The organism is Bacteroides sp. BFG-637, from assembly GCF_024793605.1.
GTDB lineage: Bacteria > Bacteroidota > Bacteroidia > Bacteroidales > Bacteroidaceae > Bacteroides > Bacteroides vicugnae.
In genome coordinates this window covers 1,211,103-1,268,773 of record NZ_JANUPD010000002.1, presented here as the reverse complement: position 1 = coordinate 1,268,773, position 57,671 = coordinate 1,211,103, and the positions used below count along the sequence as shown (strand labels likewise).

50 protein-coding genes, 8 pseudogenes and 1 riboswitch (2 of these 59 cut by a window edge) are annotated in these 57,671 nt (G+C 50.3%); of the genes and pseudogenes, 15 read left to right on the top strand and 43 right to left on the bottom strand.

What is annotated here, in order from left to right; genetic code table 11:
- From NXX38_RS05430 to NXX38_RS05415, 4 genes are all read right to left on the bottom strand, one after another.
- Nucleotides 1-760 carry the 5' end (the start) of a DUF4971 domain-containing protein gene (locus NXX38_RS05430; RefSeq protein ID WP_016278620.1) on the bottom strand. The gene continues 1,295 nt to the left of window position 1, outside the view, so only the first 760 of its 2,055 coding nucleotides appear in the window; the start codon lies at nt 758-760; its stop codon lies beyond the left edge, outside the window.
- 8 nt (nt 761-768) lie between these two features.
- Nucleotides 769-2,601, bottom strand: coding sequence for a PKD-like domain-containing protein (locus NXX38_RS05425; protein ID WP_258978748.1), 1,833 nt, complete (start codon nt 2,599-2,601; stop codon nt 769-771).
- A gap of 67 nt (nt 2,602-2,668) precedes the next feature.
- Nucleotides 2,669-3,637: a DUF4465 domain-containing protein gene (locus tag NXX38_RS05420; RefSeq protein ID WP_008782464.1), complete on the bottom strand. Its 969-nt coding sequence runs from the start codon at nt 3,635-3,637 to the stop codon at nt 2,669-2,671.
- 159 nt (nt 3,638-3,796) lie between these two features.
- Nucleotides 3,797-3,989: riboswitch (cobalamin riboswitch) on the bottom strand.
- Between the two features lie 226 nt (nt 3,990-4,215).
- Nucleotides 4,216-4,458, bottom strand: coding sequence for a hypothetical protein (locus NXX38_RS05415; protein WP_229096044.1), 243 nt, complete (start codon nt 4,456-4,458; stop codon nt 4,216-4,218).
- A 45-nt stretch (nt 4,459-4,503) separates the two neighbouring features.
- Here NXX38_RS05415 and NXX38_RS05410 point away from each other — a divergent pair, with 45 nt between their 5' ends.
- The 4 genes from NXX38_RS05410 (at nt 4,504) to NXX38_RS05395 (ending at nt 6,518) form a co-directional block, all read left to right on the top strand.
- Entirely contained in the window at nt 4,504-4,986 is a 483-nt protein-coding gene (locus tag NXX38_RS05410; protein ID WP_016278616.1) for a hypothetical protein, read from the top strand.
- Between the two features lie 424 nt (nt 4,987-5,410).
- On the top strand, nt 5,411-5,878 hold the full coding sequence (locus NXX38_RS05405; protein ID WP_008782466.1) for a hypothetical protein: 468 nt from the start codon (nt 5,411-5,413) through the stop codon (nt 5,876-5,878).
- On the top strand, nt 5,875-6,129 hold the full coding sequence (locus NXX38_RS05400; RefSeq protein WP_008782467.1) for a hypothetical protein: 255 nt from the start codon (nt 5,875-5,877) through the stop codon (nt 6,127-6,129). Before NXX38_RS05405 ends, NXX38_RS05400 begins: the two co-directional genes overlap by 4 nt.
- A 14-nt stretch (nt 6,130-6,143) precedes the next feature.
- Complete coding sequence (locus tag NXX38_RS05395) at nt 6,144-6,518, top strand: hypothetical protein (protein ID WP_008782468.1); 375 nt, start codon at nt 6,144-6,146, stop codon at nt 6,516-6,518.
- Nucleotides 6,519-6,577: 59 nt separating this feature from the next.
- Here the strand turns inward: NXX38_RS05395 and NXX38_RS05390 are convergent.
- The 16 genes and pseudogenes from NXX38_RS05390 to NXX38_RS05315 form a co-directional block, all read right to left on the bottom strand.
- Nucleotides 6,578-8,267: pseudogene (locus tag NXX38_RS05390) on the bottom strand (zincin-like metallopeptidase domain-containing protein).
- A gap of 5 nt (nt 8,268-8,272) precedes the next feature.
- Nucleotides 8,273-8,881: a hypothetical protein gene (locus tag NXX38_RS05385; protein ID WP_016278615.1), complete on the bottom strand. Its 609-nt coding sequence runs from the start codon at nt 8,879-8,881 to the stop codon at nt 8,273-8,275.
- Nucleotides 8,882-8,964: 83 nt separating this feature from the next.
- A complete protein-coding gene (locus tag NXX38_RS05380) occupies nt 8,965-9,141 on the bottom strand; it encodes a hypothetical protein (protein ID WP_016278614.1) in 177 nt (58 codons plus the stop codon).
- A gap of 12 nt (nt 9,142-9,153) precedes the next feature.
- Nucleotides 9,154-10,710, bottom strand: coding sequence for a glucosaminidase domain-containing protein (locus NXX38_RS05375; protein ID WP_008782471.1), 1,557 nt, complete (start codon nt 10,708-10,710; stop codon nt 9,154-9,156).
- Nucleotides 10,711-10,721: 11 nt separating this feature from the next.
- Nucleotides 10,722-12,992 (bottom strand): zincin-like metallopeptidase domain-containing protein, encoded by a 2,271-nt coding sequence (locus NXX38_RS05370; RefSeq protein ID WP_008782472.1) that lies wholly within the window; start codon nt 12,990-12,992, stop codon nt 10,722-10,724.
- Between the two features lie 27 nt (nt 12,993-13,019).
- Nucleotides 13,020-14,818: pseudogene (locus NXX38_RS05365) on the bottom strand (hypothetical protein).
- Nucleotides 14,819-14,826: 8 nt separating this feature from the next.
- Nucleotides 14,827-15,108, bottom strand: a complete 282-nt coding sequence (locus NXX38_RS05360; protein ID WP_004301295.1) for a hypothetical protein — start codon at nt 15,106-15,108, stop codon at nt 14,827-14,829.
- A 23-nt stretch (nt 15,109-15,131) separates the two neighbouring features.
- Nucleotides 15,132-15,961 (bottom strand): annotated as a pseudogene (locus NXX38_RS05355) (M23 family metallopeptidase).
- 24 nt (nt 15,962-15,985) lie between these two features.
- Complete coding sequence (locus tag NXX38_RS05350) at nt 15,986-16,651, bottom strand: hypothetical protein (RefSeq protein ID WP_008759633.1); 666 nt, start codon at nt 16,649-16,651, stop codon at nt 15,986-15,988.
- A 14-nt stretch (nt 16,652-16,665) separates the two neighbouring features.
- Nucleotides 16,666-17,349, bottom strand: coding sequence for a hypothetical protein (locus NXX38_RS05345; protein WP_004301298.1), 684 nt, complete (start codon nt 17,347-17,349; stop codon nt 16,666-16,668).
- A gap of 14 nt (nt 17,350-17,363) precedes the next feature.
- Complete coding sequence (locus tag NXX38_RS05340; RefSeq protein WP_004301299.1) at nt 17,364-18,053, bottom strand: hypothetical protein; 690 nt, start codon at nt 18,051-18,053, stop codon at nt 17,364-17,366.
- Complete coding sequence (locus NXX38_RS05335) at nt 18,034-18,531, bottom strand: PH domain-containing protein (protein ID WP_004301300.1); 498 nt, start codon at nt 18,529-18,531, stop codon at nt 18,034-18,036. Before NXX38_RS05335 ends, NXX38_RS05340 begins: the two co-directional genes overlap by 20 nt.
- Nucleotides 18,528-19,917, bottom strand: a pseudogene (locus NXX38_RS05330) (toprim domain-containing protein). The gene NXX38_RS05335 and the pseudogene NXX38_RS05330 overlap by 4 nt, the downstream one beginning before the upstream one ends.
- A 3-nt stretch (nt 19,918-19,920) precedes the next feature.
- Nucleotides 19,921-21,499: pseudogene (locus NXX38_RS05325) on the bottom strand (hypothetical protein).
- Nucleotides 21,500-21,515: 16 nt separating this feature from the next.
- A complete protein-coding gene (locus NXX38_RS05320; RefSeq protein ID WP_004301303.1) occupies nt 21,516-21,740 on the bottom strand; it encodes a hypothetical protein in 225 nt (74 codons plus the stop codon).
- A 20-nt stretch (nt 21,741-21,760) separates the two neighbouring features.
- Nucleotides 21,761-22,519, bottom strand: a complete 759-nt coding sequence (locus NXX38_RS05315; protein WP_258978743.1) for a DUF4099 domain-containing protein — start codon at nt 22,517-22,519, stop codon at nt 21,761-21,763.
- Between the two features lie 219 nt (nt 22,520-22,738).
- Here NXX38_RS05315 and NXX38_RS05310 point away from each other — a divergent pair, with 219 nt between their 5' ends.
- Nucleotides 22,739-23,392: a M23 family metallopeptidase gene (locus NXX38_RS05310; protein WP_008669703.1), complete on the top strand. Its 654-nt coding sequence runs from the start codon at nt 22,739-22,741 to the stop codon at nt 23,390-23,392.
- Nucleotides 23,393-23,540: 148 nt separating this feature from the next.
- On the opposite strand, the gene cobO is transcribed toward NXX38_RS05310, so the two are convergent.
- Genes cobO through NXX38_RS05290 form a run of 4 tightly spaced genes read right to left on the bottom strand, consistent with a single transcriptional unit; the run spans nt 23,541 to nt 26,616 of the window.
- Nucleotides 23,541-24,059 (bottom strand): cob(I)yrinic acid a,c-diamide adenosyltransferase, encoded by a 519-nt coding sequence (cobO, locus tag NXX38_RS05305; protein ID WP_004301307.1) that lies wholly within the window; start codon nt 24,057-24,059, stop codon nt 23,541-23,543.
- Between the two features lie 33 nt (nt 24,060-24,092).
- Nucleotides 24,093-24,806, bottom strand: a complete 714-nt coding sequence (locus NXX38_RS05300) for an ATPase (protein WP_008782483.1) — start codon at nt 24,804-24,806, stop codon at nt 24,093-24,095.
- Nucleotides 24,807-24,823: 17 nt separating this feature from the next.
- Complete coding sequence (locus tag NXX38_RS05295; protein WP_008782484.1) at nt 24,824-25,897, bottom strand: nucleotidyl transferase AbiEii/AbiGii toxin family protein; 1,074 nt, start codon at nt 25,895-25,897, stop codon at nt 24,824-24,826.
- Nucleotides 25,894-26,616: a DUF6577 family protein gene (locus NXX38_RS05290; RefSeq protein WP_008669710.1), complete on the bottom strand. Its 723-nt coding sequence runs from the start codon at nt 26,614-26,616 to the stop codon at nt 25,894-25,896. The genes NXX38_RS05295 and NXX38_RS05290 overlap by 4 nt, the downstream gene beginning before the upstream one ends.
- A 481-nt stretch (nt 26,617-27,097) precedes the next feature.
- On the opposite strand from NXX38_RS05290, the gene NXX38_RS05285 reads away from it, so the two are divergent.
- The 9 genes and pseudogenes from NXX38_RS05285 (at nt 27,098) to NXX38_RS05245 (ending at nt 38,532) form a co-directional block, all read left to right on the top strand.
- A complete protein-coding gene (locus tag NXX38_RS05285) occupies nt 27,098-27,322 on the top strand; it encodes a hypothetical protein (protein WP_008782486.1) in 225 nt (74 codons plus the stop codon).
- Between the two features lie 47 nt (nt 27,323-27,369).
- Nucleotides 27,370-28,002 carry a hypothetical protein gene (locus NXX38_RS05280; protein ID WP_008669713.1) on the top strand — a complete coding sequence of 211 codons (633 nt, stop codon included), beginning with the start codon at nt 27,370-27,372 and terminating at the stop codon, nt 28,000-28,002.
- A gap of 588 nt (nt 28,003-28,590) precedes the next feature.
- A complete protein-coding gene (locus NXX38_RS05275; RefSeq protein WP_008782487.1) occupies nt 28,591-33,588 on the top strand; it encodes a helicase-related protein in 4,998 nt (1,665 codons plus the stop codon).
- 355 nt (nt 33,589-33,943) lie between these two features.
- Nucleotides 33,944-34,698, top strand: a pseudogene (locus NXX38_RS05270) (ParA family protein).
- Between the two features lie 7 nt (nt 34,699-34,705).
- The gene (locus NXX38_RS05265; protein WP_008669718.1) at nt 34,706-34,960 is read left to right on the top strand and encodes a hypothetical protein; all 255 of its coding nucleotides are present in this window, start codon (nt 34,706-34,708) and stop codon (nt 34,958-34,960) included.
- Nucleotides 34,961-35,387: 427 nt separating this feature from the next.
- Nucleotides 35,388-37,124 (top strand): ParB/RepB/Spo0J family partition protein, encoded by a 1,737-nt coding sequence (locus NXX38_RS05260; protein ID WP_089503706.1) that lies wholly within the window; start codon nt 35,388-35,390, stop codon nt 37,122-37,124.
- A gap of 445 nt (nt 37,125-37,569) precedes the next feature.
- On the top strand, nt 37,570-37,845 hold the full coding sequence (locus NXX38_RS05255) for a hypothetical protein (protein ID WP_008669723.1): 276 nt from the start codon (nt 37,570-37,572) through the stop codon (nt 37,843-37,845).
- A 7-nt stretch (nt 37,846-37,852) separates the two neighbouring features.
- A pseudogene (locus tag NXX38_RS05250) lies at nt 37,853-38,124 on the top strand (hypothetical protein).
- Nucleotides 38,125-38,157: 33 nt separating this feature from the next.
- On the top strand, nt 38,158-38,532 hold the full coding sequence (locus tag NXX38_RS05245) for a hypothetical protein (protein WP_004301326.1): 375 nt from the start codon (nt 38,158-38,160) through the stop codon (nt 38,530-38,532).
- 89 nt (nt 38,533-38,621) lie between these two features.
- Here the strand turns inward: NXX38_RS05245 and NXX38_RS05240 are convergent, their stop codons facing one another.
- Both NXX38_RS05240 and NXX38_RS05235 read right to left on the bottom strand, forming a co-directional pair.
- Entirely contained in the window at nt 38,622-38,762 is a 141-nt protein-coding gene (locus tag NXX38_RS05240) for a Fic family protein (RefSeq protein ID WP_258978741.1), read from the bottom strand.
- Between the two features lie 68 nt (nt 38,763-38,830).
- Nucleotides 38,831-39,118 (bottom strand): hypothetical protein, encoded by a 288-nt coding sequence (locus NXX38_RS05235; protein WP_004301328.1) that lies wholly within the window; start codon nt 39,116-39,118, stop codon nt 38,831-38,833.
- 55 nt (nt 39,119-39,173) lie between these two features.
- Here NXX38_RS05235 and NXX38_RS05230 point away from each other — a divergent pair, with 55 nt between their 5' ends.
- Nucleotides 39,174-40,388 (top strand): PDDEXK nuclease domain-containing protein, encoded by a 1,215-nt coding sequence (locus NXX38_RS05230; protein WP_004301329.1) that lies wholly within the window; start codon nt 39,174-39,176, stop codon nt 40,386-40,388.
- 107 nt (nt 40,389-40,495) lie between these two features.
- Here NXX38_RS05230 and NXX38_RS05225 read toward each other — a convergent pair whose 3' ends face one another.
- The 17 genes and pseudogenes from NXX38_RS05225 to NXX38_RS05145 form a co-directional block, all read right to left on the bottom strand.
- Nucleotides 40,496-42,682 carry a type IV secretory system conjugative DNA transfer family protein gene (locus tag NXX38_RS05225; protein ID WP_004301330.1) on the bottom strand — a complete coding sequence of 729 codons (2,187 nt, stop codon included), beginning with the start codon at nt 42,680-42,682 and terminating at the stop codon, nt 40,496-40,498.
- A gap of 3 nt (nt 42,683-42,685) precedes the next feature.
- Nucleotides 42,686-43,420 (bottom strand): DNA-directed RNA polymerase subunit alpha C-terminal domain-containing protein, encoded by a 735-nt coding sequence (locus NXX38_RS05220; protein ID WP_005944229.1) that lies wholly within the window; start codon nt 43,418-43,420, stop codon nt 42,686-42,688.
- Nucleotides 43,421-43,433: 13 nt separating this feature from the next.
- Complete coding sequence (locus tag NXX38_RS05215; RefSeq protein WP_004301332.1) at nt 43,434-44,090, bottom strand: hypothetical protein; 657 nt, start codon at nt 44,088-44,090, stop codon at nt 43,434-43,436.
- Between the two features lie 26 nt (nt 44,091-44,116).
- The gene (locus tag NXX38_RS05210) at nt 44,117-44,641 is read right to left on the bottom strand and encodes a hypothetical protein (RefSeq protein ID WP_004301333.1); all 525 of its coding nucleotides are present in this window, start codon (nt 44,639-44,641) and stop codon (nt 44,117-44,119) included.
- Complete coding sequence (traN, locus tag NXX38_RS05205) at nt 44,638-45,489, bottom strand: conjugative transposon protein TraN (RefSeq protein WP_005944228.1); 852 nt, start codon at nt 45,487-45,489, stop codon at nt 44,638-44,640. The genes NXX38_RS05210 and traN overlap by 4 nt, the downstream gene beginning before the upstream one ends.
- A 28-nt stretch (nt 45,490-45,517) precedes the next feature.
- On the bottom strand, nt 45,518-46,321 hold the full coding sequence (locus NXX38_RS05200; protein ID WP_004301335.1) for a site-specific DNA-methyltransferase: 804 nt from the start codon (nt 46,319-46,321) through the stop codon (nt 45,518-45,520).
- Nucleotides 46,322-46,332: 11 nt separating this feature from the next.
- Nucleotides 46,333-47,484, bottom strand: a complete 1,152-nt coding sequence (traM, locus tag NXX38_RS05195) for a conjugative transposon protein TraM (protein ID WP_018452180.1) — start codon at nt 47,482-47,484, stop codon at nt 46,333-46,335.
- Between the two features lie 7 nt (nt 47,485-47,491).
- A pseudogene (locus tag NXX38_RS05190) lies at nt 47,492-47,973 on the bottom strand (DNA N-6-adenine-methyltransferase).
- Nucleotides 47,974-47,983: 10 nt separating this feature from the next.
- Nucleotides 47,984-48,364, bottom strand: a complete 381-nt coding sequence (locus tag NXX38_RS05185) for a hypothetical protein (RefSeq protein ID WP_004301338.1) — start codon at nt 48,362-48,364, stop codon at nt 47,984-47,986.
- A gap of 12 nt (nt 48,365-48,376) precedes the next feature.
- Nucleotides 48,377-48,991 carry a conjugative transposon protein TraK gene (gene traK / locus NXX38_RS05180; protein WP_004301339.1) on the bottom strand — a complete coding sequence of 205 codons (615 nt, stop codon included), beginning with the start codon at nt 48,989-48,991 and terminating at the stop codon, nt 48,377-48,379.
- A 3-nt stretch (nt 48,992-48,994) separates the two neighbouring features.
- Nucleotides 48,995-49,390 carry a hypothetical protein gene (locus NXX38_RS05175; protein WP_004301340.1) on the bottom strand — a complete coding sequence of 132 codons (396 nt, stop codon included), beginning with the start codon at nt 49,388-49,390 and terminating at the stop codon, nt 48,995-48,997.
- Between the two features lie 41 nt (nt 49,391-49,431).
- Nucleotides 49,432-50,565: a hypothetical protein gene (locus NXX38_RS05170; protein ID WP_004301341.1), complete on the bottom strand. Its 1,134-nt coding sequence runs from the start codon at nt 50,563-50,565 to the stop codon at nt 49,432-49,434.
- A 12-nt stretch (nt 50,566-50,577) separates the two neighbouring features.
- Entirely contained in the window at nt 50,578-51,345 is a 768-nt protein-coding gene (locus NXX38_RS05165) for a DUF5045 domain-containing protein (protein WP_004301342.1), read from the bottom strand.
- An 18-nt stretch (nt 51,346-51,363) separates the two neighbouring features.
- The gene (locus NXX38_RS05160; protein WP_004301343.1) at nt 51,364-52,089 is read right to left on the bottom strand and encodes a hypothetical protein; all 726 of its coding nucleotides are present in this window, start codon (nt 52,087-52,089) and stop codon (nt 51,364-51,366) included.
- On the bottom strand, nt 52,086-54,632 hold the full coding sequence (locus NXX38_RS05155) for a hypothetical protein (protein ID WP_004301344.1): 2,547 nt from the start codon (nt 54,630-54,632) through the stop codon (nt 52,086-52,088). The genes NXX38_RS05160 and NXX38_RS05155 overlap by 4 nt, the downstream gene beginning before the upstream one ends.
- A gap of 11 nt (nt 54,633-54,643) precedes the next feature.
- Entirely contained in the window at nt 54,644-57,352 is a 2,709-nt protein-coding gene (locus tag NXX38_RS05150) for a hypothetical protein (protein ID WP_005944216.1), read from the bottom strand.
- Between the two features lie 111 nt (nt 57,353-57,463).
- Nucleotides 57,464-57,671, bottom strand: partial view of a hypothetical protein gene (locus NXX38_RS05145; RefSeq protein WP_005944213.1) — the 3' portion only. 89 nt of this gene lie beyond the right edge of the window; the window shows 208 of its 297 coding nt (coding positions 90-297); the start codon falls outside the window, past its right edge; the stop codon is at nt 57,464-57,466.

The window sequence follows — 57,671 nt, the reverse complement described above, 5'->3', positions numbered from 1 at the left end:
CGGAGGTTATATACATATCCTCACCAATGAACTCGACTTTGGGTATGGATATTTTTTCAATGACAGAACTGTTAACGACAAAATCGCCGGTCACTCCAAGCAAAGAGGGCAGATTAACCGTTTTGAGCGTTATGTTTTTACTGGTAGAAGTTGTCGATCCTAATTTGAAACTTCCGAGTTGTTCCAGATTATCCAACCCCGTCAAATCCGCTCCTTTGTAAGACGGATTGATAACAAGAGAGTTACTGATTTGTTTCAGGTTGGCAAGTCCGTCCAGATTGGTGATTTCTTCTCCGTCTGCCGTTCCGATGGTCAGGCTGCCTTCGATTTTGTTTATTCCTGTCTTGGCAAAATTATCCACCTCGGATTGCGTGGCAAGTACCACGCTGCCGCTCTGTTCGATGTCTGCATATTGATAAGTATAGGAATATACTTTGCTCTCCTGCATTCTGGAGGTGACTACGAATTTCCATTCATTTTCCCAATCCTCTATGGTTGATGGATTCGGGTTAATAGAGGCTCCCTCGCAAAGGGCATACTCTACGGTAGCCCCTTTCAGACTGGTATTATAAGGTATCTCAACTGTAATCTTGTCCCCGACTATCATGGCTTGATAGGTAATGCCATCTACAGTTAGAGCAAACTCGGAGATGAAGTGATCCTTGCCGTCTATTCCGCTTACTTCAGGGTCGTCATCACTACATGCAGCAAGGCAGAGCGTAGCGAAACAGAATAGGATGAAATGATATATTTTGTTCATAATGAATTTTATTTGTCGTTATTGTTGTTTTCATCACAGAACTTGAAAACTTCCGTGGAATTTTCCCCTAACCATCCGGCTTTTACATTGACTCCGGTCTGCACCTTGATAAAGTCGATATGGGAAAGGTTTGCAGGTGTACCGTCGATATTGACTGCATCGGAAATCTTAAAATAGTTTCCAAGTGCTCCCGCGTTAGGATTGTCTTTATTGGGCATATCATCACCAATATTATCGGCATATCCCCATCCGAACGGATTATTGGACCACATGCCTGTCGACGGGCTTTGTTCGGTACGTGCTTTCAGGCATGTGCCGTATAACGTATAGGAATCCGCTTCAATCCACAAAGGATAATAAAACTCTTGCGGGTGATAGTTGCCGAGACGGTCAATCGCTCCTTTATTTCCCTTGTTGTCCTGCCATTGAGTATCCATGTTGGGACCGGGACGGAAATAAGTTACGGCATAGTCCTGAATGGTTTCGGGTTTTCCATATTCAGAACCCTTCAGTTCATACCATTCATCGTTGGGCAAGCCGTCTCCATTGACATCTTGCATTACCCATACAATGCCCGGTTCATTTGACGAATCAAAGGCATTTCCTTTGATGGAAAAATCATAACCGCCTTTGTTTTCGATACTGTGGTCGAATCCTACTACGATATATCCTCCCCAACCTCCAAGAGAAACATATTGTTCATTATCAAGACGTTTTTGTGCGTAAGCACAGGCTGCTTCGTGCGTGCTTTCCCCATTGAAACCTGCTGTATTCGTTTCGTTTACGAATTGTCCCGGAGCCGGAACAAATTCATATACTTTATTGCTGTAAATGGAATTTCCGGCAGCAAAAGGTCTTTTTCCGGCCGCTTCACAACATTTCACCGGAATATTGACACTGACTTCATCGACACCGGAAACAGCAATATTACGAGTGAGGGTTGCTTTTGTTATTTGATTATCGTATTTCACGGTAAAAGTAAGCGTGTGTTCTCCGGTTTTAGAGGGTTTGAAACCGTAAACCAAGGAATTGGCTCCCTCAATCGGTTGCCCGTCCAAAATCCATTGATAAGAAGGCTCGGCACTTATTGATACAAAGGGGCGGACAAACAAAGTACGTCCTAATTCTACGTATTTGGTATTATCCTCGGTGAAATATAAAGATGACGGAACTACGATTTCAATTGGAAGTTTATCGACAACCTCAATAGAAACTGTCTTCTCTGATTGTCCGTCTTCATTCGCTACAGTTAAAGTCAGTTCATAAGTTCCCAACTCATCTTGCTTGAATGTATAAGTATTTTCAGTTCCGACTTCGTTCCCGTTAAGAGTCCACAAATAAGTAGCTCCTTCTGCATTTTGAATGTCGGGAGTAAGGATATATTCACGTCCTGCGACAACTTTAAGCCCTATAGAGGGGGTTACCAATGAAATGACGGGCGGAGCCAATTCATTGACATCCACACGAATTTCTTCCTCTGTGCTGGCATCCCTCGTATCCACACGCAGGGTAACGTAATACGAACCGCATTCGTTGAAAATGTATTTCAATTGAGGCTCATCGGAAATGATACGACCGTTGCATTTCCATGAATAAACGGCGTAATCGACATTCTGATAGGTCGGCTCAATAACGACCTCTTTTCCTATCTTTACAACATAGATTCCGTCTTCGCTGTCCAATTCAATGACAGGAGGCACGGTCACGTCCTGCGATATTTCTTCGTCTTTGTTGCATGCAAATAGAAATATCGTCAAGGAGAATAAAAGCAAATACTTCATTATATTTATAATTTTAACGCTGAAATTCCCTTGAAGAAAGTATTTAATTTCAATCTCCATTGGGATATAATAAAAAGGGGCAAATACTTAGCATTTGTCGTTAAAAAGCATTTGCCCCAAATTCATGTTATTCGTTTACGGTTACATCAATATCGTCTATGGCAACGTAAGCAGGAGTGTTCAATCCGTATGCGCTTGAATCGCTTCCTTTAAAATTGATAGCTACAGTACATACGCTGTCACCTAAACCGCTTAAGTCCACTTGGCTCCAACCAGTACGGATTTGATTGGCCAAGCCTGATTCTGCATCCTTACTGGAATCGAAGTTTGCCAAATAGTATTCTACTTCCTTACCTGTAGGTTTACCCGTCGCATCCAACGCAACAAATACCACCTTAAACCATCCTTTTTGTGCCGACAAAGAGCCTTGTGTAAACGAGTTGCCATCCTTCATGACCAAGTAGGTATAAGTTGTATTGCAGACCCATACACTGTTGAATTTGCCATATTTCGGTGTACCCTTAACTGGCTTCTTTGGAATTTCGACTTTATATCCGGTTGCATTGGTCAAGTAAATCTTGGCGCACTTGTCATAGGTTGCTCCCGCATCATTGTATGAATCGCTATAACCGAAAGCAACGGCAAAATTTTTACCGCTATGACCGCCATTCTTATCATAAACGCTACATTGATTCTCATAATCACCCTGTGTCAGATTATGGAAATTAGAGATGGCAAAACCACCATTCCAAAACTCATATTCCCAAGGCTGTCCGCTTACCCATTCTTGTTCCAAATAGTTAATCGGGAACTGAATGTACGTACCGGTTTGCCCGATTTGAGTGATGTAGCCGGTCGTTACCTGCTTGCCGTTGGCCGTGGCAGAATAGAGATTGTTTCCATACTGGTCAGAAGCCATTACGCTGGAAGGTACGTTATCAAAATTGATAAGCGCATTGGTAGAACTTATCGCGCGGGTTTGAATCGCACTCTCCTCATACGGAGCAAGGAAGTCATCATCGGACGAACATCCTGTGAACACTGCGGCGGCCATTGCTACAACAGCCATTGCCAAGAATTTAAGATTCTTTTTCATAACTCAATTATTAAAAGTTAAACAAAAAAGTTTAATTACACATTCGTTTTCCTTGCGATAGATTTGCAACGAATGAGAAATCGGTTATCAAAAAGAATATTAGGTGTCTTTGGACGAGCCTCTGTTCATTTTAATCTAATGCCAATTATCCCGTGGTCACTAAATCATATCTCATCAAGCAGGTCTTCTGGCTCATCCCGCTTATCGCGCCTTCCCAGCTTTCACCAGTGGCAAAGAGTGCGATAAACTTTAATAGGACTTACAGCTGCGAGTACAGCTCCGGATTTTCACCGGGATTCCCTTTTAATTCCATTCGACGCTTCGATTGGAAACTTGACTGGTGCAAAGTTAATGGTTATTTTTTAATCTCGTTTCTTTTTCCCTAATTTTTATTTCAAGAAAAGATTATTTTATAGTGCGAATTGTATTTTCATGCCAACTAAACATTTATAACAACTATGAATAGTCCTTCCCCTTTATGAATAATAACATTTCTCAATTATGGCTTTTTCTCATCTCACGTCAGCAATTCTCTTCGGAGAGGTTTTCTATGCAAAGGTACAGCGTGCGTCCGGTCGTCAAGTACCGCTTTCGCTAACGGTTCCCGGATATTCTTCACGGCAGCCTTCCGCAAATCGAAGATGGGCTTTTAGCCCCCGTCTCGTTGCAGAACAAAGCCGGTCGAGCCGGGTTTTGCCCTTGCACTCGGCGGTTGGGTATTCCGTTCCATCCCGTACACTGTTTACTTGCCTTATCCGTCCTTTTTCCGCTGTCAGTCCTGCATAAAAATCATTCCCCGACGAGAAGCCGAAGAGCTTCAAGAAAAGGGAAACAAGAAAATGTTTGACAATCTAAAATTTACAATTATGCACAGCAGGATTTTTCAAATTTCAACGGAGCCGATAGACAAAGAAAACTATCTGAATGAGGACACACTCCAGCAAGGAGACGGGAGCTTCTATGACTATTGTTCAGAAATAGACGAGGAAAACCGTAAAGAGGATATTGCCAATTTGGTCAATCATGCCTTACCCAACGGAATGTTCGAGCTTATATCCGATGACACCATGCGCTATAATGGTGGAATAGAGCAATGGAAAGAGGAGTATGTCGCCAATATCAAAAAGAGAGCGGATGCTCTTACGGTAGATAATATGTTGGAATGGGGTTCGACCTATTATCTCAAACAGGCAGTAGAAAATCCGTTGGATGTCGCCTATCATTTCTATTTGGATGGCGACGGCTGCCAGTCTTTTGCCGAACAGTCCTTTGCGTTTATGGAGTTTGTTTGTAGGCTTGAACCGGGAACGATACTCTACATCGGAGGAGTTGTTGATTATCACTTCTGATGATTGTCCGAAACATTGGCAATCACCCGCCTCAAAAGCGGGTGGTTGCTCTCTTTTTGCACAGGCTCCCCGATTACTTTTATAACATACTCTGCCGAGTTTCCGCCATCGGCTTCCCTGCCGGTATATTCCTGTTTTAAGGGTATAATCCCTTCACAGCCCCGACATACGCCGCAGATCTGTTTTCGTGTGCAAAGGTACGGTGGACGAACATGGTTCAAGTACCGCTATCGCTACCTGAAATAAAATTTGACGACAACTTTCCGTAATCGGAGATAACGGTATTTCATAAAATTTCATCGCAGGTTCCTTGTCCGTCGTTCTTGTATCCCCCGTTTGGAACGCACATGAAAACAACCTCTTTGGGCGAAGTCAGAAGACTTCAAGAAAAGGGAAATAAAAAAAATCACTAAATCAAAAGACAATGAACAAGTACGATTTCATCAAGCAAGGCAACCTCCTTTATCGGCACACTGCCGATAACGATGTAGAATGTCGAATTATCTCAACTCCCGAAAAAGTGGATAGCGACAGTATTATTTTAGTCGCAACAGGTTCTTCTGAGATTGAAGTTTTGGCATCGGAGCTATCACCCATTGGCTCATCGAGAAGCCACAAAGAGGAATTTCTGCGCTGGAAGAAAGAGCGTGAAGCCGAGGGCATGGAGTTTTTCAGCCGGTTGTCCGAAGTCATGGAAACAGACAGCGGTTTGGCTGTAGGCGATATGGTGGCGTTTACAAACGACTATGGGGTGGTGTTTGGCCCCAAAGAAGTATTAGCTTTCAGAAAGCCGTGGAATGGCGGTAGATGCGTATATATCGACAGTGATGCCTATTGGTTTCCAGACCGTCCCGGACAGCTTACTATCCTAAGCAAAGGAGGTGCGGAATGACAACAACCGGCATACTCAAACGACTTTGCGGCAATATTGCCGCAGGTCGTTTCAACTGGCAAAAATACTGCACGCCACAACTTTACTTCGGGTGGGAGATTTGTGTTACCCCTCTGCATTGCTCATACGGACAGATAGGCTATACCGTTAATTTCCCTTATACCAATATACCGGAAGTGGAATACGATTGGGAAATGGGCAAACTGACCATTGACGGCGAGAAGTGGAAAAGTTATTTGTGGAACGAATAATAATAAATATCAATATGGCACAGAATTTTTATACCAAATGGCAGAACGCTATCCTTGCAGATGCAGGAGGCTATGTTTCAAAAGAGTATCGCAGTTTCCAGACAGCATTGGTACGTGAGATTTCCAAATATGCAACGGCGGTCGGTGCACAGGTGGCATCCAACTTAAAAGGACATTATGATACCTCATGTTTCATCGAGCGCAACGGCAAGTTCGTTTACATCAGGCACTCTTCCACGTTGGCCCGAATGGGCGGCGGCGTAAGAGTTGAACTTGATTCGTTTCTGATACGGACAGCCCAACACGCAAAAGACTACAGAGGAGGATATAACCAATATTGTGACATGGCAAATTTGCAGTCCATGATGGATGATTTACTGAAAGAATAAAAAAACGAAAACAAGAAAAGATGCGGAGCCAACCGGTTCCGCATCTTTTCTTGTTTTCCTTACCGGCGCATACCGCCACCGTATTCAGCCTCTTGTAGTTCTGCCCGATACTCTTCCAGTTCGTTCAGCTTCTCGTTCACGGCTTGCAAGTTAGCATCCAACCCGATATTGTGGTCGTAAGGGAAACGATGCTGCGCGACCAGCCCGGCATTGGTGGGCTGCCCGACATCAAGCGTATCGGATTCCTTGTTATATTCGACATACAGCACGTCGCCGTTCGGCATCTCGAAGGTCGGAATCTTTTGATGCGCCAAAGCGGAGAACTGTTCCACCGCCATCTCCCTGGCAACCTCTTTTATCGTCTCTCCGGCAATATCGACACCGTAACGCCGGATATGGTCTCGGATTTCCTGCTCCGTGAATTTCAACATCACCTCGTAGGTTCCCCCCGACACTCCCGTTGTACACGACAGCAAAATTCCCGTCATCGACAATAAGGCTGTCACCCTTGTTGTTCGTAGCCGACGGATAAGTATATTTCTCGTTGATACCGTTGCCGTCATAATACTCCTTGGCAAGCGTAAGCAACCCCTCATAATCACCTTTGTCCCTAAGTTCGTCAAGCTGCCTCGTATCATCCGAGGACTGGAGATAAACGACAGAGGAATAATAAATCTTCTCCTTTGCCGCCACTCCATTCTCCTGCTTCTCACCGACATTCTGTTCCAACTCCTGCGCTATCTTATCCACCCTTTGGGTAATCATTGAAGTCGCTTTCTTTACATCCAGAAGCGTCGTCTTAATGAACTGCGGCGATTCCTTCAGCTCATCAAGCCAACTTTTGAGATACGCGCAACTGTCCTCCTTGATATGCTTGGTCATGCCATAACGCTGTGCGACCAATGCGCTGCCCAATTCCGCCACCAGTTCCTCACGGGCATACTCCGGGGAACCGAAGGCAGTCGGCTTGAATCGGTCGAGAACACCCTCCGCACCGGTCGAGTGTGTCATTTCGTGGAACAGCGTCCCATAGAACGACTCTCCCGATTTGAATTGTTCCTTTTCCGGCACGATGATTTCATTGTTCGAGATTGAATAGTAGGCTTTATCCTGATATTGCGGTGTAATCGGGCAAATCCACAGATTGTCCCGTATCATCGTATCGACAGGTGCGAAACTGAAATGCTCGCCGTTCTCAATGGCCGGACGCGAGTTTTCCCGCTCCAGCTTTTCCCATAGCTCCGGCCTCGCTTCCTGCAAATTGGTCTGCGCGACATTGAAGACACGGAACACCTGCATCTTCGGATAGACATTGTACTGATTCTTTTCTTCATCGGACAACTTCTTGTAATCGTCATACTTGATTTTCTCCCTGGTTTCCTTATGGATGCAAGTGAACGTGGTGAGCATGACCGGAAAGGACTTCTCGCCACGAAGCACGGAGACACGGGGCAGTTCCTCCCCATCCTTGCCGGGCTTGTTGAGCCGCTGCACACAGTCGAACGTACAGAAACGGGGAATCTTGTACCCCTCTTTCTCACAGTGAAGGAGCAACATAAAGGCATTCATCCCGTTGTACTCGCGCCCGTGAAGGTTGCGGGGCCACTGCAACGCACCCTCCGTAAACCAAGGCTTTTTCCAGTCCTTGTGGATGCCCTCGATTTTCTCGATCATCATTTCGGCGAACAGGTCGAGTGCCTTGTCCTCGCTGTTCGGCCCGTCGGCATTTCTTTTTCTGTAACCGGCCATAACCCTTACTGATTATAGTTAGACGAATCCGCCACATATTGCGCCAGTTCCTCCACCTTGCAGGAGAGGTTGACCTTCCCGTTGTGCGCCGACAGGTTCATTTCACCTCTGGCATCCACCTTTACACCCGGCTGCAGCCACTCATCGCGCTCCTTGCCGAAACAGAAGAAGCGCACCCACTGGTACTCGAAGCCGTCATCGACCTTCTCCGCGCTGAACGCCGAGAATACCGTGTACGGCTGGTCTTTCTTATCCCTTTTTTCTTCGATGTTCTGGCCGGTCTTGCCACGAAACACCAGTTCGCCCTTGACGGAATCCGCATTATCCGTAGCGGCATGGCAGATTTCATCGGCGAACAGGTTGAAATAGAGCTTGTCGCCCCGACGTTTGAGATACATCGTACCCCTCACTTCCACACGGGAGCCGTTCCGATAACCGGCGGCTTCTTCCTGGTTGCCCTCCCTGCGGACATCCACCTCGATAGTGTGCTGGCCACCAGTCGCCGGAATCTGTACCCGGAGTGGAAATGCCAGAAACTCTTTATCTTCTTTGTTCTTGCGAACCGACGCATCGCGGCCGATAACGCCGCATACCGTAACATTACATTTAATCATTTGTTTTTCTGTCTTTAATGATACATGGATCATCCGACAAGTGATACATGGGTTGATTGATGTTGAACTGTTGGAGGGTACAGTCAGTCAGGTGCGCGTATCATCGCCCAGACAATCCATCCGGCGATGACTAATTGCACGCCCACGACAACGAACGTCCCGATCCACCCCAACAGCAGGTAGCAGAACCGGACGTGCAAAGCAAGGATGGAAACTCCCGCCAGACACTTGCATAGCTGTATCATCACGCATTTTATCATATCGCCATGCTTTTATCTTCGCAGGTTTTCCGTCTGTCCCTGTTGCCGGGACATCCCTTGCTCGAAATTCTGAGAGGCCGCTTCCGACAGGATAACCGTATTCAGCATACCGGTTACACGCATCCGCTTGGCCTCTTCCGTGAGTGTGCCGTTGTTCAACGTGGCAGACAACCGGCTCAGCTCGGAAGCGGTCAGCTCCCGTGAGACACGCAGTTCGCCATTGTCCGCATTCAAGACAGCCTTGCCGTTCTCGCCGATAGTCAGGTCGCAGTTCTTCATATTCGGCAACAACGGCTTCAGGTCAATGGCACGAAGATCCATCATAGCAGATATGGCCGCCTTCTGTTCCTCTTCGTTCCGGTTGTCAATCTGTGTGGCCAGCAGCATCAGGGAGGCGAAAGCGGTCATCGCCATCTCCACAATCGGGTCGTTGCAACCCGACATTCCCACACCGCTGTCCTCCGACGAAAGGAGCTTCTTCATCCATCCGTCAGGCGAAAGGTTCTTTTCAGGCACGGTCTCTTCCGCCACCTTGTATTTGGCGAGCAGGTCATTACCGTTGTGCAGCATTTGCAGCTTGATATGTCCTTTCTGTGCGATTTCAGCCAGATACGCCGCAGGGTCTATGTCCCGCATCGTTCCGTCGGCATAGATATTCTTCACACCGAAATGCAGATGCTCCCCGGTCGTCCGTGTCCCCGTATTGCCCGATGTGCCGAGCCGTCCGCCGGCCTGTACCGTATCGCCGACCTTGACGGAAATCTCCTTGAGGTGCATATAGGTACATTGTACCTTGCTGCCGTCCGTCCGGGCATATTCCACCGTCAGCGACCTGCCGCCGGGCGTGTTCCTGTTTTGGTTTACCGCCACGACCTTGCCGCCGTTTTCCGTAGCCAGTACCGCGTCGCCTTTACAACGGATATCCACCCCCTTGTGCATCTGCTGCTTTGTGCCGTCCATCGGGTCTTGCCGTGTTCCGAACGGCGAGGTGACGAATAGAAATTCCTCCCGTTCCACCGGAAACGAATACCCCGTTCCATGTTCCGCACCCTCGGATGTTTGGAGCGGATTGTGTTCCACCCCGAACTGCCTGCCCTGTGCCGCCATCTCCTGCATCACCTGCCTGTCATACTGCTGCAAGCCGTTCTGTTCGATGATTCTTTGCAGGTTCTCGGCATACTTGCCTCCTGTGGCGTAACCGGCTTTCTCAATACTTTGTGCCCAGCCCTTGTAATCGTCCGGGGAGAGCTTGAAGCAACTGGCATAGCGGCTGTTCTCCTTCAAAAAGCGGGAGTGATGCTCGTATGAATCACCCACGCTGTCATAGCTGCAGAACTTTTCATTCGGCTTGTCGTCCGTATAGGTTCCGTACCTGCCGCCCCCGGCAATCCACGAGGGGGTTGCCTTGATACCGAAATGGTTGTTCTCGTTTCTTGCCAGACGGCTTTGTCCGTTGCTGCTTTCCAGTATGCCTTGCGCCAATGTGACGGAAGCCGGAATGCCATACCTGCGCATCTGTTCCATCGCATACTCCGCGTACTGTTGTGCATATTCCTGATTCTTGCCCATAATCTTCCTCCTTATCTGTGAATACCACTGTGCGTTTCCTGTTCGGCCTGCTGCTTCTCTTGCGCCTCCATGTCACTGATAGCAACCCGCTCACCGGCACGGACAAGTTTCGGCAGGTAGCTGTCAAGCTGATTCATCGGGAACTCCGCATAAGATGTGAAGCCCCGTTCCCGGTTCCCCGCATACTCATTCAGTCCGATACCCAGTATTTTCGCACTCTTTACGGCGTCCTCGTCATAGAGCCGATACACCTCTCCGGTACGGATCAGGTGCAAGGCATCGGGGTACTTTTCCTTGACCTTGTCCCAAAACTGCCGTTGTGGGGAAACATTTTCATCATTTTTCGCTTCCGGCCGGTTCTTTGCCACCGCCTCGTTCTGTTGCCGCACCTGTTCTTCCTGCTTCTGTTCCCCGACGGATTGCCCCTTTTGCAGCACATCGGCAAACAGCGTGGCCGCCAGATGCCGCTTGTAGCCTTCACGGTCTTCCGCCACCCACATCCGTTGCCATTGTTGCGGCGTGACGCTCCGGGGCTGCAATTTTTGCCCGTCGATGGTCGCCACGCACTGAATGCCGTCCTGCCTGGTCTTGAAGACAGACACACGCTGAATACGGTTCAGGTCAATCTCCGGCGTCTCGCTGCTGAACAAATCCACTTTCAGGTCAGGCTTGACTTCCGCCAGTGTATAATATTTGTGCGCCAGCTCCATGCGTACCTTGTCGATGTTGTCCATCGCCTGCTTGAGCGTGGAGAAAAAGCGGTTCACATCCTCCTTGTCGGGATAGACACTGTACCCCTCCTTGTTCTCCGGCTTGATATAGAGTGCCCATCGGTTCTTGTCATCCTGAATCATCTGTACGGCATCGAACCCGACCTCGTTCGCCCGCCTGACCGCATCCGACACGTCCAGTGTGGAAAGCCTTTCCAATGTGTAGTTCCTTAGCCTGGCCAATGTCACCAGTTTCTCGTTGAAATAGCTGTCGTCAGGTCTGTAGCCCAGCGCACCGTCGGTATTATAGAAGCGTACCTGTTCGATGCCCTCCTTATTCAAGGCACGTTCGATACGCCCCTTGTTCATGCCGGGAATCTCGTTGTTCACTTCGGTCGAAGCCCCAGCCGGCAAAATGACATCCGCCGATTTCGCTTCCCGGTCAATAACGAGGACAATACTTTTCGCCGCCTTGTCCGGGTGTTGGCGGATTTCGTTCGCCACGAAGTAATGCTTGGGCATCTGCTCCTGCATGGTCGTGGTCTGCCGCCTGTTGCGCAGGGTGGCGTACTCTATTTTCTCGCCCCGTTCCGCCTTGCGGATAACGTCAAGCGCATTGTTCACGTCGCTTTCGAGTGCATCCATCATGCAAGGATTCTCCTTGAACTCCCGACACCAGTAATCCACCGTCTTCAGACTTTCATCGGACAGACGCGCAGGCAGCCCCAGTTCCAGCATCTTGATTCCCGAAGCCAGTTCCACAATCAGCCGTTCATATTTTACCGCATCCTCCGACGGGGCCACGCCGTTCTTCATGACCATGCCCTCACGGGCAAGCCGCTGTTGGTGTCCTGTGGCACTCACAATCTGCCGCAAGGTTTCCTGCACATAGTCGTGGTAATGCTCAAAGTCCTTTTGACGCGGCATATAGACCGCATCCTTGTCCGTCTCGTAATGGGGTAATCCGCAGCCGTCCGAACGCACGGGGACGAGGTTGTCCCGCATTTTCAGCAGGAAATCGTTGAACCGGGTGCGCAACTTGCGGTTGTCCGCTTCGGTATATCCTTTCTCCTGAACACCGCCGTCCTGTCTTACCGCATCCTCGTAAGCCGGCTTGTCCACGTAGGGCAGCGTCGTCTGGTCGATGTTGAAGATAGTGCGTATCTCCCGGTTGTGGACACCCTTGAACTGTGCCTTCTGCCCTTCGTCCAACTGGAGATAGGCGGTGCGGTCGATGGTTTCATTCGGGTTGTTCCGGTTGACATACTTGTTCCAGTTATAGAACAGGAACGGTACGCCCTGCTCATGCTCCCGTACCGCAGCACCCCGTGCCTTGGTCTCGCTGTAAAGCGTGAACAGGTTGGTCTTGCATCCGTTATTGTCCGAATGCAAGGCCATAAAGAGGGCATTGAACGGACTGGCCGAGACACCCTGCGGATAGAGCCGGGGAAATCCCTTGCCCGATACGTTGAGCCAATGGCCGCCGGCGTTCGATGCCCCGCCCAGTGCGGCAGACAGCAGCTCCGCCTGCCTTGCTTCGGCTTTCTTTTCGATTTGCGACTTTTCTTTCATATCATCATGCTTTTATTGTTCATGGAATTATTGGATGCCCCGTGTGCGCACGACCGTCTCCCGCTGTCCGTCGTCGTAATTCTGCGAGGCGATATGGCGCAACTGGTCGCTTTTGGCAAGCACGGCGTTCGCCAGCGTGTTCAGCGGCAATGCCCCTGCACGGTAAGCCTCTCCGACAGTCGGCGTGAGCTGGATAGTACAGGGAACACGGTCTATCGTGGCGATGAGCGTGCTGCCTTGCAGTACCGGGTTCACGATACGGGGATTGAGCGGCTCGTCGGGATAACGGCGGTACTGTTTCTCCGTCTGTTCGGCAGCGGACGGCATGGGTCGCCCCAAAGCCTCGTGTCCAGCCTTGTTCAGCAGGTTCGCGCCGCCCAGACCGACAAGGAGCATCTTCAGCAACGGGTTACGCACGAACAGACCGGCCACGATACTCGCTATCGGCAGCAGGTTGTCCCCAGGCGCAACGATTGTGTCTTGCCGGTAAAAGCCCCCAACAGGATGTCGGGCAGCATGGCCATGACATATCCGAGGTTGCCCGTGATATCGCCCAATCCCTCTAATCCCAACGTACTGAGCAATCCGCTCCATCCGTTCGTGTTGGTCTGCACAGCCTCTCTCTCTTGCTTTTCTTCCTCACGTGGAATAACCACCTGCCGTTCCTCTTTCTCCACTTTTTCCCTCTGTTCCGTCTCCGGCTGCGTTGATTCCTTTTTGGCAGTTACAGCCGTTGCATTCTTATATTTCTCCAAATGCTTCAAATAGGCTTCTTCCTGTCCGGGAGCGACGACCAGCGGCACATCCTTGTACCGTTCGGCACGTTCATTCTTCTTTTCAGGGTGTCCGGGTATTTCTGGCATTTGGAAAGGGGTAAACTTTGGTGTCTGCATCCACTTCGGGAAACTGAAATCCATCACCGGTATTTTCTTCTTCAACCGCTCGTTGGCGGCCACGATGAGCGCACTGTCACCCGTCTGTACCGTTGCAGCCTCCTTGCGGAAGTCCGTAAATACGTTCCGTTCGCTGCCGAACACCCCTTTGCTTATACACTCTTCCACAGAAAGCGTATCAGGCTTTTCAGGCTCGAAGCGTGAGGCGACTGCCGAGATAGCCACGTCCGCCCCGACAAACTTCGCCAGTGTTGCCCACGAACCCACGCCTCCCATCATCACGGTATCTGCCGTTGCGCCCAGTACCCGACCCGCGCCTTTTTCCCATCCTTTCGGACGGTAGGCGGCTTCGCCCCGTGCCTCGATTTCCACAGCAAGCGGCGAGCGGTTGAAGGTCTGCGAAAGTCCAAGCAGGCTTGATTCTGCGGCTTTGCGGATGATGTAGTCGGCTGACGATTTCGGCATACGCTCCTTGACCAGCCGGTCGATCATCAGTTCCTCCACCCGGTAGTCCATATAGGCATAGGCAAGGTCGCCGCCTAATTGTTCCGACAGTTCATCGTAACGCTTGCGCCCGATTTCCTGCACGACAGTATCGCGCCATTGCCCGGCCATGTATGCGAGGTCTTGCTGTATCTCTTTGGAGCCGGTAATCTCCGCCTTGCACATTCCGATATAGTCCTCCGTTGTCTTCGAGTTCCATTCGCCCGTGACCTTGAGTACCTGGTACGGGTCGCCCATCGGCTGTGCCGCAGACGCCATCGCGCTGAGTATGCCGCCCAAAGAGGTGGAATACTCCCTCATTTCCTCGCCCTGTTTCTTCGTGAGGTAAGCCTGTGTCTTCGACATGACGGGCGCAAGGTGGCAGTGGAAATAGTCGCTCACGAGGCGTTCCATTTCTGCGAATTGCCGGCTATGTTTGATTCCATCCATATTGTGTATTATATATTTATCTGTTTCAATAACTGTTCTTTCGTCTGCTCGATGGCGTTGTGGTAAACCTCCATCTGCCGGGGAAAGAACTCTTCCAGCCATGCGTCCTTTTCGATGTTGTCCTGCATGAACCGTATCGCCTGCTCCCGTTCGATTTCGACGGATGTCTCGCCCTCTTCCCTGTTGTTGAACCATGCCTTCGTCCACCAGCGCACACCCGCCCGGTCGGGATAGACCGTGACAAGCCTCGGTATGTCGAAACTCTGTATGTCGATGTCCAGTTCCGCCAACGGGTCTATGATGCCGCCATAGGTCAGGGCTTCGTCATGGAGTTTTTTTTATGTCACTGCCCGCAGTGGAGAGGTACACATCATGCCGCAGGGCGAGGTAATGCAGGAAATCCGCAATCAGGAGGTTCTGCACCTTGCAGGCCAGCGGCATGGCCTTATGTCCCAGTCCGAGCGGATTGGCCATGCTCGGCATATTCTCGTAGAAATACTCCTTCATCGCACCCACCGTGAAGATGTGGCGTAGCGACTGCTCCGTATTTCGGGGCAAGGTGTATGCTCCATGCCGCAAATCCTCCATATAGTGCGGCAGGAAGCGCAGCATCAGTTCCTCTATCTCTCTCTTATCCCGGTCATAATCGGTTCCCAGTTCCATCTCTACACCGGAGGGATAGTCGGTTTCGTGTCCGCCGGCCTGACGCATTGCCTGGATATTCCCGTACAGCATTGTCAAGAATTCCAACGGATTCAGTTCCTCGCCCTTGAAGCGGACGGTCATGTGCAGTTTGTCACCGCTCAAAGCTACCGTCTGTCCGGCCTTTACACGCTGTCCGAATTGGGCGAAGACATTGGACAGGTTTCCGTATGTCACCTCATATTCCCCGTAGCGGATGGTCTGGCAGATGCCGTGTCCGGAATCGTTGCCCACGCCCGACACAATGCCGCTGGCAAGGGCGGAAAGCATATAGCACCGCACGTTGAAGTCAATGCCGTGATGAAAGAATTTCTCGCCCGTCACCGGGTCGGTCTGTTCGCCGTAGCCGAGCGACAGCTCCACGTCTTTGCCCTGCTGTTCCTCGAAAGGCATACAATAACCGCTATCGGATTGCAGGATCATTTCTTCTGTATATTTCATGCTGTTTCCATTTTGATTCGTATTCTATCTTCTCATTCCTCCGCCATGTGCCTGTTCCCCTGCCGAAAAGTCAGGTGTACGGGTACGTTGCACGTTTTCTGTCTCCGGCGTGCGGAAGACACCCGCATTGTTGCCGATGAGCATCATGCCGAGAAATGCGCCGGCAATCTTGCCCAGCCAGCCGAAGCGTCCGAATATGAGGAACGCCGCCGCAACCAGTCCGGCGATGCTCAACCCTGACACGTTGCCGCTGCCAAGGTTGCGGAAAAAGTTGCCGAACATATCAAGACCTCCGCCACCGGAGGCCTGTCGCAAAAAGTTCGACACGCCGTTCAGTTTGTTGTCGATGCCGGTTACCGCACCGCTGACCGAACTGACGGCTTCTCCGGCCTTGCCCGTTAGTTCACGCACGCCGTCCGCCGTGCCTGCAATGGTATCCGTGACGGATTCGCCCACAACGGCATCGCTCACGATACGCACCACGCTTTTGTCGGTGGTCAGCTTCTCCCAGCCCACATAACCGACCGCACCGCCGATAGTCGCTGTCTTGACTGCCTGTCCTGCACCACGCAAGGTCTGCGAAGGGTGCAGCACTGCCTTACCCATACTTTTGCCGGTAGCCGCCGTTGCCGTACCGACACCTTTTGCGGCCTTGCCGCCATATTTCAATAGTGTACTCCAAACGCCCATACATTGTCTGTTTTTTAAGGTCTTACATTTCTTCCAATCTGCCGCCAGCGTCGCTTGGCAGCTTCCACTATGTCCCGTTTGCCGGCCACCGGACGTGCTCCCTCGTCGATTTCACGCCAGATGTCGCCCATTGTCGTGTACTTCACCGCCTTGGTCAGCCGTTGCAGTTTCTTGTTCATCATCTTGAGCTTCGGACGGATGCCGAATACGATTTCCATGCGCTCTTTCTCCGTCATCTTGTTGTCCGAAAGGCACGCCATGCGGATGTCGTTCACAATCTCCACGCTGTTCATGATCAGTTCCCGGTAAATCCGGTTTCGTTGCGTGGAGAGGGCGACGGCCAACGCATGGGAGCTGTTCCGGCTCACCTGTCTGGTAAAGTCACCCATGTTATCCGTCAGCTTCGATATTTCGTGATAGAAACCGTATATCTGCGCCGCGTAGCAGACTATCGACCGGAAAGAGTCCAGATAGCTGTTGAACTCCCGTTGCAGGTCGGTCGTGGCTTTCACTTCCTCTTTCGTCCACAGGTGTCCGGTGGTCTGCATCAGCATGACTTTCTCCTGTTTCTTCAGCTCCTTTTCCGCCTTGTCGGTATAGAGCAGGATCATTCCGGCCAGTACAGGGTCGTTTTGCGCCCGTGCCTTGCCGATGCCGATGCACAACAATAAGATGCCTATCCAAATCGTCCGTTTCATTGTCAGTTCCGTTTTTATCGTGCGAGGACGGCAGCCCTGCGCCAACGGGTCATGGCCATCCGTGCCGCCTCCCCATTGTTGCGGTCGAGCATCCCGGCCGTCACATTGTTCCACATGTCATTGAGGGTATAGTATCGTATGCTCAGGTAGAGCAGGTGTAGCTTCCGGCTGAAAGCCGAAAGTTTGTCGTTCAACGCCCACAGGGTCTTGCTGCGTTCCGCTCCCGTGAGCATATTCTCTTTGCCGCCCTTGGCCACTGCGTCATTCAGGAGTGTGAAGACCGATACCAGTTCCGTTGCCGTCTCGATATAGAGGTTGTTCATGCTTATGGAGGCAATGATGCCCTGCGGGTTGTTCCTGATGGCGTTGCCCAGTTTCCCTAACGTGAGAAAGATTCTCACGCCGTCGTTGTAGAGGTGGGTGCAGGCTTTCAGCGACGAAGCGTAGCCGCTTGCCGTCTTGAGATAGCTGTTATATTGCTTCTCCCATTTGTGAATGCGGTTGAACTCGGCGGCGATGCTGTTCTGCAGCATCGCTGTCTTCGTCTGACCGTTTATCTGTTTCTCTATCTGGTCATTGATGACCTCGTTGCCCTCGGCCAACGCCATCCATTCCAACGGATTGGATGCCGTGATTTGTGCTTTCGCCCAGTGTGGCATCATGCAGACGGCAAAAATGACCAGGCTAATGATTCGTGATTTCATATATTCCCTTTTTTCGTTTGTTATACTCGACCCGTTCCCGGATAAGCGTTACCACATCGAAGTTGTGTCTGATACCTACCAAATCAAGCCGGGGCGTATTCCTGTCCATCGAGAATATGCGTACCGTCTTCAATCCGCAAAGCTGCTGCATGAGGTTTTGGTGTTCCACAAAGTCCACGATACGGTATTGTTCCATGTAGTCCGTCTTCCGGGACAGCACCCCATGCCTGCTGATAAGCTGCTCGCTACCGATGTGGTAGCGTGTCCGGCGCAGATAGATGAAACGGTACAGCAATACCAAAGCAAGCAATGCGGCAACCGATACGGCAAGAGCTGTCAGAGGCAGTCCCTCCATGCCACCATACACCCATGCTGCACAGCACAATACGATTGCGGGCAGCTCGTCGATAACGAACTGTCCGGCGTGCGGTTGCAGCACGATACTTTGGAAATGTCCTGTGGGTGCATCGGTCATCATCGGCGAAAGTGTGTTTGTTGTTCCTCTTCCGGTGACTGTTCTCTCGCCTGTGTCTCATCGACCGTCTCTTCCTGTTTCTGCTCGGCCAAAAGCTGTTCGTTCCAGTCCTTGTTGGGATAGGTAGGCTGTTCACGGACAAAAGAGGCGTCATTCGCCTTGTCCAGACCGAGGAACTCCCGCAATCCTTCACGGAACTCCTTGTAATTTCCGTTCATGATATCCGTCTGTTCCCGTATGTCGTCCGGATGGCACAGGCCGCTCGAACGCATCGACATGGCTTCTTCCCATGCGGATTCATATTTCCCGTAGCTCGACCGCAAAGCGTCGGGCAACAGGTCTATGTCACCTTCATCGAGGTTCTTGCCGTCAGTAACGGAATCCAGATAAGGCTTCCGCTCCGGTGTCTCCTCGATGGTGGAACGGACAACCCGGTACATCTCCTGTTGCAGGTTCTTGGCAAACTCGATTCCCGCAAGGTCGGTATCGAAACAGATGTGTTGCTTGGCAGGAAGCGAGAGCGTGAGGACACCCCGCATCTGTTCCACCGTCGGGTTACCGCCGGTAGATATGAAGACCGCTTTCCGCAAATCCTTGTCGTTGGCCTGATGGAAGCTGGTAATAGGCCATCGCGTCGTATGCACTCTCGAACCAGTAGATATGCTTGGCTTCGGTAAGCGTAGTTTTGGCTGGGCTGGCAATCCATAACCCTTGGCTCGAATTGCTCCCTTCCGCCTTCCCTTTATAACTGCCGCTGCCATCCATGCGAGGGCGGCCTCGCTCTTCCAGACCGACAACCTGTCCCGTATCTTTCGGAACGGTCAGCGGAAAGGCGAGGTTGGTGTATTTCATGCCGTCCTCACGATGCTTCGTCGCCAGACAGAAGTTCCGATGAAAGGCATACTGCGTGTAAAGGTCGATGCCCCGATGCTTGAAGAACGGATAGAACTTCTTTTGTGTCGCCCGATCCTGCGGATTGAACTGGTGAATGTCGTAATCCGCCATGTCAAACGGCTTCACATCCCGTTTAGGCTGGATAATCCGGATGTCCCGGTCAGCGACGGGATGGTTCAGCAACCGGTTACAGACAAGGTTTACCAGTCGGTCGGGAGACACGCCTGTACGGTATTCCGCAAAAAAATGCGGATGCTCCTTGATAAAGGAAATGATGTTATACGACTTCTGCTGTTGCGGTTTGAAACAGCATTTCCCTTGCTGCGTGACAATGAACTTGTCGTTGCGGATGCGCCGCCCCTCGCTGTCCAACCGGACATACGAGGGATAGCGCAGGCCGTCGCGCCGGTTCAGGTGATAGCCCGCGTCGATAAGCACGTCCTGAATGTTCAGCCTGCGCAGAAAATCGTCATAAGTCAGTTCGCCCTCTCTCATGGTTTACCTCCCCATTCTCATATCATTGATTTCACGGTTCATCTCTGCCTCGAAACAACGGATGGCCATATCCCTCGGTGTATCGACCCCCAGCTTGATGTACGGGCGTGGCGGACCGCCGAAACACTCGCCGTAGAACTCCGGGGCATGGCAGTGATGGTGGATGCCGTGCGCGACACCCGCCGCGACTACCGTACCTGCGGTGAGGGCGGCAAAGATTTTCGTACCGAGCCCCCGTTGTGCTTCCGGGCGTGTTTTCATGTCCACTTCGCTGAAAATCTTGGAAAAGAGCTTCATCCGGTGATAATCATCCACAGCAAGGAACTTGTCGTAATCCCGTTGGGTTATCTCATGGCTGATAGCCTGACCGTCGATAACAGCGGTCATCCTGTATTTCCCCTCGGTTTGTGCCGGTTGAACGGCTATCTGGCTCACTTCAACTTCCCGCCCGTGCTTCTCTTCCCGATACCATCCCTTGTTTTCATTCAGAAACTGGAGGTCACGCCCGTCCACTGCCGCACCGACATAGCCCTGTATGGATTCCTCTTGCTGTTGCAGCGAGGTTTCCACCGGCATGAAAGCCTCCTGCTCCTGCCGTTGGCGTTGTTCCAAATCCTGCTGTACTTCGGGATGCAGGCCGATAGCGATGCGTTGATCGCTGTTGAGAGCCTCCATCGTCACTTTGTCGGAAAAGTCAGCCCCGATAATGCCGTTCAGCAGTTCCAGACGTTTTTCTACGGGTTGTTCCTCGATGGGTGCGGCAACCAGTGTCCTCACTTCCTTTTCCGTCAGGTCATAGACCATATCGGCTTGGACGCTTTCCGACTGCACAGTCAGCGTCCGCCTTTCCGCATCCACGACAAGACCGTGCGAGGCAAGGCACTCCGCCAATTTCTCGTTGGAAAAATAGACCGGAGAGGCTATAAGCTCCTTGTACGACCGTGCCGGTTCCCCGCTGCGCGGACGGCTGACCATCGGCGTGATGACCGCCTGCAAGTCCTGCAGAACGTCCCGTTGCTGTACGGGTTGCGCCTGTTGATGCCCCTTGTAATAGAATCCGTAACCGCCCGATTGCAACTCGCCGGGCTTCCATGCGCCCGTCGGGACGTTCGGGTACGATGGACGGCCCCGGAAAGAACAGTTGGCCGCCGACCCTGCGCAGGTGCAAGCCCCACTGGTTGCGTGGCGTCCAGCCGAGGAACGGCGGGGGCATTCCCATCCGTCCCATGCGACCGTACTCGCCGATGCCGATGCGGTAGCCGTGCAGCCCCATAGCCACACGCCCGTTGGCATTGCGGGCATGGACGAAGTTCTTGGGCATATAGAAGTCTTTGCCCACGATGCTCGTGAGCACGTTGTAGGCTTTCTTGTTGGCCGTATTGGTTCCCCAGTCCGTGAGTGCCAACATCTGACGTTCGCTTATCGGATAGACCAGCAGCGGAGAATTATGCCCCTGCACAATCAGCCGATACCCTGAACCATCAAGCGCAACATGGGCTTGCAGGCCGTTACGCATCAGCATATTGCGCATTTCGGGCTGCAAGTCCATCTGCCGGGGATTGGTATTCGTTCGTATCGCCATAGTCGGATTGTTTTCGTTATGCGTCGCCGCGTTCCATTGCTGCCTCCAGCTGTTCGTCCTTGAAGCGGACAAACTCGGCAGCGGATTCGTTGCCGACAGCAAGCCCCTTTTCCTCGCAGTAACGGGCGTATTCCTCCTGCCAGTCGGCGGAGAAATGATTGACGTAATCGAGCCAGCCGTATTCGCCGCTCTGCATCTTCCCGACAAGTACCTCTTCGGGATAATATTCGTTTTGTGCCATAATCTACGGATTGATTGTTTTTACTTGTGGAGGGCTGCCGCACGGTTGCGTTCGCCGCTCTTCTTCTGTTCGTTCCACAACTCCTCGGTGTAGTCCTCTTCCGAAACGTAGTCAAGGTTGCCGTCATCGTCCATGATCCAGCAACCGTAGCACCCGAAGGTGTATTTGTCCCACTCGCGCTTGGGCTGGTTGCGCCATTGCTGCGCGTCGCCCGAACAGAAGCGGATGCCGGTCTTGGCATGAAGGTCTATGCCCACTGTAGCAGACTCGCCGTCCACGACGACCGTCAGCGGCTCGCCGTGCTGCATCCCGTTTACCTCCACCGCACCGAGGCGCATGACCTCGGCCAGCACTTTCAGGTTGCGTGCGATGATGGGCGTGGGGACATACATCACCTGTTTCGTCTCGGTGTCAATCTGCACGAAAGCCTTGCTGCTCCGGCCGTCCGCCATTTCCACGTCGGCGACAATCGCCTTGCCGTCGAGCAACTGTTTCTGCTGCGCTTCGTCATACCGTTCCAACGGAGAGGATTTCAGTGCCGGATAGAAGACCACATCCACCTGACCGTTGTCCATGCGGATAAAGGCAAAGCGGCTACGGCTCTCTATTTGCCCGCCATGCTCGTCCGTAACACGCACGGGAAGCACGGGAGAATGCCGACCATTGCAGATGTCGTCCAACACACGCATCGGCAAATCCTCGATCATCTCCCGTGTGAGACCGAATCGTTCCAGTGCCGGGAAGGGTAATTCATCAAATTCAATCTGAACTTTTTTCATACTATATTTATATTATAAAATTGTACTATACAAAGATAGAGACATCTTATTGTGACGAACAAAAATACAGCTATATAAACGGTTGTAATATGCTGTTTTTATCTTCATTAGTACAATTATCTAATCAAAATCGTACTAATAGACGCAAAATATCAAACCAATACAAGAAATGACGGCTGTTTGTTTCCGACATGAAAACTCCCGTTATAACTTTGCCGAATGAGAAAAATTTTACTGATAGCAATATCGGGTATTTCATTCTGCACGATGCCCGTTCAGGCGCAGTTCAACACGATTGCCAAGACACCAGAAAGATACAAGGTAGAAGCCTTGCAGGAGGGTATGAAAAAGCAGGAGCCGACACCCGAAAGCATGGCTCCTGCACAGGAGACTTCGACAAAACCTGCCGATGAAAGTAAGAAGTTGTGGATTGACCGTTATCTCAGCGTGTCTTATCCATTGCAGCGCATCAGAATTACATCGCCATACGGCTACCGGAAAGACCCGTTTACCGGGAAGAGGAAGTTTCACGGCGGTATCGACCTGCACGCACGGGGCGAGCAGGTATTGGCCATGATGGAGGGGGTGGTCATCAAAGTGGGACAGGACAAGACTTCCGGCAAGTATGTGACCCTGCGGCACGGAAATTACACCGTCAGCTATTGCCACCTTTCACGGGTGCTGGCCGCCAAGGGTACGGTAGTCCGTCCCCGTGATGCCGTCGGTATAACCGGCTCGACTGGACGAAGTACAGGCGAACACCTGCACATAACCTGCAAGCTAAATGGCAAGAGTGTCGATCCGTCGGTCGTTTTCGATTACATCAGGACTACACAGCAGGAGTGCATTTCAGCTTTGAGCAGACTGTTGTAAGAGTGTTTATGTCGCCAAACGCTAATCGAAAAGAGTGTCATTAGGTGATGTGGTTTTCGATTAAAACAGGGGACTTTTCATTTTGGAACTTATCGTAATTTTTTATTTGAATGATTGTGAAACCAAGACCGAGTAGGGAGATCGGACTCTAACGGTCTATCCCGTTGCGGGAGAGGACGCCTTCCGTGTAATAATGTTTGACTTCTCGCATCTCCGTGACCAAGTCGGCTATGTCGATCAATTCTGCCGGAGCGTACCGTCCCGTGATTACCAACTCTGTCCCGGAATGTCGTCGAGAAATCGCCGTCAATACCTCCTCAATAGAAAGCAACTCGTAATACAGGGCAATGGTTAGTTCATCGAGCACGACCAGATTATACTCTCCCGAAGCGAGAATTTGTTTGCAGCTTTCCAATCCCGCATAAGCTGCGTCAATATCTTCTTGTGCCGGCTTCTTTTCAATAAAGCACCCCCGACCGAATTGCTGGATGCGGACGTTGTTAAACAGATGTTCGATCTTGGTTTCATTATATTTCATGTTCTTTACGAATTGTCCGATGAAGACGCTTCCTCCGGCACACAAAACTCGAATGGCAAGCCCAAATGCGGCCGTTGTCTTTCCTTTCCCGTTGCCAGTATAGACATGTATATATCCTTTGTTTTCCATATTGTTGATTTATGATTGCAAATGTAATCCGTGTTATGGTTCGGCGGAAAGATGGGCAAAACAATAAGTATAGGTTTGAATCGTGCCATCCTCAAGCCGGATGTCATAACTTTGGCTAAAGGGAGTTCCCAGTCGGAAAAGTACGGGTGAAGAGAATATCGGTCCGTCGTAGCAGAACGTGTGGTATTCTCCGTTTTCTCCGTTGGGGTCCATTTCCTTGGGGAGAGAGGCAATAAAGTCGGCATCTACCTCGCGACCGATGGCATCCATTCCCAAGCCATCGGCTTGCGTGGTCACGATGACCGTCTTCAGTCCGGAAGCGAGGTATTGCTGCATGACGATTTCCGAGGAGACTACTCCCCATAACGGCTCCACAACCTCTATTCCGAGTGGAGCGAGTTGTCGCTCCCGGTAGGCACGGACATCGTGCAAGTAAATATCCCCGAAAATAAAATGGGTTACTCCTTGCTCCTTGAAATGTAGGGCTGCGCAAGTCATGGCCTCTGCGTAATTTTCAAGGTTCCCCTGGGGTGTGAGATTCACGATATGCAGGGGAATACCGATACTGTCTGCTTGTGCCTGAAGCAAGGGGAGTGGGATACCGTGCATGGTGGAGCGTTGCGAGTCACGATTGATTGTGGTGAGCAGGGCAACGATGTCGTATAGCTCCGATTGACGAGCTCGCCAAAGGGCATGCGCGGAGTCTTTTCCCCCGCTCCAGTTGAATACGGCTTTTATCTTTTCCATTCGATGTTCGTAAAACTTCATGCTTCCAATAACTCACTCGTTTTTGCCCAATAATAGTAGGCTTCCGGTAGGTTGCTTCTCAGCTTATTCAGTTTGTTGGGCAGCGAAGGTCGGATGACCATATCCTTTATATCGGCAGGGTTGTTGGAATAAGATTCTATTTCATTGATTCCCTTTTCAATTAACGTGGCTAAATAAGCCGCCCTTGCTGCATCAATAATGGCATGGTCTATCAGATAACGCTGATTGTACATGAATGATTTGACACGGATGATTCCGTCTTGTATCAGGTCGAAGTCTCCTTCTCCGGCTTTTCCCCGTGTGGAGATACAAAGTGCCGTTTGGCGGATGTCATTGAAAACTTGCCCTATGTCCGTTCCGAAAGACCGGTATGAAAGTTCGACCACCGCAATCTTACGGAACGCTTCTTTGGTAATCTGCAAGTCTGAAACATTTTCAAACAGCCGCCCCACATCATAAAGCTGTTTGGCTATCTCCATCGAACAGGACCTTCCATTCTTGTAATAAGGTATTCCAGTTGTGTTGGGAGCGAAAGCCGTCAGTTTATCGCCCAAAATATCTTCTGCGGACGGGACTGTTACCATCAATGGTTTTCCTTCCAACCGTATGAACGGGCAGTCGATAGCTATTTGTTGGGTACGGAAATAATGAATGTCCTCGTAGAGTACATCCAGCAGGATATAGGATTGTGCATCGGTGTCATTTCGGTAGGCAATCTGATAGAAAAACTTGGAATGGCTCTTGGGAATATCCGCATCATCCCGTTGCTTGCGTTCCACAAGTTCCAGATTGATGAAGCCGAAATCGGCAAATGATTTCAGATAGTCTTCAATGTTGGTTCCAGGGGGACAGATAACATCAATGTCGATTGACAGACGATGAGCAGATTTCCCAAGTATGAGCATAAGTGCCGTTCCTCCCTTAAAAACCAGTGGACACCCGGCTTTAACCAGCATTTCAAGCAGGGACAGGGCACGGATTACTTTCTCTATCAGATTTTTATCATTATAGTGCAATTCGGATGAAACCTGTTCGATCCATTCTGCCGTAAAACACTCCTTCTTTATCATTTTATGTTCAGATTTTCTAATATGGACAATATTTCTTCTTTTGCCTTACGTCTGCCGGCATACCTGAATAGCCGATTTCGATTGACAGCGTACAGGTTAAAGGCATTTTCAAAGATATGCTCGCTTTCACTACCTTGTAGGTAGAAGAAATCCGCATCCCTCAATATATCCACCAACAGCTTTTCCAGTGTAGGCATCGGTACATCTGATACTTTCTGCAAAGGAGCTTCCGAGACCAAATTTTTCACAAAAAAGACACGGCTGTCCATATCTACATATCGGTAAATCATATCTTTGTCCGGTCGCAGATAGACGTCACGGTTCCCGTCTTTCAAAAAGTTGAAAACCGTTTCTGCCGAATCCCTGTCTGTTTCCACATAGACAACACGGTTGGAAGAAAGGTGATGCTGCAAGGGTGCGATAATATCCCCCTGATAGACGCAGAACTTCGCAAATGGGAAATTGACCAGCAACGAATCGTAAATTTCTCTTACTTCACCTATGAGTTTAGGAACAAAGGGCTGTTTCATGACTTTAGCATACATTCCGCGTCCGGTTCTGACCAGTGCATTTTCATTCACGAGCTTGAACAGATACCATGACAAGGAAGACTTGCTTATACCAACCTTTTCGTGAAGATAGGCAAACAAGTCATCCATGCTGAAATCACGGTGTACTTCAGCGTATTCAAGTATGGATGTCGTTGTTTTATTACTCATATTATATCCTGTTTTTGCCTGCAAATATAGCAAATTTTCGGCACTATTCAGAAATAGTGCCGAAAATTTGTATTTATTTAAAACAATCTATATGTAAATAACCTTTTGTCATCATCTACTAAATATCGGCACTAAATTAAAATTGTGCCGATATTTAGTGGTTGTTCAATATTGTACAATGACAATTTACCAAATCGTATTTTCCTGTTTTATTGTTGTCACATCTCGTTTATCGGCAGGTCATTCTTTACTCTTTTCGTCGGCGAATGTAGGACGAAGCGCATAATCGCCAAGCCGCATTGCATTCGGATGACGAAAACAGACTGTTGCACGGTCGGTTTTCTATCCGGGTTTGGCTTATGATGCCACAGCTTCATCCTCTGGCTGCCTCAAAAAGCTGAAAACAAACCTGCACGGCAAACGAAAGCAGGGAAAAAGAAAAAATCAGCAGAAAAGTTCAACCAATTAAAAGTAAACAAGTATGGTAGAAGAAATTAGACAAGACGGCAAAGTGATATTGTCGAGCGAAGACGTTTTTTCCGTCCCTATGATTTTCAACAACCTTTGTGGAAAGAATTTCATTGGCAAAGAATACAAGGACTATATCAGGCATATAGCCTTTGAGGAAATGGGACTTAAGCCGGGCATCGTGTCCCATTATCGGGACGGTGTTCTATATAAGAACGGCACAATCCCGGAACTTTGAACAGGTAAACCCAAATAGGAACAGCAAAAATCAAAATTCATATAGATATGGAAACAACAACTATCCATCCGGCAGAAGCCTATCTCCGAAACGAGCAGAATCCCGCCTCTTTATATGTAAGGATTGCAGGCCAACGCAGGCGATTATTCATCAACCGCAATGAAAATGTTATCGGCATTATTGCGCCCAAAAAACGAAAAAGCGGGTACATCTTCACAGATTGGGCAAGCATTGAGAAGATATACTATCCGTCATCCTCTCCCGAAGATGCAGCGGACATAGAAAAGAAACTGGTCTTGAAATACCAGAAACTTGCCCGGCTTGCCACGCATACAAACGACTGGCTTCGCAAAATCGCTAATGCCGATTTGGATAAATCCCTTTACGAGAACCGCATCACGACCGGCACACGCATCGACGGCAAGTGTATCGGACTTGCCACCATCGAGAAGTATTGCGGCAGTTGGGATATGGCTCGTTTCAGAACGGCACTGAAGCAAGGCGAAAAGTTTTCCACCGGACGTTTCGACTTTTGTGGCTATGACGGTACGTTATGGTGTGAGCCGCGCGAAAACGGCGATATGGCGGCTGGATTCAGCAAAGAATACCGGAATTGCGGTAACGGCTACTATTATCTGCTTATCAACGATGAATACATGATAGGCTATGACATAGACTGAGTTATATGCAGGGTAAGGACAGACCGTATCGGGCAAAGTCTCGGTACGGTCTGATGTTCCCGTCCGCCAACGACCTTTTATAGAACTCCTGTTCTCCCTCTTATAGCCTTACATCCTGCGGCCAGTTTGCTTCAAGCAGCCTCACGCATTTTGTGTAACACCTTACATAAAGTGCGTGAAGCCCCTTTTGCAAAAGGACGGACACGGACAGACTTGGCATTACAGGGGGGCGGGATAAATCCTGCCCTCTGTAGTCCCAAGACAGTCCGTCGAAAAGTCCGTCCCGGCTGGCCGCCTTATTCTTTTACCCATAATCTTTCCTTTTTCTAACGGATTCCCATTAAACCCAAGTCCGCTGCCGTGCGACCTACGGGATAGAATTTTCCGCAAAGGTAACCGGCCGCTCCAATCTTGCCAAGGCCGGCGTGCCGCTGCGAGTGACACGTAAAAATCTTCCTCTCCGTCTGTCGAGCGTATTTTTTCGGATCAGCCTTGTCCGATTGTCCCTCACCACCTTCTGAAAGCAGAAAAATCTTCCCGGCGGTCGCAAACAGACCGAACAAAGGGAAATAAAAAGAAAGGTTAAATATGAGTTACAACAAATTGAAATCATTGGTGGCAAACGTGGAAGCGATAAAGACAGCGTTACAAATCCACATTCAAGGCAGACAAGCCACAACAGAGGAAAAAGAGATTTTATCCCTATATTCGGGGTTTGGCGGTATCAAAGAAGTATTGAACATCGGCACGGAAAAGCCTGTAAGTGGCGACATGGTAGAACCGATACAAAGATTGCAGGAGCTTATCGACACCTACCCACATTTCACAGAACCCATGCGCCACAACGTCATGGAGGGTATCAAAGCCTCCGTCCTGACAGCGTTCTACACCCCGAAATTCCTTGTTCAAGCGGTAACAAAACAAATACACACTACATTCAAGGATAACGGACTGCAAATGCGCTTATTCCTCGAACCGAGTGCAGGCATTGGCGGTTTCCTCCCGGTAGCCATGTCCGACACCTGCGGCTATGCTATTGAAAAAGACCCGGTTTCGGGTCTGATACTCTCCCTGCTGAATGACAACACGATTACACGGACAGCCGGGTTTGAAACGATAGACGAACAGGGTTTTAAACATACGAAATTCGATGTCATAGCCTCCAACATACCTTTCGGTAACTTCCGTGTGTTCGATGCGGAACTCTGGAAGAAAGGCGGCATATACGAGCAGGCTACCAAGACCATACACAATTACTTTTTCGTCAAGGCTATGGAACTTTTGAACGAGGGCGGTCTGTTGGCTTTCGTCACATCAAGGGGCGTGGCCGACACACCAAGCAACAAATTCGTGCGTGATTACCTTGTGAGCCATGCTGATTTGATAAGTGCCATTCGTCTGCCCGACATGCTTTTCATGCAAACAAGCGGTATCGAGGTAGGCAGTGACTTACTTGTATTTCAAAAACATACACACAAGGCATCACTTTCACAAAGGGAACAGCTCTTTTTGCAGGTCGGCAGGGAAAAGGCAGATACGACAGGCACAATGACCGAATACGCCAACAAACTTTTCACATTGTCGAAAACCACCCTTGCAACAGGCAGCCGCATTGCGATGAACCAGTACGGCAAGTATGTACGCAAATACCAGTGGCAGGGTGATGAAAACGCCATGTCGCAGTACCTCGCCGCATTGCTCAAACTCGACTTTGGCCGCTATTTCCGCAAAAGCCTTTTCACAAGTGAGGGACAGGACGGCATACACACGCAAATGTCCCTTTTCGGTAGTGTGGCCGTTAAGCAACCACCAAAAGGCAGACGAGCCTATACGGACGAGCCGGAAGCGTGGATGAAAGAGGGCGCAATGGTACTGTTCGAGGGGCAGGTGGGCGTTATCCAATACCGCAAATCCGACCTCTACCAAGAGACGGCCACCGATTTTGTCCCGGTGGACGAGGGCAAGGTGAACACCGACAGGGCAAACGACTATTTCGCTATCCGCAAGGCATACTTTGAACTTGCAATCAAAGAGCAGGAGAAACAGATGGAACAGCCGCAACTGCGTGAACGACTGAACGCTTGCTATGATGCTTTTGTCGCCAAATGGGGCTTTTTCCACGAGAACGACAACAAGGAATTTATCATGCTTGACAGCCTTGGCGTGGAAGTCTTTACAATAGAAATGCAGGTCAAGGGCAACATATTCAAAGCCGACATCATGCGTGAGCCTGTAGCGTTCAAAAAGATAGACACGACCGTGCAACTCACACCGGCCGAAGCGTTGGCAAGCAGTCTGAACTTTTACGGCTGTGTGGATATGGGCTATCTGACACAGACCACAGGCAAAGACGAGGACGAAGTTATCGACGACCTCAAAGGCGAGATATTCTACAACCCAGCCACCGGAGAATGGGAACACAAAGGCAAGTTCATAGCCAGAAACGTCATTGCCAAAAGCAAGGAAACAGGCTCTTATCTTCCCGACCTCACAGGCAAGGAAAAGGACTGGGCGGAAACCGCTGTAAAGGCATTGGAGGAAGCCATGCCCGAAGCGATACCTTACGAGGAACTCGACATCAACATGGGCGAGCGTTGGATTGACACGAAGCTGTACGCCGATTTTGCCACAGAGCTTTTCGGAACGGAAACCGATGTGATGTATTTTGACGTGAACGACACCTATCTGGTACGTCTGCAAGGATATTCCCCTATAGTCTATAACACCTATTCCGTAAAGAATTACAACGGAGAGGACTTGTTTGTACACGCATTGCAGGACACCGTTCCCGAAATAACCAAAGAGATAGAGCGGAACGGCGAAACGGTACGAGTGCCGGACGAGGAAGCCATACAGGAAGCGGCCACCAAGATACAGGAGATAAGAAACCGTTTCAACCAGTGGCTCGACTGTCAACCGATAGAGGTAAGGGACGAATTGGTAAGGGTGTACAACGAGCGGTTTAACTGCTATGTCCGTCCGCATTATGACGGCTCGGCACAGACCTTTCCGCAGCTCTCTTTCGAGAATTTCCCATACGACAGCCTCTATCCCTCACAGAAAGACGCTATCTGTATGATTAAGCAGAACGGCGGCGGTATCTGTTGGCACGAGGTAGGCACAGGCAAGACGATGATAATGTGCGTTTCAGCTTACGAAATGAAACGCCTCGGATTAGTGCAGAAACCACTCATTATCGGCTTGAAAGCCAATGTTCACGAGATTGCCGACACGTTCCGCAAGGCTTACCCCTCGGCAAAGGTGCTTTATCCGGGCAAGGAGGATTTCACCCCTGCCAACCGCAAAGAGGTATTCTCGAAAATCAAGAACAACAACTGGGACTGTATCATTCTGACGCACGACCAGTTCGCCAAAATACCGCAGTCGGAACAGACCATGATAGATATATTCACGGAAGAACTGGCCGATGTGGAGCGCAATTTGGAAGTATTGGAACAATCCACCATGCGCTACCGCAGCGGAAAGATGCAGGACGGTCTGGAGAAGCGCAAACAGAACCTCACGGCCAAACTTAAGGAGTTGCGAATGAAAATCAACGACCGGAAAGACGATACAGTCGATTTTCACTCGATGGGCATAGACCACATATTTGTCGATGAATGCCACATTTTCAAGAACTTAATGTTTCAGACACGCCACACGAGGGTTGCCGGTATAGGCAATACCAAAGGCTCGCAAAGGGCGATGAACCTGCTGTTTGCCATCCGTGACATTCAGCACCGGACAGGACGTGACCTCGGCGCAACATTCCTTTCGGGCACGGTAGTAGTTAACGCACTCACCGAGCTATATGTGATGTTCAAGTATCTTAGACCAAGAGAATTGCAACGTCAACAGATTTCTTGCTTCGATGCGTGGGCGGCGATATTTACGCAGAAGACAGCCGACTATGAACTGAACGTGACAGGTGCAATCAAGCGTAAAGAGCGTTTCCGCACCTACATCAAAGTGCCGGAACTGGCAATGTTCCTGCGTGAGATTACCGACTACCGCACCGCCGACATGATAAACCTCGATGTACCGGATAAAAACGTGCGCTTTCTTTCTCATGCGCCCACTATCCAGCAGGAGGAAATGATAGGCCGTCTGGTTTCCTTTGCACACAGCGGACAGTGGGAGGATTTGGGACTTGATACGCCCGAACCCGACAATCTCGATAAGGCTAAAATGTTGGTCGCTACCAACGTGGCACGGAAAATGGCTCTCGATATGCGTTTGTTGGGCGACAAGTTCAGCGACGATGCCGACAACAAGGCTTCAATCTGCGCAAGAACAATCTATGACTATTATGTGAAATCGAACGCCAACCGGGGTACGCAGTTCGTGTTCAGCGACCTCGGCACATACAAGCCGAATGAGTGGAACGTATATACTGACATTAAAAAGAAGTTGGTGAACCTCGGCATTCCGGCCGATGAAGTGCAGTTTATCCAGTGCGCCACCACCGAAAGGGCAAGAAAACGCCTGTTCGAGGACATGAACAACGGCAAGGTGCGTGTGCTTTTCGGCAGTACCACCATGTTAGGCACAGGGGTAAACGCCCAACAGCGGGCGGTAGCGGTGCATCATTTGGAGATTCCCTGGCGACCGGCCGACATGGAGCAGCGCAACGGCAGGGCGGTACGCAAGGGCAACACCGTGAAGCTGTGGGGCGGCAATGTGGTGGATGTGGTGATATACGGCACGGAAAAGACACTTGACGCCTACAAATTCAATTTGCTGAAAAACAAGCAGATGTTCATCAACCAAATCAATAACGGCACAATAGCCGTGCGCCGTATCGACGAGGGCGGCATGGACGAGGACAACGGCATGAACTTCGCCGAGTTCGTGGCTGTCCTTTCCGGCAATACAGATTTGCTGAACAAGGCAAAACTTGACAACAAGATTATGCAGTTGGAAAAGGAACAGGCCATTTTCAAGAAAGAACGCGTCCGTGCCGAGCGCAAAATAGCTTCCAATCGTGAAGAGGTTGAAAAGGCACGGCGTACAAAGGCCGGTTTCATCAATGATTGGGAATACTTCAACTCTTACGAGGGCACAAAGGTAACGCAGCTTCTCAACCTGCCACAAGCCACAACCGAGGAAACAGGCCGGGAATTACACCGCATCGCTAAAACCTACCGTAGCGGAGCGTATGGCACGATTGGTACGTTTGCAGGACTGAACCTGTTGGTACGCAGCGAGTACAGTATAACAGGGGTATTTGACCGCAACACGTTCTTTGTCGAGGGGACAAGCGGGCTTAAATACCGTTGTGGACTGACAGGTGCGTTACCGCTTGGCTTCGTGGAATCTGCTCAATATCCGCAGGCTACACTAAACAAATTGCCCTCACTTATTGAGAAGCAACAAAAGGCGGTGGAGCGGATTGAAAGCGAAATCCCCATATTGCAGGACATCGTTGACCGCCAGTGGAGCAAAGCCGATGAATTGGTAAAACTCAAACTGGAGTGCAAGGAGCTGCAGCGGAAGATTGACGAAAGTCTCAAGGATGCGGAACGCTCTCTAACCCCACCCGAAACACCGGCTACCGAATACGAACCTACAACCAAAGCCGCTTAAACCATACTCATATCTTAGCCTTTTCCCTCTGTTTGGTTGTGAGAACCCGGCAGAGGGATTTTTCTTGTGTTCCCCGATCTGACAGCGGCAATATCCGTTTATATGCTCCAAGAGGCTACTTTACTGTTATACAACCGATACTAAATGTAGTATATACTAAGGTTAGTAAAGTAGGATATTAGGAAATATCACATCGGAAATGATAGAATGCAACTACATTTAGTCAATCAGTATTTTAGTATAGTAGTAGATACTACAATACTAAAATATAAATAAGTAGTAAAATAGTATGCACTAATCGTAGTAAATACTAAAAATAGTAGTATCTTTGTATCAGATATAAAGATATGAAATTATGACAAAAATAATCGCAGTTTTGAACCACAAGGGTGGTGTCGGAAAAACGACTACTACCATCAATCTTGCTGCCGCATTGCAGCAGAAAAAAAGCGAGTGTTGCTCATCGACATGGACGGTCAGGCGAACCTCACGGAATCCTGCGGTCTCTCCATCGAAGAGGAACAGACGGTGTACGGAGCGATGAAAGGCGAATATCCCTTACCGGCATTCGAGCTGGGAAATGGTCTTTCCGTTGTTCCGTCCTGCCTTGATTTGTCAGCGGCGGAATCCGAGCTTATCAACGAGCCGGGACGGGAACTGATACTGAAAGGCCTGATTGCAAAATTGCTTGAGAGCCGGAAATTCGACTATATCCTGATTGACTGTCCGCCCTCGCTGGGTTTGCTGACGCTGAACGCCCTCACATCGGCGGACTTTCTGATTATTCCGGTACAAGCACAGTTCCTCGCCATGCGCGGAATGGCGAAGATTACAAATGTGATCGAGATTGTCAAAACCCGTTTGAACCCGAATCTGAACATCGGCGGAATTGTCATCACACAGTTTGACAAGCGCAAGACGCTCAACAAGAGTGTAGCGGAACTCATCAGCGAATCGTTCTGCGACAAAGTGTTCAAGACCGTCATCCGGGACAATGTGGCATTGGCCGAAGCTCCGATAAAGGGTCTGAACATCTTTGAATACAACAAGAACAGCAACGGGGCAAAGGACTACATGGAGTTAGCAAAAGAAGTGTTGAAATTAAAGTAAAAACGATATGAGCAAAAGTGATTCATTGAAAAACGGCATGAGAAGCGGACTGGACGGCTTGCTGTCATCCACCGGGAAGTCCACGCAAAAGAAAGAACCTGCACCGGTCAAAACGGAAAAAGAGCCTGCTGTGCATTGCAATTTTGTTATCGACAAAAGCATCCATACCCGGATGAAATACCTCGCTATCGAAAAGAATATGTCGCTCCGAAATATTGTGAACGAGGCGATGAAGGAATATCTGGAGAAGCACGAGAAATAACCAGGGCGGCTTGCCGCCCAATCGACTTTTATACCAAATACCGCTATCTTATGACACACGTCCACAAGGTAGCGGTTTTCCCATTTATATCCCCTGACAGTTTACCTGTTCTATTCGCCTCTTATAGCTGCAAGGCTGCATTTCCCTTTCTATCCATTCCGCTTACCGCTTGTCCGGTCTCGTTCCTGCCATCGCCGGTTGGTTTTCCAGACGCAAATTTGGACTGCCGCGCTTGATTTCACCGCTTTGAAGTGCATTTCTCGTAAAATTCTTCCTTTCCTTGAAAGAGTAATTTTCCGGAAAAAGCGTTGAAAATAGCTTGTTCGTCAGTCCCTTGAAGCATCTGTAAATCCCAAGCGGTTCAGGCAGAAAAAAGAACCGAAAAGAGGGATAAAAAAGAAAATCAATTCAATAACAATTAAATTTTATGATTATGGCAACAACAGCAGCAGCCCAAGCAGTAGAGAAGAACATCACATCGGTAGCATTGGCAAACATTCAGCCAAGTAACTACAACCCACGCAAGAACTTTGACGAGACAAGCCTTGCGGAACTTGCCGAGAGTATCCGTCAGCAGGGAGTGCTTCAGCCTATCGGTGTGCGCCCCATTGCGGACAACCGTTTCGAGATTGTCTTTGGAGAACGCAGATACCGTGCTTCCCTCATGGCTGAATTGACGGAAATTCCGGCTACCGTCATGGAAATTTCCGACGAGACAGCCGAGGAAATGGCAATCACCGAGAACCTGCATCGCAAGGATGTTACCCCGATTGAGGAAGCCAACGCCTACCAAAAACTCATAGACAGCGGTCGCCACGATGTCCAATCCTTGACCGTGCAGTTCGGCAAGACGGAAGCGTATATCCGTACACGACTTAAATTCGTTTCCTTGATACCCGAAATCGCCTTGCTGTTGGAGCAGGACGAAATCACAATCAGTGTGGCAAGTGAAATCTGCCGTTATGGGGAAGAGATACAGCGTGAGGTGTACGACCAACATCTGAAAGAGGGAGTGCAGTACAATAGTTGGCGAGGCATGAAAGCCTCCGAGGTGGCACAGAGCATCGAACGGCAATATACCGCAGACCTCAATCGCTATTCATTTGACAAAACCCTTTGTCTTTCATGTCCCCACAATACCAATAACATGATGTTATTCTGTGAGGGTAGTTGCGGAAATTGCGCCAACCGTGCTTGCTTGGTGGAAATGAACACATCGCACCTTACCGAAAAGGCTATGCGGCTCATGGAACAGCACCCTGCCGTTCCCCTCTGCCACGAAAGCTACAATTACAATGAAGCCGTCATCGACCGACTTACCGCTATGGGCTACGAGGTGGAAAGCCTTAAAACCTATGCAACGAAATACCCCGAATGCCCCCAAGCTCCTCAAAAAGAGGATTACGATACCACCGAGGAATACGAGGAAGCAGAAAAGGATTACGAGCAGAAATTGAACGGCTACACCGAGAAATGCGAAGCAATCCGCACCCGAAGCGAAGCAGGAGAAATCTCCCTCTATCTCCGTATCGAGAGCAACGACATTACACTGTGCTATGTTGCAAATACCGCTACCACCGCAAACGGTACGGCAACCGAAATGCCGCTTTCACCTATCGAGAAGTTGGAAAAGCAGGACAAACGCAACAAGGAGATTGCCCTCGAAAAGACCGTTGAAGACACCAAAAAGCGGATTTTAGAGGTCGATATGTCAGAACGCAAATTTGGACAGGACGAGGAGAAAATGGTGTATTTCTTCCTGCTCTCCTCACTCCGCAAAGAGCATTTCAATGAGGTAGGCATTGAAGATAAAGGCTCTTATTACTACCTTACGAGCGAGGACAAAATGCGCATCATCGAGAACCTTACCGCCAAGCAGAAAGCCGTTATCCGCAGGGATTATCTGATTGCCAATTTCAAAGACGCATTCGGCAACAACGTCACTGCCTCCCTGTTGCTTGACTTCGCCCAAAAGCATATGCCCGAAGAACTTGCCAATATCCAAGACGGATATAATGGAGTGTACGAAAAGCGACACCAACGCATCGAGGAAAAGAAAGCCGCTTTGCAGGAACAAGCCACGCAGGAAGCGGAACAACCCGATGAACCGCAACCCGAAGCGGAAGCACAGACCGAACCGCAAGCGGAAGAAATAGCTGCCTGACAAATGTTGTCATAACGGATAGGGGGAGGGAGAAATCCGCCCTCTATTCATTTTTGTATGCTCCGGACAAAGGACCCAAGTACCTCTTTTAACTTTCTGACGAACCCGTCACCACCCGCCCTTCCTCCATTCATAACGTCCGTTCCCTCTCTTTTTTACCATTTTCAACTTCCCTTTTATAACGTTTCCCCGGCTTCATTCCCTGTCAGTCCGTCCCGGTTTGGTTTTATCAGATGCAAAGGTCGGCCGTCGCGCTTGATCCGGCGGCTTAAAGTGAATTTCCTGCAAATTCTTCCTTTCCTCAGAAAGAGTAATTGACAGGAAAAGCCTTCCGTATGAAGCTGTACCGACAACCGTGTACCGCATCCATAAAATCCCAAAGCGGTTCCGACAGAAAGGAATCGAACGGAGGGAAGAAAAAAACAAATCATTAAAATTCAAGATTATGGACAATATCAAGGAAAGCAAGGAGTACCAGCTCGCCAAAGACTGGGAAAGAGCAGTGAACGATTACGGCTTCAACCCCAAACGGTTTGCAGCCGCTATCCCCGAAATGCACCCCACACTGCAGCAAAGCCTTTACCGACTGGTCAAGGAGTGTATCGTGGTCATGGCGGACGAGACACGCAACTACGATGACCGCAACCGTGCATCGCACGAGGAAGCGAAGTGCATCATGGAATACCTCAAGGTTCACGGGAAACACATCCCATTAAGATAACAGACGTATGAAAACGAAAGAACTACAATTTGACGGCAATATCTACATCTGCCGTATCGTGAAATCCAACGAAGGTGAAGAACTACTTATCGCTCTACCGCTCTGCTCGATGCACTTCATCCGGGCAGTTTCGAGGACGAAAACGAAGGTTTTGCAAGTAAGGAAGCCGAACAAATATATGACGAGGTTTTCTTTTTTACCGATGCGAAGACCCTCAAATTACCGGACGATGAACTCATCACGGAATTAAAAGAGGATAACCCCGAATGGTTCAACTAACATAAATCAATAATCATATTAAAAATCAAAGTTATGGATAAAGAGTATGTAATGCACATCGCACAGACCATCAAAGAACAATTGGTATCACTTACACCCATGCCCATTCTTATGTCGTGGGGAATCGGCGATTTTGTCGCTACGGTATTCCGGGATTTGCCGGCATTGCGGATTAAAGTAAACGGGCGGTTGCACGCCGGAAATGTCGTTATCGCACTCAACGGCTCCGATTATTATGAGGTATATCTGCTGAAAGAGAACGGTGCGGAGTGCGTCAATGAGGAAGTATGCTTCGACGAGTTGGGCGATGTCATTGACCGAGCCGTCGAAAGCGGTACGGACAAAGAGGAATACGACAAATTCTGCGACCGGCAACTTGCCGTACTTTTAAGCGGTACACGAGCCTGAATAAGCGAGCGACCGAATAACACCGCCCATTTTTCTACGTGGGCGGTGTTTTCGTGTGCGGTTGGATGCGTCCAAGCCGCAATATCCTATTATAAACTCACTTTTGAAGTCCTTGTTCCACTTTTACCGTTGTTACGGCTTGTGGGATTGTCCGGCTCCGTCATTTCCAATACCCCTGTACCAATCATCGGATTGATATAGACCTCCATAAGATTTTCCCTATCTTTCAATCCTAAATGTTGCAAAATATCAGATAGGTATTGCGGCTCAACACAGAACTCCAAGATTTGCTCTTTTCTCAAATCCTGCTTGCGAGGTTTTCTTGCGGGTTTTCTTGTCGGGTTTTCATCCCTAACTGCAAGGTCAGCACAACATAGTCCGGACGTGTTTCCTCGGCTACAGTAGGAAGCGGCCAACCCAAAGACTGCCAACCGCTCACAATCTTATCCACACCGCTACCAGCTTTCTCGGCACGCCCCAGACGCATGAACATCTGAGTGAGTAGATTGGCAGCAAAGCGAGTGCAAGACACCGGAACGCTAAAAATACCGAATAAGACCCACGCGGCACTATAATATGTTGGCATTCTGCCCTGTATATCCCGTATTTTTCGTACCTTTGCGGCACAAAAACGTATGTATATGGAACAACAGGTTATCCCATCGGATTATACACAATATGCAGAGGCAGTAGAGATAATCAAACATGCCATCGAACGCTGCCGGTATAGAAGTGCGGCTGCGGTCAACAAAGAAACTCTCTCGTTGTATTTTGGAGTGGGGAAATTCGTGTCTGAAAATTCCCGCATCGGCTGTTGGGGTACTAAAGCATTGCCTACCATATCAAAGCTCCTTCAACGGGAGTTGCCCGGTCTGCACGGCTTTTCTGAATCGGGGTTGAAACGGATGCGCTCATTCTATGAGGAATGGAGGACGTTTTTAATTCGTCCAACAGTGTTGGGCGAATTGGAAAACCATTCGTCGGAAAAGGGTACGGCTTTAATTCATCCAACAGCGTTGGGCGAATTGGATATTGACGAGCATCTACTGCTGCAACTTATCGGGCAACCGGTCAATACCGAATTTACCTGGGACGATTTTGTCAAGATCAGCTTTTCACATCATATTGAAATCCTGACTCGTTCAAAAGACATCGCGGAACGGTTGTTCTATATCCATTGTGCCGCTCAAAATGCGTGGTCGCTATCCTCTCTCAAAAATTACTTGAAAGAAGACATCTATTCAAATCGCGGATCTTTGCCGAGCAACTTCCTTCAAGTGCTGCCCGAAGCCATTTATGCCGTAAAAGCGATATTGGCGTTCAAGGATGAGTATATGCTCGAAATGGTTAATCTGGAGAATGTGGGAGAACGCGAACAGGACTGGAACGAAAAGGTCATCGAAAACCAAATCGTAACCAATATCAAGCAGTTCATTCTCCGTTTTGGAAACGACTTCACTTTTATCGACAGTCAGCATCGCCTGATAGTTGCCGGAGAAGAAATGTTTGCTGACCTTGTATTCTTCAACAGAGAACTGAATGCCAGCGTAATCGTGGAGTTGAAACGGGGCAAGTTCCGCCCGAATTATCTCGGACAGCTTAGCGGCTACCTGACGGTGTATGACATGACCGACAAGAAACCGCACGAGAACCCTTCAATCGGTATTGTCCTATGCCAGGATGCCAACCGCAAGTTTGTCGAAATCATGGTGCGCGACTATGATAAGCCTATGGGCGTGGCGACATACCGCACAGCCCAAGAAATGCCGGAGAATCTGCGCAAGACTCTACCGGACATCGACAAATTACAAAATCTGCTATCGGAAAACGATTCCAAATCGGAAACTGTCAGATAATTCATTTACGTCCGTAAAACCGGCTTTATGCCCACAAGATTTTGGGTAACTGAAATTGAATATAAAAATCCCTGCAATAATTTCGTGATTATTGCAGGGATTTTGATTTATTTCGCCCCACGCTTGTTCAGTACATCCGTTATCATGTCTTTTACATCCTGTCCGACTTGTATGAAATTTTTATACAAGATGCGTTCCCGTTCCTCCCTCGACTTAAAGGTGTAGAACTTCGGTAGCGGTACATAGGCCGCTTCCTCCGCTTTTATCTCCTTCATATCGAAATCCGTCTTGCAGAAGAACTTTGTAGTCTTGAACTCTTCCGATTCCTGAATGTTCATCGAGCCTCCTGTACCGGTTTTCGTCTTCACGAAATCCCTGGCCGTCTGTCCGCAAATCCATCCCGTCGCCATATCCGAAATTTTCGAGGCGGGTACAAGGCTGTCCATATTCTCATTGAGATTGATGCTCGTCTTATCCCGGTCGATGGTCACGCCCTTTTTGACCTGTACTACCTTGCCGAAAATGTCATTCGACAACCATTCCAGTGTCTCTTTTGCGCGAGCTGAACCGCTTACCACGTTGCCCACTGTCGTGATGATTTTTTGCATTCCCACTTTTCCGTAGTCAGCCTCCAACTGCGGCAACTCCTGAAAACCCAGCGTTACGCTTACCTTGTTGCTTCTCGCCGTACCTATCAGTCGGTCTATCTTGTGGAAATACAGTGTCGGCAGCTCATCCACGATGATGCTGACCGGAATATTCTTCCCCTGCCCGGTGTTCACACGGGTAACGAGACGGTTCAATATCAGAGCGTTCAACGCTCCGATGATACTTTCCATTTCCGGATCGTTGGCTATCAGCAGATAACTGGGTGACTTGGGGTCACTAACTTTCAGGTCGAAGTCGTCCCCATCCTTGTGGAATATCCAGTAGGATTCCTTGGTGGCCAAACGGCTGGTATAGACACGCAGCGTACCAATCATACCCTCTAATTGTTCCATTGCCTTGTTCTTGAAGGCCGTCTGGAACGGGCCGAGCAACGGCGCGACCTCGTTGTCCGTCTCCAGTACCTCAAAAATAGTCTGGTAGCTCTCATTGAGAAATGAAAGGATATGCGGCATATCCGAGTATTTTCCCAGCCAATAGGCAGGTTCCACGATGCTGCCACCCTCACGGTCACGAACGACACCCGTCGGCTTCCAGAACTTCGTCTGCGGATCTTGCCGTTTCTCCGCATATAGTTTCTTTCCGTTTGCATCGTAGGGTTCCCGCTCGTAGTTCACGAAAAAGTAGATACAGGCGGCAAGAAAGTTCACGGCAGAAGTCTGAAAGAACTGGTCACTGCCTCCGCCTCCCTCTTTCTTGCCTTTCTGCAGGGATTCCAACAGGGTTTCCGCCGTTTCGCTCGCCGCCGCAAGATTATTGATGTACTTTGCCTGAATGGGGTTCACCCGTTTGCTGTACTCCACATCCACGAAGTTGATGATGTTGAACTTGCACCCTTTGGGCAGTTTTCCGAGCTTCTGGTTTTTCTTGTAATGATAGTAAAGTTTAGTGGCAAGTGTCGGAAATTTGTAGTCATAGACCACCATCGCAAAGCCCTTGGCACTATGTTGGCGGATGAACGGTTCTATGATGCTGAACGTCTTACCGCTGCCCGGAGTTCCGACTACCCATGTTCCTCTGAAACAGTTGCTTATCGACACCCATCCCTTGCGAAATTTACCTTTGTAATAGTACCGCATCGGTATATTCACGCTATACTGGTTCTCAACCTTCTCTTCGCTCTGCTCGAAACTTTCATTCTCAAAGTTGAACCGGTCTTTACCCAGTCCCTCCTTGATGAACTTCGAGATGTTATCCAGTGCGATATGTACCAATATCACACCGACAAGCGTGGTCGCCATGTAGAAGATGATATTTAGTGGCAACGTGTAGAGCCTCGTTTCCATCGGATGATGGTACAACCACACGGAGAACACAATCAGGAACAGTCCGCTGATTAGCGGATATAACACCTGTCTCCGGGCATCGAACTCCAGATGCTTCTTGTTCCTCGTACCGATACAGGTGATGCAGATAAGCAGGAACGTCGCAATCTTGCTGTACACAAGATTACCGTCATTGTAAATCATCCACTGCTTGATGCGCCCGTGAATATCAATCAGTATGCCACCCCAGTGGTCGAGCATGGCAGGGTCGATGGCATACTCGAAGAACTCCATCAGCACGGAGATATAGATGACCGCACGGAATATCTTGTAGAACCCTTGTAATTCTTTGCTCTCTTCCATGAATCAATCCGTTGTTAATTCTTGTTTCCGACGATACCAACGGTCGTTGATTCGTATGACATCCATACCGAACCACACACCGTTTTCGTTCAGTTTCGTCTTTATTCTTTCAAGTGCTACCGGTCCTAAACCCCAGATTTCCATGAGATATTCCTCGTTGAGCTGAATCAGGTCGCCGACATACAATATCCCATGAGATTCGAGTTTGCTTCTGACTATAGGCGTCATTTTCATGCTGAATATCGGCTGTGAGAGATAATGCACCTCTTCTGCCTGAATGTTGTCCAAGGCTATCTCAAGCCCTTCTTTGACTCTCTGGACAGAATTGATGTATTCTTCCTGCTGTTGGATTTTAATTTCCTGTTGCTGTATCTCATCACGCAATTCAGAAGCCTTCCTTAAAAGTTCGGCATTGCTTCGCTTCAATTCGTCATTAACATCCGTCATCGACCGGTTGTTTAACTCAAGTTCCTTGCGTTTGCCGTTCAACTCCTTGACAACTTCCTCCAATTTGGCAATCTGGCATCTCAGAGCCGAACCTTTCCCATTGTCTGCCGCCATGTTATCCAAAAGGTAGCTGAAGCGTTGAATCAGATAATCAATGTCCTTTTTATCAGACGCAACAGAATCGGCGAGCTTTTTCAGTTTTTGCCGAGGTGATTCATCTTTGATGGGATAGTATATGAGGAAAGCCCCCAATACCATCAATACTATACAGAAAAGCATATCTATATTCATATCGTTGCACATTTTATTTGTTCATGGTAATTATAGGCCGCAGCTTATGCGCCTGTGTCTTAGGTGTCTCCTGCATCGCGCCGCTTCCTGTCGAGTAAAGCCACGCTTTCGCCGTCTCTTGTCCGGACACTTCCGTCGATGTCCAGTACCAGCAATCGTATTCATCCAACGGCAACGGATGACCGCCGCACCGTTCAATGACAGGATTGACGGTTTCCCGGACAGCATACAGCAACCGCATCTGTGCTACCGACGGGATATAGGCACTCTGTCCGTACCGCCACAGGTCAAAGACCGCTTCCGCCATAGGCGAAGCCGTCTCCCTTGTGTCGTACAGCGCAAAGGTGTTCATGTTCCCGTCCAATGCCCCGATGTCGGCCGACGTCCCTTGTGCGACACCGAGGCTGTCGGCGAATGCCGCCGGAGCAATGTCCCACAGGTAAACCGCATAGCCGTTCCCTTCCGTTCCTTCACGGCGTTCGGTATCAAAGACAACCGCTATTGCCCGCTTCCCCGATTGTTCATACTGCGCATAGGACAATGCCGTGCCGTCCTCGCAGAGAATATGCCCCGGACGTACCGCCGTATCGGGTACGTCGATATGGGCGTCACAGGCAGCGCACAATACCGCCGCCACTACCATTGCAATCCATTGAATCTTTCGTATCATGTCATTTCCGTTTTTTTGTTTTTCCTTTATTTTATCGGCAGTTTTACACCCAGCACGATACCTGTCCGCAGCAAATCCGCCCCTTTTATCATCATGTCACTCTTGACCTGCCAGTACAGCGTCCATCCCGACCGCAGCTCATAATTGTGCTCGTAACCCACATGGATTCCGGCAAGAAACTTGTTCGTGTCGCTCCCTGCCGAAGCTCCGATACGCAAGTTGCCGTAATGGTTGCGTCCACGCACCACACAAGGTTTGTACGCCACACCGAAACCATAAGTGCGGTAGTTGCGCCAGAAGGATTCCGGACAAATATGACCGCAAGATTTACATTCCGTCCATTTCAGATAGCCGTTGGCGAAGAACTCCCACGCATGACGGTAGTTCATTTCATGCTCGTAAGCAAGCGTTACGTCCATGCCGTTCTCATACAGCAATCCCACGCCGAGCGAGAGGCGGCCGCCGTTGCGTTGCGCATGGGCATTGGTGGCAAACCCTATGCAGACAAGCATCAGTAACAAAACTGTTTTCAACGTCTTTTTCATCGTCATTCCTCCTCCAATAAAGCGGTGTTAAATGAATCGGCCGACAGCACATCCTCGTAGTCGATGTTCAGGCTGATATTGCGCCCGCTGATTTGTTGTTCCGTCATTTCGATAGTCAGCAGCTTGTCGTTCGGAAAGGTCATCTTTTTCACGACAATCACGTTCCGGTAGCCGTGCTTGAACGTCTTGCCGTGTTCCAATACCAGGGCAGGAGTCAGCTCGATGGTCTGCGCGTTAGTTGCCTTCGAAAGTTTCTTGTCCGACAGTTTCACCCGTATCTCGTCGATGTCGAAACGGATGTTCGTTTTGTTCTCGATGGAAAAGTCGATGAAGAAGTAGTCGCCCACCGAGTAAATATTGTTCAGGCGCATCACCATTCGGTGCGCCTTGGTCGCCACGTTGCGGATTTTCGCGGGCGAGTTCCACACCCGTCTTGCAAAACGCACCATGTCGGCTGTGGACATCGAGACCGTAGGATTGTTGTAGGCATCCCGTTCCTGTAGCTGAATTTCCTTGTCTGCCACCGCCTCGCTTATCCGCGTGGTGTAGATGAGTGCATACTGCGTGCGATAGCGTTCCGTTACGATGGTGACGATGGCCAGCACTTCACCGTCCTCGTGTCCCGTCTCTTTGGGCTTTAACCGGATGATGTTCTCAATGGGTTGGTCGCCCGCCACCTTGTCTGTGGAAATATCCACGAAGCGGACCGGTTCCGAGGCTGTGATGACGGTCGTTACCTGTTCATTGACAGTCAGCCGTTCCATCTCTTCGTATGTACGCTGAGCCTGTGCGTTCCGTGTGGCAAAAAGTCCTGCCGCCAGAAGAAATGCAGTTATAATTATTTTCTTGTTCATATCGTTTCTGTTGATATTTTTTATTTTTTTATTTCTTTATTTCCCTTATTTCGCTTTCTTTAATCCCATGACCACGTTCCAGTTCCTCCCGAATCCGTCGTCCGGCAATTTCGCAATACGTCGGTTCAATCTCGAATCCGATGTAATGCCGTCCCGTGCGGATGGCGGCAATGGCGGTCGTACCCGAACCGATGCAGTTGTCCAGCACCACATCGCCCTCGTTGGTATAGGTGCGCATCAGGTACTCTATCAAGGCTACCGGCTTCTGTGTCGGATGATAGAATGCTCCTGTCTTGTGTTCCTTGGGTATGGAAATGACAGAGGTCGGGTACTTGTCTTCGGCAACACGCACCGGAGCCAGTTTCATTTCACCGTAACAGCGGTTCGTGAAACCGTCCGTCTTGCGCCGTCCATGATTTTTCCGTTCCGGTGGACACGGCATCATCTGAGGATGATATACCGGCTGACGGTCGTAGAACACGATGATGTCCTCATGCTGGCGTAGCGGCATCCGGTTGGCATTCAGGTGACCCGTTACCCGGTCTTTCCGCCACACGAGGTTATACCGCCACATCCGGGGTTGCGAGAGCATGAGCCGCGCCGAGAAGATGCCCTGCGCAAAGAGGATAACGGGGCTTCCCGGCTTGGTGATCCTGCGGTACTGTTCCCACAACGCTTCGAGCGGTATCTGCCTGTCCCAGTGTACCGCCTTGTTGCTACGGTTCAACACGCCGTAAGGCAAATCCGCTATCACGGCATCGACACTGCCGTTCGCCATGAGCTTCATGCCCTCGATACAGTCCATATTATATATGTTGTCAATCTCTATCATGGCTTCCGTTTTTACTGTTTCTCACGTCCGTTCACCAGATAGACGAAAGTGCCGTATTTCAGCTTTACCTTATTTTTTTTGATAGCTTTGCCGATGGCATTGCTCGTTTTCTGGTAGGCATTCGTAGCGGCTTGCATTCCCCATTGCGAGAGACTGTTGCCGTAACTGCCGGTATTCATGTTCAGATTCCCCGACACCGCACCGCTTGCCACATCCTTGCTCGTTTCCCGGAACTGGCTGTTCGGTACATAAAGCCCCTCCATGCCGTCCGTGTCGTAAAGGGACAGGCTGACCTTCACCAGTTCGTCCTCGATGAGAATGCTGGTGATGTTCCCCTTCACACGCCCCGACGAGAAGCCGCTCATGGTGGCATACAGATACGACCCTCGTTTGACCACGCACTCGTTGATCTCCACGTCGTCGAGCAGACGCAACCGCACACGCGAGCCGTCCACCGCTTTGATGTCCTCGTCGATAATGGCCTTTATCAGTTTCGGTTCACGGGCATTGACCGCAAGCGTATTGAAGTAATCCGAAGCCGTCTTTACCTTGCGTACCACTTCGCTGGGCGGTTCGTTCTCTGACGGGGCTTTTACCGAACGGCTCTCTTCCTCTATTTTTCCCTTAACCTCTATGGTTGCCGTCGGGGGTTGCGCCGATGCGGTACTGTCCGTATCGGTCGCCGGTAATACCTCATTGCGTCCTCTCAACCTTGCTTCGGCAAGGGCTTTCTCCAGTTCCGCGAGAGCTTCTTGCTCGCGCGTCTTGGCATCGGCAATTTGCGCTGCCGCAGCCTTTTCCTGCTGTTGCTCATCGAGCAGGGCGATGTCGTCCACCGTGTATTGCGATTCATATTCTTCCTTGTTGTCATCGGGTTCATCTCGTTCTATGTTATCCACTGCGGAGTAATCCTGTATCTTACCCCATGATTTGGCCATGTTCTCGTACTTGCTGCCTATGCCGTCACCGCCTTTAAGCCGGGCATCCGGCAAATCGGGGTTCAAAAACTCCGTTGTCTGCAGCGTCTTGTCCGGAATCTCCGCCGTTTCGGTCTGAAACAGGTCGAAGATGAAGTACGATGCAACCAGAAGCGGGATATACAGGACAGCCGGAAGCATATACTTCGGCTCCCTGAAATTGATTTTATCAAATATCTTCATCATACATCTTTTAATTGAGTTGTACATACTTGCCTTCAATGCTGCAGTTTTTCAGCACTTCTGCGTTTTCCACTCCGAATGCGATCAGGATGCTGCCGCAACCGGGAGAATCGCCGCGTGTTCCGTCCGGGCGGTAAAACCGGATGCGGTGGCGCAGGAATTTCATGCCCGTCGCTTTCTCGAAAATGACGTCCTGAAACATTTTGGAATCGCAACGGTTGAACAACAGCGCGATGCCGTTGCCGTGTTCCGCCAACTTTCGGACAAACTGTTCGATAAGGGACGCGAGTACGGAGGATTGAGCCATACACGCCCTTCCCATTTCAGGGACAATCCGTCCATGTCCCGGTCATACATGACCTCGGCGGTCGGCCACAACGGATGGACAGGGGCGCAAGGGTCAAGGTCGAACCTGCCTAACGCTTTCAGCACCTCCTTCGGGGTGTACCATTCGTCCGACGAGCGGACTGATTTTTCAAATCGTGTATTCATAAGCACTCCTTTATTGCGGTTCATATTTCTTGTTCTCGTTCCGATTTTCCCTTATTTCACCCCCTTGCAGCCTCTTGTGTCTTTCCCGCAGCACCGAATCCTGCATTTCCGTCGCCGTGCGTGTCGGCCGGCTGTTGCGGTATGCCATCGTAATGCGATAGATGTTCCAAGTGAACCCTCCGATAGCGAAACCGAAGACGATGACCAGAAAAAGTATCCGGTGCGCGTTGGCGAATCCCTGTACCTTGGCGGCAGCCTTGTCGATACGTGTCGCTTGGGCGAACTTTCGTCCGGCGGACACCTCCCGCTCGTAACGGTCTTTGTATTTCGGATCGTTCTTGTCCGGCATCTTTTCACCGAAGAGCATCCGCCTGAATCCCTTGATATTCATAAACTCCGTTGTTTAGTAGTTGATCTTCGTTTTCTGTTCGATGTCCTTGTTCAGCAGGGTACGCCAGTTCACGATAAGCAGCCCATGCGGATTGTTCTCTGTTCGGGGTACACGCTTGAGCTGTCCTGCCGTCACCAGTTCACGCATCAGGATATTGCTCCGTCGCTCGATGCGCTGCCGTCCGTAGTAGGTGAACTCCATCTTCTCCTTGTTGAAAGCCACGCTGTCGCAATAGATGGAGAACACCGAACTCGTACCCAAAATGTTGGAGTAGAAACCCTTTTCCTTGAGCGTGTTGTATTGTGCCAACCCCGTCTCATCGACTAAATACATCGCTTTTTCCATCGTATAGCGGATATATTTGTCATCCGGCGGTAACGTGAAAAAATAATGATGAAACATCTCCACATGGCTTTTGGCTTCCACATCAAGCGTTTCGTCCATTGTCGTGCGATTCACGAGGATAGGCACGTTGCCGTCCAGCACATACACCTTCTTCTGCGCATCCGAGACCATCGTCCGGGCTGTCCAGATGCTTGACAAGCTGATGATGACACATCCCACGAGAAAAGCGGTACAGATGATGCCCACCAGTCTGATTTTGTTTTCCAAATTCTTGATGACCATCGGTTATTCCCTTTTACCGTTCAACATCTGTACATATTCCGTGTGCAGCATGGGTATGACCGCATCCCGAAGTTCCGTCAAAAGATTCTCGAACTCCGCCGAGAATATCTCCACGTAATAGCCCTGCATCTCCACATGGACAAGCACCCACCAGATTCCTCTTTTGCGCTTACCAGCGTTCCGCTGCAGCAGGGCAAGACGCAGCTTGTACGTTAGGTACGTCACTAAGGGGGCGATGTACCGGTCGTCGTACTCGAAGGCTTCGTCCAGTTCTTCATACTGCGGGTCGATGCGGTGGTTCTCCGCCACCTCGCAAACCTCTTTTCTCGCTCGTTCCTGTGCAAAGGACATAAATTTCTCATCCTTGCACCAGCTTTTGATTTTCTCTTGCAATTTCATGTTGTTATGATTTTTATTGGGTTTATATTATCTTTTGCGGATTATCTCATGATGCCGCCCAACCCTCCGGTTGCCGTCATCTTCGCCTGCTGTGCCACGCCCTCGCCGAAGTTTCGGGTAGAGAATGCCGTGTCGCCCTCCGGTATCATCCATGCCGCCAAGTCCGGAACAAGGTTCAGGCACTTGAGAGCTACAATCGAAGCCGCCATCAGGTAGCCCGCCGAGAAGAACGAGTTCTGCAGGTAGGCGGCCATCGTCTGCTCGCTGGCGGTTATCGCCGTCAGGTTCTCGATTTGGATGCACAATACAATGTCAAAGAGCAGCAGCACGTAGAAGCCCACGAAGTAGAGCATCGCCCCGTAGAAATGCACCGTCAGATAGCGTGTCAGCCACTTCGCCCAAGCACCTTCCCATTTTGGCAGGATGCTGAACGCCCACTGTATCGGCCCGAAAATCGTCAGCATTCCCAACAGGATTTGTTGGCAGTAAATCGTAGCCCACCAACCGATTCGGAACACCACGAGGGCAATCAGCATGATAATTTTGTCTATCCCCACGATGACACCTGCCGTCAAAGACGTGAACCACAACTTCGCCGCATCCTTTTCCATGTTCGTCACTTCGTCCACACCGGTCTGCTCCATTGTCGCCTCTATCAGATTGGGATCGGATGTGCCTGTGTGGGCGACATCCGCCTGTGCCTGCAGGTTCGTGTACATCGTGTCACGCACATGGATGAGCTGCTGAACTTCCTCGAACCTGTCCGATATCTGTGAAGCTTCGGCTTCATACAGGTCATGGGTGTACGAACCTATGCAGTTAGGGATGTAGGACAGGAAATCGAGAAAACACCAGTTGTTCCGGCTCCCCGCCATACCCGTGTCCGCAGGCGGATACCACCAGCAGATGATAATCGACACGGCAAGCGGCCTAAACAGCTTCATCACGTCCAACGGCTCGTGCTTTACCATCATCTTGTAGGCGATACCTGCCGCCATGACGATGGAGAACAGTGCCGCGAGTGCCATGCACATCTGCAATATCCACCAAAAAGGTCCCTGCGCACCGGTAAAAGTCGCGTCAGTCAGAAACTCGTTGGTCTGAAAGATGACATCATCTATTTCCTCCTCCAACAGGTTGATGCCGAAATCCGAAAGTATATCTCCGTTTGCCATAGCCCTGTCTTTTTATTTCCCTCTGTTTACACTCTCGTTGTCATCTTCGCCGTTTCCGTTGCTGCCCGATTGCGAACCACGCACCGCAAGGCGTGATTCCTGCCACCGGCTCATGGCATTGCGGACAATACCGCCTTTATGCAGGGTACGGTTGTCCGTTGCGTTCAGCAGTGCATTCGTCACCGTTGCGTTCTGACGCTTGGCAAGGTAGCCCACTAAAATCTCGTTCTGCCGTGCCACATCCTCGTAAATGCGCAGATACTCCTTCTTTCGCTGGGCATTGGGCATATAGGCGTCTTTCGTGGCTTTGATGGCACACTGATAGACGTGGTAGTATTCCGTCCACCGTTCCTTGTCGGCCGGAGTGCCACCGGACAGGAGAATACGGTCGATGTTGCGCCGGAACCGCTCCATCTGTCCGCTGACCTTATCGCCCTCGGCAAGCCATGCGATGTCCACCTGCCGGTCGGCAACGTTCAACGCCTCGACCTTCGCCCGCTTGACCAAGGCCGAATCAATGGCTTCCGCTTCGTCCACCTGGTTGTAGAGATTGATACCGGCAAGCGTGCGGAACGAGAGCTTGTTTTTGGCCGCTGCCGACTTCTTGTATTTGTTGTGCAGCACGGAATAATAGAGGTCGGGCGAGAGTGCGCCCGTACCGGTCTCCATGACCGTTACCTGATTCTGCTTCGGCGAATCATGGTTGTACGTTACATACTGTGCGTGTACGGCTGTCGTTACGGTGACCGCCACCGCCATGAGTAATAGTTTTCTGTTCATATTCTTCTCTTTTTGTCGTTAATAATCCAGTCTTCCGGCTCCGCGCCAACGCCCGAAGGCGTCATCGAGAATCTCCCGCATGGTGCGGGAGCGATATACCTTTGCCTTCCAATAGCCGATACGCACCTGTATATACCGCCATGTCTCGAAATACGCACGGTTCAGATGCCGCTCGATGTTGTCCAATGAGCGGTTGATGGCCTCCAACACCATCAGCAGGTCGGAGGTCGAGCAGGCTGCCGCTCCGGTGGCATACAGCACGAGGTCGCTCACGGACTTGTAGAGCTGTTCCCCCTCACGGGCAATCGCCCTCAGCCCCCTCGCATTGATGGAGATAATCAGGGTATCTGCGGATTCGATGCGTCCCCGTTTCAATATCTTCGCATTGAAATCCTCCAACAATGATTTATAGTCGCCGATACGGTCGCTGACCGATGTGTAGGTATTCTTGACGTTCAGCACCGTGCGCAACGACTGGTACATGACGTCGATGACATCGAACGCACGGGTGTACCGGTCAAGGTCGATATTCAGCTCTTTATAGCCCCCGACTTCCTTACAGCTGTATTCGTGCAACAGTTTGTTGCTGTACTCCAAGGTACTGCGGGCCAACAACAGGCTGCGCTGCTTCTTGTGGTCGTTGATGTAGGCTTCGACGGAGACTATATCGAAAGTCCACTGCGCCTTGGCGATACCGGGCAGCAGGAAGAGCAGCAATGCGGCTATCCGTAAAATGCGTTTCATGGCCGCACCTCCTTTCCGCCGTTTCTGCCGCCATCGTTCCGAAACGTCCGTGCGCTCTCCACCCAGCGGTCATGGCATTCCTCCACGAGCGTCAGCCTGCGGCCTTCGTCCGTGTCCAGTCCGGGCAACACATCCTTCATCACGTCAAGGATGCTCCGCTTGTAGTGCATCATCTTTTCCAGCGATACCAAGTCGGCGTATATCCTTGTGATTCTGCTGTCCACCTCCCTCGCGATTTCGAGGCGGTCGCTCGACCACAGCAGATGGTACACGTCGCCGGACGGAGTTTCCTCCAGCGGTGTGCTGCGGGCGTATTCCGTCGTGATTTTGCAGGACGGGTGTTCACGGGCGATTTCGGCGATGCGGTCGTTCACTAATTTGGTTTTCTCCGCATCCGAAAGCCCCGGATCGAGTGTCAGCACATCGGCGACGTGCGTGTCCGTATAGACCGAGGTCAGTTCCCATTGGATTTGGATGATGGCACGGTGAATCTTGATGCCGAGAAAATATTTCGGCTTGCGGGCAATCGAGACCGTAGCCTTGAATGTGATGATGCCGTTGATGTTCGGCATTGTCGCCTTGCGCACATACGAATAGCCGTTCCACGATCCGCCGTCCTGCCATGTCAGGCCGTAGGCAGCCTTGCAGTCTTGCATGATAGCTGGAATGCGGTAATAGTCATCCGTCGCTACGCTGTTGTCGTCTGCGGCTTCCGACTTCGCCTGAGCATAGTCGGACTGTTTCTTCTTCCACTCCGCGAGTTCGCCTTTCAGACGGTCTATCCGTGTCTTGTTTGCATTATACTGCTGTCGGTAAGCCGCCGCATCCTCAATGCTCGCCGTACTGATTTTCTTCAGCAGGACAGCGTTCTCGTTTTCCAATGTCCCGATTTGCGCTTCAAGATTGGCCGCTTGGCTGTTTGCCTCGTTCAACAGCGCATCCAGTTCCGAAAGGTCGAGGTTGTTTTCCGTCACCGAGGTCTGCATGGCGCACTCCTTGGTGTGGGCATTCAACGAGCTGCCGCATTTACGGCACTTGTATTGTGTCGAGCCCTGTCCGAGCGTAACCCCGTCGGAACAGGTCACGCTGATGGTCACGCTCTCGCATCCCTTCAATTTGGCGGCGTCCGTTGCTTGGTAATAGTTCCGCGTACCGGAAGATATATAATAGGTGTAGCCGTCCTCGTTTTCGTTGAACTCCGCAAGTCGGACATTCAGTTGCGCCCGAAACGTATTCAAGTCCATCGAGTAGGAATCGAAGACTTCCTCATAGACAACTTCTTCCTTATTCCAGCTTTTGCTCACATGGATTTCGTATGCGTATGCCTTTTTGGTCTGCTTGTTTTTCTTGCTGATGATATAGGCACTCATCCAATAGTTGATGCTGTAGCTGAACCCGTCGTTCTGGTTGTTCAACTGCTGCACGCGGTTTCTTGACCAACCGGCATATCCTTCCGAGTTGGCAAGTACCTGTTCCCGTTGCGAGGCGTTGGGATAGAAATTCGGGTCGCTCGTGTTGAACCGCACCCATGCGCCCCCGTTCAGGATGCTGTTGTCGTCCGTCGGAGGATAGTAGTCGCACAGCGATACGCTCCCTTGGTCACGCCGGGCAATGTACCACCGCTGCGTGTAATAGTTCCCCATCGCTTCGTCCAGGTAGTCGGTCATCCATGCCGTGAGGTTGTAGTTGCTGAAGTTGAACAGACCGGCCACGTTGTCCGGACCACCCACCATGTCAATCAGCAAGCCGCCGATGTCATGTTCCGCCTGCTCGAATAGACTCCCGTAGTGTTCATACAGGTTGCCGATTTCTTCAACCTTTCCGCCCATCAGGTCATGGAACGAGCTGCTTTGCAACAGGGCGTCACCGAGATTGGCAATGCCTGCCGTTGCAAGGCCGACACCCGTGTTATAAAGGTTGTCGAGGTCGCTTTTCAGGTTCTCGTGCGTGAAGTTGCCCGGTATGTGGGCGAAGTTGTCCATCATCCGCTGCCAGTCGATGTTTCCCGTTTCGGAGAGCTTTAGCAAGGGGGCAATCTCCGGATTGATTTCGAGAAAGGCGATGTCCGAAAAGGTCAGCGTGCTGTTGGTCACCACGCTCTCGAACTGCATACACAGACTTTTGGTATCGTCGCAGACTTTCATCAGGTAACTGCCCCAATAGATAGCCGTTTGCGGCGAATGGAGCATCTGCTTCGCCACCACCCATATCTTGGGCATGATTTTCTCCGCCACCATCCGGTAGATGCGCCGGTAGTAGTAGTTCTCCGTGCGGCTGTTCCAGATGCCGAGGTCGCTCAGGGCTTTATGCTCCAAGAACTTGGCCGCGAATATCCCGGCGGTAGCGACCTCCGCTGCCGTGTAGTGCTTGAGGATGTCATCGACCTGCTCCCGGTAGTACCCTTCGGCGACCGCTTCCGTACCGAAGGCGGCCACCATCGCCGCAACGGTACGGGTGTCGTAGTTCACGCTGTAATACTGGGCGTGAACCGTCTGGCAGAGTGCGACCGAGGCGATGGTCAGGATAAGGAGTAGTCGTTTCATGGCTGCAATGCTTATTTGGATTCATACACGGGACGGAGGTTGAGCACACGCCCCGTCTCGTTTACTTTTTGTGCAAAAGGCAGGGACTTCCCGATACCGCTGGCATCCCAGTCCCGGCAATATGCCTCGATAGCTTCCTGGTGGCTGCACCGAAGTTCCTTCTTGTAAAGCTTCAGTGCCTCCTTTTCCGCCCGTTCGGTCGTGTAGGTCATGTAGCACTCGTGCGGCTCTTCCACGCCATACACGCCGCTGGTCGTCCCCCGGCGGATGAACACTTCGCGGAAGAAGCTGCGCCCATCCTTGTTCTCCAAGCGGTTGATGGTAAATATCTTCTTGCAATCCACCTCGGTCAGACCAAGAATCTTTCGGATTTCGTCAAAGCGTTCCTTGAACTTGCTTTGATCCAGCAGCATCACCACGTCCGAGTTGTTGATGATGGCCTCCTTCACGATTTCGCTGCCGATGATGTCCTGTATCTCCTGCGTCACCACGCCAACAGAAGCCCAAAATTTACGGGCGGTCTTGTACATGAACTTGATGTATTCCGCCATGAGCGGGCTGGCAATGGCCTTCCACGCTTCCTCGATGACAAGGACTTTACGGTTCTTCTTGATGCGCATTTTCTGCAGGAACACGTCCATGATAATCAGTGTGACAATGGGAAACAGTTTCTTATTTTCCTTGATTGCATCCACTTCAAAGACAATGAATGTCTCGTCAAACAGTGCCGAATCCACTGTCTCGTTGAGAATTTTCTCATACGCACCGCCCTTGTAGAACGGCTGCAGCATGGTCGAATAGGTCGAGTAGCTGATTGTCGTGATGTCGTTTTCGGTGCAGATCTGCTCCAGACGGTCGAATGAGTAGTCAAAGAATGAGTTGAAACTCAGCTCCGTCACTTTGAGGGCCGCCCGCCGTGCCTCAAGCACCTCTATCTGTTTGCGCACCATCTCATCCACCTCTCTGGGTGGTTTGTTTGGGTTCTTTCGGCTGGCCGCCGCAAACAGGTTTTTCAGCAGTACCTCCCGTTGCTCGTCGGTGTATCTTGTAAATCCGTTGAAATAGGCATCATAGTAGTCTATGATTATCTGCTCGACAATGCGGAACTCAATTTCGGGGATTTGGCTGTCCGACCCTTTCCAAATCATCAGGATAAGGTTCTTGAGGAAGTCTATCTTCTCGATGTTGTATTCCTCCCGGTTGATGCGAAACGGATTCATCGTGATAGGCCGTTCTTCGGTATAGCTGATATACTTGCCGCCCAGATACTCGCACAGTCCCTCGTATGAGTTTCCCGTATCGACCATGACCACATCCGTTCCCTGCTCATGGAGCTGGCGCACGACCGAGTTGATATGAAAGCTCTTGCCACTCCCAGAAGGCCCCAGACAAAAGAAATTCGAGTTGTCCGTCAGCTTGTTCTTTCCCTCTTTTCCCGTGATGTCAATAGCCACCGGCACACCCTGACGGTCGGTGTAGTAAATCTTCAGCGGTGTTTCCTCGCTGTGCAGCACGCGCTCCTTGTACATCAGGCACATCGCCGCATCGGAAAGGGTCAGGAAACGGTCGTATTCCTCATTGAGCGTGTAGCAGTTGCCCGGAAACGAACCGACGAACAGTTCCAGTTGGTTGTACGCCCGCTTGCTGATATGGATGCCCATGCGCCCGAATGCGTTTTCCAAGTGGTTCGTACACTTTTGCAGGTCTGCACCGGCAGATACGGCTACCACCATGTTGAAGTGCGTATATACCAGTTGCTTGCTTTCACGGGCAATGACCTCCTGCACACGCTTGATGTCCTCGACCGCCATCTGGTTGTTCGGGTTCGGAATACTCGCGTGGCGGTTCTTCTTTTTGTCGAGCATCGCCAGTTCCCGTTTTTGGTTGGGTAGGAAGATGACTTGGTTATAGACCACCGTCTCGGCGTCCGGTATGTTGTCCACCACCGAAGCCAGATCGACCGGCATTTCCGTGTTGTTCACCTCGATGTTCGTGTACGGACGTATCATCGAGGGCAGTGCGGCACAGTCCACGTCCACAAGGCTGTACACCTTGCAGCGTTTGTCGCCCATCGACACCGTTTCATCGTCCGCCTTGAAGTTCGTCATCGACACGGTGCGGTCTTTGAAGTTCATGGCGAAGTAGCGGTCGACATACTCGCTCGCCTCGGCTTTGTTCAGGAACCTGGCCTGTACGCCGCTGTCATGCAGTTGGTCATGCACCTTGCGGATTTTCACGAGGAAATCGCGCCACTTCTTGTTGTCGAACGAGAACAGGCGGCTCTTTTTCGCCTCCTGCGTGATGGTCAGGTAGCAAAGGCTGTCCGTGTAGGGACGCCCTTTGAAGTAGCGGAAATACGACGCCGACAGGAACTCCTGCCCGTCAGCCGGTTCGCTTGCAAACTGTTTCCTGACGAAGATATCCTGCTTGTGGATGGCGTACCCTTCGCCTAAGGTCTGCGCAAGGGCGGTGAACAGGTGCGTGAAGTCGTAGTAGCTATCTATGTCCGCCGAATATTTCTGTACCGGATTCTCTATCTTAAGTACGGCGGAATATTCGCCGGTCTTGGTGTACAGCACACCCACACCGTCCGTTTCCTCCGCTGAGAAATAGATGTCCTGAAAGATTCGCTTGCGCTTGCCGCCCGTACCGAACGCATAGACCGACAAGGCCATACCCGCGCACAAAGCGACAAAACATAAAATGATGTATAGGGTCATTTCGATATACGTGTAATTAAATAGGGGCAGGTTCGCCTTGCTTCAAGACAAACCCGCCCGCGTTCAACAATCAATAAAGCCATGCACATTGCCGTGATGGTTTTTCTTTCGTCAGATCTTGCGCGAGTGGGCATACACATACACACCCGGAGCGACCTTCTTGCTATGCAGTCCTTTCCGCTGTTTGAGAAGGATGAGCACGATACCGACCGATACGACGGTAGCCAGCACGACAAGCCCGGCAATGAAACCGAGCAGGCAGTAGGCGGCGACAAAGCCGACAATGGCTCCGCACGTCGTCACCGCCGCCCAATATATG

What these genes read in the sequence shown, in the direction of transcription:
- NXX38_RS05155 (WP_004301344.1), bottom strand. Translation starts at nt 54,632, where the DNA reads ATGAAACGACTACTCCTTATCCTGACCATCGCCTCGGTCGCACTCTGC.
- NXX38_RS05290 (WP_008669710.1), bottom strand. Translation starts at nt 26,616, where the DNA reads ATGAGTAATAAAACAACGACATCCATACTTGAATACGCTGAAGTACAC.
- NXX38_RS05315 (WP_258978743.1), bottom strand. Translation starts at nt 22,519, where the DNA reads ATGAAAAAAGTTCAGATTGAATTTGATGAATTACCCTTCCCGGCACTG.
- NXX38_RS05280 (WP_008669713.1), top strand. Translation starts at nt 27,370, where the DNA reads ATGGAAACAACAACTATCCATCCGGCAGAAGCCTATCTCCGAAACGAG.
- NXX38_RS05265 (WP_008669718.1), top strand. Translation starts at nt 34,706, where the DNA reads ATGAGCAAAAGTGATTCATTGAAAAACGGCATGAGAAGCGGACTGGAC.
- NXX38_RS05215 (WP_004301332.1), bottom strand. Translation starts at nt 44,090, where the DNA reads ATGATACGAAAGATTCAATGGATTGCAATGGTAGTGGCGGCGGTATTG.
- cobO (WP_004301307.1), bottom strand. Translation starts at nt 24,059, where the DNA reads ATGGAAAACAAAGGATATATACATGTCTATACTGGCAACGGGAAAGGA.
- NXX38_RS05345 (WP_004301298.1), bottom strand. Translation starts at nt 17,349, where the DNA reads ATGAAACGGACGATTTGGATAGGCATCTTATTGTTGTGCATCGGCATC.
- NXX38_RS05410 (WP_016278616.1), top strand. Translation starts at nt 4,504, where the DNA reads ATGCACAGCAGGATTTTTCAAATTTCAACGGAGCCGATAGACAAAGAA.
- NXX38_RS05150 (WP_005944216.1), bottom strand. Translation starts at nt 57,352, where the DNA reads ATGACCCTATACATCATTTTATGTTTTGTCGCTTTGTGCGCGGGTATG.
- NXX38_RS05160 (WP_004301343.1), bottom strand. Translation starts at nt 52,089, where the DNA reads ATGAAACGCATTTTACGGATAGCCGCATTGCTGCTCTTCCTGCTGCCC.
- traM (WP_018452180.1), bottom strand. Translation starts at nt 47,484, where the DNA reads ATGATGAAGATATTTGATAAAATCAATTTCAGGGAGCCGAAGTATATG.
- NXX38_RS05225 (WP_004301330.1), bottom strand. Translation starts at nt 42,682, where the DNA reads ATGGAAGAGAGCAAAGAATTACAAGGGTTCTACAAGATATTCCGTGCG.
- NXX38_RS05245 (WP_004301326.1), top strand. Translation starts at nt 38,158, where the DNA reads ATGGATAAAGAGTATGTAATGCACATCGCACAGACCATCAAAGAACAA.
- NXX38_RS05395 (WP_008782468.1), top strand. Translation starts at nt 6,144, where the DNA reads ATGGCACAGAATTTTTATACCAAATGGCAGAACGCTATCCTTGCAGAT.
- NXX38_RS05425 (WP_258978748.1), bottom strand. Translation starts at nt 2,601, where the DNA reads ATGGAGATTGAAATTAAATACTTTCTTCAAGGGAATTTCAGCGTTAAA.
- NXX38_RS05385 (WP_016278615.1), bottom strand. Translation starts at nt 8,881, where the DNA reads ATGATTAAATGTAATGTTACGGTATGCGGCGTTATCGGCCGCGATGCG.
- NXX38_RS05210 (WP_004301333.1), bottom strand. Translation starts at nt 44,641, where the DNA reads ATGACGATGAAAAAGACGTTGAAAACAGTTTTGTTACTGATGCTTGTC.
- NXX38_RS05370 (WP_008782472.1), bottom strand. Translation starts at nt 12,992, where the DNA reads ATGAAAGAAAAGTCGCAAATCGAAAAGAAAGCCGAAGCAAGGCAGGCG.
- NXX38_RS05375 (WP_008782471.1), bottom strand. Translation starts at nt 10,710, where the DNA reads ATGGGCAAGAATCAGGAATATGCACAACAGTACGCGGAGTATGCGATG.
- traK (WP_004301339.1), bottom strand. Translation starts at nt 48,991, where the DNA reads ATGGTCATCAAGAATTTGGAAAACAAAATCAGACTGGTGGGCATCATC.
- NXX38_RS05300 (WP_008782483.1), bottom strand. Translation starts at nt 24,806, where the DNA reads ATGGAAAAGATAAAAGCCGTATTCAACTGGAGCGGGGGAAAAGACTCC.
- NXX38_RS05255 (WP_008669723.1), top strand. Translation starts at nt 37,570, where the DNA reads ATGGACAATATCAAGGAAAGCAAGGAGTACCAGCTCGCCAAAGACTGG.
- NXX38_RS05165 (WP_004301342.1), bottom strand. Translation starts at nt 51,345, where the DNA reads ATGAACAGAAAACTATTACTCATGGCGGTGGCGGTCACCGTAACGACA.
- NXX38_RS05175 (WP_004301340.1), bottom strand. Translation starts at nt 49,390, where the DNA reads ATGAAATTGCAAGAGAAAATCAAAAGCTGGTGCAAGGATGAGAAATTT.
- NXX38_RS05260 (WP_089503706.1), top strand. Translation starts at nt 35,388, where the DNA reads ATGATTATGGCAACAACAGCAGCAGCCCAAGCAGTAGAGAAGAACATC.
- NXX38_RS05285 (WP_008782486.1), top strand. Translation starts at nt 27,098, where the DNA reads ATGGTAGAAGAAATTAGACAAGACGGCAAAGTGATATTGTCGAGCGAA.
- NXX38_RS05275 (WP_008782487.1), top strand. Translation starts at nt 28,591, where the DNA reads ATGAGTTACAACAAATTGAAATCATTGGTGGCAAACGTGGAAGCGATA.
- NXX38_RS05230 (WP_004301329.1), top strand. Translation starts at nt 39,174, where the DNA reads ATGGAACAACAGGTTATCCCATCGGATTATACACAATATGCAGAGGCA.
- NXX38_RS05235 (WP_004301328.1), bottom strand. Translation starts at nt 39,118, where the DNA reads ATGCCAACATATTATAGTGCCGCGTGGGTCTTATTCGGTATTTTTAGC.
- NXX38_RS05220 (WP_005944229.1), bottom strand. Translation starts at nt 43,420, where the DNA reads ATGAATATAGATATGCTTTTCTGTATAGTATTGATGGTATTGGGGGCT.
- NXX38_RS05320 (WP_004301303.1), bottom strand. Translation starts at nt 21,740, where the DNA reads ATGGCACAAAACGAATATTATCCCGAAGAGGTACTTGTCGGGAAGATG.
- NXX38_RS05170 (WP_004301341.1), bottom strand. Translation starts at nt 50,565, where the DNA reads ATGGCAAACGGAGATATACTTTCGGATTTCGGCATCAACCTGTTGGAG.
- NXX38_RS05350 (WP_008759633.1), bottom strand. Translation starts at nt 16,651, where the DNA reads ATGGGCGTTTGGAGTACACTATTGAAATATGGCGGCAAGGCCGCAAAA.
- traN (WP_005944228.1), bottom strand. Translation starts at nt 45,489, where the DNA reads ATGAACAAGAAAATAATTATAACTGCATTTCTTCTGGCGGCAGGACTT.
- NXX38_RS05380 (WP_016278614.1), bottom strand. Translation starts at nt 9,141, where the DNA reads ATGATAAAATGCGTGATGATACAGCTATGCAAGTGTCTGGCGGGAGTT.
- NXX38_RS05310 (WP_008669703.1), top strand. Translation starts at nt 22,739, where the DNA reads ATGAGAAAAATTTTACTGATAGCAATATCGGGTATTTCATTCTGCACG.
- NXX38_RS05185 (WP_004301338.1), bottom strand. Translation starts at nt 48,364, where the DNA reads ATGAATATCAAGGGATTCAGGCGGATGCTCTTCGGTGAAAAGATGCCG.
- NXX38_RS05400 (WP_008782467.1), top strand. Translation starts at nt 5,875, where the DNA reads ATGACAACAACCGGCATACTCAAACGACTTTGCGGCAATATTGCCGCA.
- NXX38_RS05405 (WP_008782466.1), top strand. Translation starts at nt 5,411, where the DNA reads ATGAACAAGTACGATTTCATCAAGCAAGGCAACCTCCTTTATCGGCAC.
- NXX38_RS05200 (WP_004301335.1), bottom strand. Translation starts at nt 46,321, where the DNA reads ATGATAGAGATTGACAACATATATAATATGGACTGTATCGAGGGCATG.
- NXX38_RS05295 (WP_008782484.1), bottom strand. Translation starts at nt 25,897, where the DNA reads ATGATAAAGAAGGAGTGTTTTACGGCAGAATGGATCGAACAGGTTTCA.
- NXX38_RS05335 (WP_004301300.1), bottom strand. Translation starts at nt 18,531, where the DNA reads ATGATGACCGATGCACCCACAGGACATTTCCAAAGTATCGTGCTGCAA.
- NXX38_RS05420 (WP_008782464.1), bottom strand. Translation starts at nt 3,637, where the DNA reads ATGAAAAAGAATCTTAAATTCTTGGCAATGGCTGTTGTAGCAATGGCC.
- NXX38_RS05340 (WP_004301299.1), bottom strand. Translation starts at nt 18,053, where the DNA reads ATGAAATCACGAATCATTAGCCTGGTCATTTTTGCCGTCTGCATGATG.